Here is a 57,671-nt window from a genome sequence, read left to right on the forward strand (position 1 = left end):
GTGCTCTTCCCGGCACCATTTACACCGAGAAGGGCATGAACTTCGCCAGGCTCAACGGAGAAGTCCACCTGTTTTAACACCTTTACGGGACCAAATGATTTCGTCAGCTGTTGAACCTGTAGATAACTCATTGTGCGTTTTTCGCCTCCAGTGCGTCCATCCATGGGGAACGCGCTACATTCGGTGAGCCCCATCCCTCAATAAATTCTCCAACGTTCGCCATCGTCACCGGCTCATCCGGCAGATCACTTACATTGACGACAGAAGGATCAAGCGAATAGATGGATGGTGTTTCTTCTCCGGCGATTTTCTGATAAAGGAATCGCACCTGAACGGCCGCTACCTCAGCAGGATCCGTTGCTGCCGTCGTCACCCACGGACTGTTTTCAGCCTGCATGATCTGAAGGTCCTCATCACTTAAATCAATGCCATAAACCTTGATCTCATCGCGTCCCGCCTGCTGAATCGCACGTGTAACACCTTTAGCGAATTCATCATATGGTGCAAAAACAGCATCGATTGAGCCTTCCTCAGGATACTTCTTCAAAACAGCTTCCATCTGGCTTTGTGAGTCAAGTGCTGTATTGTTGCTTACACTTCCAAAACGCGCGATTTCCTTCACATTCGGATAATGCTCTAAAAACGCTTCATAAATCACGTTACGTCTTTCCATCGGCGTGAACCCGCCTGCCCATACATAAACGATATTTCCTTCTCCATCAATATCCTGTGCCATTTTCTTCAGCGTACCCCAGGCAAGACTGTAGTCATCCTGACTAATCGAGGTCACACCCTCAAGTGAAATGTCATTGTCAAACGTGACAACGGGAATTCCCTTATCCAGTGCTTCCTGAACACCAGGATTCAGTGCTTCTGCACGACCATGGTCAATCAGAATGCCATCAACTCCCTGATTAATCGCTGTCTGAAGGTGGTTGGCCATTTTTGACAGATCATTACTCGCGTTGTAAACCTGAACCTCTCCACCAAACTTGGCGATTTGAGATTCAAGTCCGCTTACATACTGAGATGCGAACGTTCCTGTAGAGAATTCCATGATCGCCGCAATTTTAAGTGGTTGATCTACTGCTTCCGGAATGTCAGCCGTTGCACCCTGTGAGGACTGCTCCTCTGTATTATCTGTTTCTGCTTCCGCCACTTCTGTATCTGCCGGCGGTTCTTCCTCTGTTTGTGAAGAAGGCTGTTGGTTGGTGCAGGCTGCCAGCGCCAGCGTGAAAATAAGTAAGAGTAAAAGTGCTGTTTTTTTCATGTTCTTTTCTCCTTTAAAAGGTTAATTGATTAAAGTATCAGGCGGCACAGGCCCTGAAAAAGAATCCCATCCCGTGCTATTGTTAAAATAATTTTTGTAATTCCTGCTGATAATCTCCTCTGATCACGCCTTTTTCGGTAATGATGGCAGTAATCAGTTCGTTTGGCGTGACGTCAAACGAGGGGTTAAATACCTGAACGCCTTCCGGGGCAATGCGCTGACCTCCAAGATGCGTAACCTCTTCCGCTTTGCGCTCTTCAATCACGATGTCCTCTCCGGTTGCTGTATCCAGATCAATCGTAGATAAAGGTGCTGCGATGTAGAACGGAATGTCGTGGGCTTTTGCCAAAAGCGCAAGGCCGTATGTGCCGATTTTATTCGCCGTATCTCCATTTGCCGTAATCCGGTCAGCGCCTACAATAATCGCATCGATATTTTTCGTTTTCAGCACGTGGGCAGCCATATTATCCGTAATCAGCGTGACGTCAATATCAGCCTGCTGAAGCTCCCATGCCGTCAGTCTCGCTCCCTGTAAAACGGGTCTCGTTTCTGTCGCATAGACGTGGATTTCATTACCACGTTCCTTTGCAATGTAAAATGCGCCGAGTGCTGTACCATATTTAGAGGTTGCGATTGCACCCGTATTACAGTGGGTTAACACATTGGCTCCCTCGGGTAAAAGAGAATAGCCGTTTTCCCCGATCAGGCGGCACGTTTCCTCGTCCTCGCGCTGGATGGCAATTGCCTCAAGCTCGAGTTTACCTTTGATCGAAGGAATCGTTGACTGCTGCTCAGCCACCCGCACAAGCCGGTGAAGCGCCCATGCAAGATTGACCGCTGTAGGGCGTGCAGAGTTGAGATAGTCTGCCGTCTTCTTTAAGCTTTGTAACAGTTCTTCCGTTGTTTCTGCTTCACTATTTTTCGCCCATAGCGCAAGACCATAAGCAGCTGTAATGCCAATCGCCGGAGCTCCGCGTACCTTCAGCTCAACGATGGCATCCCATACATCTTCTGCTGTCGTTAAAAAAATATATTCCACACTTCCAGGAAGCTTTTGCTGATTCAACAGCTTGATTGATTCACCTTCCCAGATGACCGGTTTAATAAAATCCTGCTTGACTGTCATGGCTGCACCAGCTCCTTTAAGTAAGCAGTCCAGTCTGATGGAGATTGCCACTGCTGACGGTTAAAAATCAAGTGACGGCCGGTCTCGATCGCGCGTTTTTGAGCACGAAGTCTCGACTCATCATCCTCAATCCCGTCAATGTCCTCTACATGAGCAAGACCTATAATGCGGCGAATCGTTTTACAGCCTGCGAAGCCAAGCGTATCCTGCCAGATTTTCTTCACAATGTAATCAGCATATTCATCTGACTTGTAGCGTTCTTCCACTGCATGCTCTTTCAGCAGCTCACGGTAGCGCTGCTCAAACACTGCCCACGTTTGTTCGATTGCCTCAAGCAGATAAGCACTGATTTCCTGACGATCTCCCTCTGAAGAACGCTCCTGCTGGGCAATAAAGTTCAGCGTAAGATTGGCCAAAAATGCGCCGGCATCAAACCCGGCAGGTCCAAAAAAAGCGAATTCCGGATCAATGACTTTCGTTTCGCCACTTGTGACAAATACACTGCCCGTATGGAGATCACCATGCAGCAGTGCCTCACCCTCCGTCAGGAATTGTTTTTTCAATTTTGCGACTTCAAAAAGCAGAGCATCGTCCTGCCAAAGCTCATTTACCGTCTCCTCAAGAGTTTCAGCGTATGAATTGGATTCAGCGTTGAAGTAAGGATCCGTGAATACGAGCTTTTCTGTAATATCACACAGATCAGGATTCACAAATTGACGCGCCAGCTTCTTCTTCTCAACCGGCCCAAGTGCCTCGTCCGAAGAATGGAAAAGCGTCTCTGCAAGATACCGTCCAATGTGCTCCGCAAGATTCACATAACGGTTCCCTTCAATCAGGCCTTTCCGCAAAATCACATAATCAGACAGATCCTCCATGACCGTAATCGCAAACGTGTCATCATAGTCGTACACTTCAGGCACAAGATGAGGGACATGCTTTGCCGCCTCCTGCAGTGCCTGCCGCTCAATCCGCGCACGGTCCAGTGACAGCGGCCAGCTTTCCCCTACCACTTTTGCATATGGCAATGCCTGCTTCACCACAATGGATCGATCTGTCGTGTTGTCACGAACGATAAACACATAATTTAAATTTCCATCACCGACCTCTTTGCAGTCAGCTTCCTTGCGATCTTTAATGAATCCTTTTTGCTCTAAGTAAACGAGGACTGATTCCTCTGTAAATGGCTGATACGTTTTTTCCTGCAGTACTGTCATGATGCGATTCTCTCCTTTAATCAAATTCTTTTTTATGCCATTCATCCTCCGGAATATCTAAATCCTCTCCGGAAAAACGCTCTTCTTCAAATACATCTCCATAATTATGAAAACCATTACGCTCCCAAAAGCCGGGGCGATCCTCTGTCAGAAACTCAATGCCTCTGATCCACTTCACACTCTTCCAGAAATACAAATGTGGAACGATCAGACGGAAAGGATAACCGTGCTTTGGCGTTAAAGGCTTACCGTCATAAGAGTGTGCAAGGAGAATGTCCTCCTTCAGTAAATCCTCAATCGGCAAATTCGTCTCATAATCATAGTCGCCGTAAATCATCACGTGGCGTACGTTTTCTGGAATCTCAACGTCTTTCAACAGCTCGCGAATCGTCACACCCGTAAACGCATTATCAAACTTCGACCACCTCGTTACACAGTGAATATCTTTGACAATCGTCGTCTGAGGAAGGTTTAATAATTCGTCATATGTAAAGCGTTTCTCTTTTATACCATTTCCAAAAAGGCGGAAATCCCAAAGCTTGAGATCGTATTCCGGCACCTCACCCTCATGAAGAATCGGAAACTTTTCCGTCAGGGTCTGCCCCGGTGGCAGGCGGCCTCCATATGTGTCTTTTTGTACGGGCGGCTTTGCTTTTTTTAAACGCTCTGCTTTTCCCATCCGGCTGCTCCTTTCCTGGTGGATTAACAATAAAAAAGCCTCTTTCCATGATAGAAAGAGGCAGAATAAATCGGATTCGACCTCTTATCTCTCAGACAAAAAATGTCTGTTGGATGTAGCACCGTGTCCCTGTTACCAAAATGGTAAACAGGGCCGGTTGCCGGGCTTCACAGGGCCAATTCCCTCAGCCAACTCTCGATAAGAGAAGGTATTCAGTTGGTGTTTTCTGGTTCATTTGAAATTCATAATTGCAAGTTTACGGAATAGGATTCCATTTTGTCAACGCATTTTTTAAATAAAAAATTTTTTCTGAAAAGTTATTGACCTGCACAATTTTTTTTGCGATAATTCGAAACATGAATTTAATTCCAACTGAATACGTATGAACTCTTATAAAGAGCAGGTGGAGGGACGAGCCCGATGAAACCCGGCAACCTGTTTCAGCTTAACCGCTGATTCAAGGTGCTAATTCTCACAGCAATGGCTGAAGGATAAGAGGAAGAACGTTTACTGTAAATGTCCGCTTCCTCTTTTGGAGCGGACTTTTTGTTTATTCATATTGTGATGGGTGAATGAACGCGTATATGGATTTGTCTTAAACAGGTGGGTGAACGAAGTCAGCTGGATCTTGCTTAGTCAGGTGGGTGAACAGTGCCGAAGGGATTTGTACTGTTTGAGTGAGTTATTGTATCGAATCAGCTTTTTATTGTACTGTTTCACTGCTTAATTCAATCGAATGAAGATTTTTTTGTACTGATACGACTTCACACCTTCATTTTTGTACTGTTCCTCACCCTTTTTGTACTGATCCGAATCATATTTGTATCGTTCCAACTTATCATTGTATTGTTCAGTCCCCACCGCTCTCAAAATACTGATTTTATCACTGAAAGGATGCTTATCATGTCTCAGATTACGGCTACATACCTTGTACACGATGCGAAAGGCAACTTAGAGAAAAAGGCAGAGTCGATTGCCCTCGGCTTGACGGTTGGATCATGGACCGACCTTCCGGCTGTGGATCAGGAGCAGTTAAAGAAACATAAGGGTGAGGTGCTTTCTGTTCAGGAGGTTCCCGCACTGGAATCAGCTTCTCATTTAGGACAACGAAAAGCAGGCCTGATCAAAATTGCGTATCCGGCTGCAAATTTCAGCTCTGATATTCCGGCGATTTTAACAACGATTTTCGGAAAGCTGTCCCTGGACGGGGAAGTGAAGCTGATTGATATTGAGCTGGACACAGAGCTTGAAAAACAGTTCCCTGGACCACAGTTTGGCATTGAGACCATCAGACAAACATTAAATGTTCACGACCGTCCGCTCCTGATGAGCATTTTCAAAGGTATGATCGGACGCGGCACTGATCTTTTTACTGAACAGCTTCGCGCGCAGGCTGCCGGTGGTGTGGATCTTGTGAAGGATGATGAAATTCTGTTTGACAATCCACTTACACCATTTGAAAAACGGGTGGAACTTGGCGTGCAGGTACTAAACCAAGAATATGAGCGTTCCGGACACCGTACACTGTATGCAGTCAATCTTTCCGGAAGAACGTTTGATTTAAAAGACAAAGCGAAGCGTGCGGTTGAACTGGGAGCGAATGCGTTACTATTTAACGTTTTTGCTTACGGTCTTGATACCCTGCAAAGTCTCGCTGAAGACCCGGACATTCATGTGCCGATCATGGCGCACCCTGCTGTGTCCGGTGCATTGACGGCTTCACCCCTTTACGGTATTTCAAACCAGGTACTGTTAGGTAAGCTGTTGAGACTTGCCGGAGCTGATTTTGTCCTGTTCCCTTCTCCATACGGCAGTGTGGCTATGGAAAAAAGTGAAACACTGGCGATCAGAGATGCACTTCGCTCTGACAGCAGACTGAAACGGGCATTCCCTGTTCCATCTGCCGGCATTCACCCCGGACTTGTTCCTCAGCTGATCGAGGACTTTGGCACAGATTCGATTATCAATGCAGGCGGCGGTATTCACGGTCATCCGGACGGAGCAGCTGCCGGAGCGAAAGCCTTCCGTGATGCGATTGATGAAGTCGTTGCAGGTGGCAGCCTTCAAACAGCTGCCTCTAAATCTCCGGAGCTTGAAAAAGCACTGGCACTTTGGGGGTAAAGGCATGTCCAAAATGATTTTTTGCGACTTTGATGGGACGATTACAAAATCAGACAACATTATTTCCATCATGCGTCACTTTAATCCTCCTGGCTGGGAGCCGATTAAAGACCAGATTCTTTCCCGGGAAATAACGATCCGGGAAGGAGTGGGAAATATGTTTGCCATGCTTCCCTCATCACTGAAAGAAGACATTATCCAATACGTTGTCGAAACAGCTGAAATTCGCGATGGCTTCGGGGAATTTGTCGCCTATACAAGAAAGGAAAATGTCCCTTTAAACATTGTCAGCGGCGGCATTGATTTCTTTGTGAAACCGATGCTTGCACCGTTTCAGCTTGATGACCAGCTGTATTGTAACGACAGTGACTTTTCAGACGACACGATCCGGATTACCTGGCCTCACACATGTGACAGCCAGTGCTCTAACGATTGTGGCTGCTGTAAACCGAGTATCATTCGAAGGCTCGCCGGGGATGATGTACAGAAAATCGTGATTGGCGATTCTGTCACGGACCTTGAAGCCGCTAAATTGGCGGATCTCGTTTTTGTCTGCGGTGAATATCTGGAAGAAAAATGCCGGGAATTAAACCTTCCTTATCAAAGATTTGAAGATTTTAATGAGATCATTCAGTATCTCGAACAGCAACAGGAGGTGGTGCAGCGATGAGTGATGTGACGACACGCTGGAATGAACTGGCGGATGTAAAGGACACGCTTGGCGCGCGCGGCTGGTTCCCCGGAACGAGCGGTAATCTGTCTATTAAAGTCTCAGATTCCCCTCTTCAGTTTCTTGTGACAGCAAGCGGAAAAGATAAATACAAAAGGACTGACGAAGATTTTCTGTTAGTAGATGCAAATAGCCGTCCGGTTCATGATACTCATTTAAAGCCTTCCGCTGAAACACTGCTGCACCAGAAAGTATATGAGCTGACAGATGCCGGATGCTCGCTTCACGTTCATACCGTCAGTAACAATGTAATCTCAGAACTTTATGCCAAACAGGGAGAGATCACCTTTCAGGGGCAGGAGCTGATCAAAGCATTTAACCTTTGGGATGAAGACGCAATACTTCGCATTCCGATCATTGAAAATCCGGCCCACATCCCTGATCTGGCTGAGCAGCTTGCCGGCAGGATCGAGGAAGGCATCTATGGCATTCTGATCCGAAACCATGGCATCACAGCCTGGGGGCGTAATGCCTTTGAAGCCAAAAAACATCTTGAAGCGTTCGAATTTCTATTTGAGACACATTTAGCCTTACGACTACACACTCAAGGAGGAATATCACATGGCAACAATCACAATCAGAGATACTCAGGAAGTTATTAAAGGTGAAGAGCAGGTACAAGCATTTTTAGCAGAGCAAGGTGTGCTTTACGAGAAATGGGATCCATCAAAGCTCCCTTCTGCACTGCAAAACGAAACAGGATTAAATGACGAAGATAAAGAAACCGTTCTATCAGTATTTGATGAAGAAATCCGATCTCTTGCTGAGCGTCGCGGCTATCATAACTGGGATGTCATTGCACTAAATGAACAGACACCGGGCCTTGATGATCTGCTTAAGAAGTTTGAACAGGTTCATACACATACAGAAGATGAAGTGCGTGCCATCACTGCCGGATCCGGAATCTTCATTATTAAGAGCGAGGAAAAAGGTTACTTTGATGTGAACCTGACGCCGGGAGATGTGATTTCAGTTCCGGTTAACACGCCACACTTCTTTACTTTGACAGATGAGCGCGAGGTTGTGGCTGTTCGTCTCTTTATTGAAAAAGAAGGCTGGGTAGCCCACCCGTTTCACGATCCTGAGTTTGAAGAAGCGAAATAAGAACAGATCACCGCATCCTTCCCGGGTGCGGTTTTTTGATGGGCAATATGGTGTCGCGGGTTTGTGCGGAGATGGTTTATGGGTATTATAAGTCATATCGCTTAAATGAACGGACACCTTTTGATCACCGTTTTCCTTTCTCGATCCCCTTGTCATACGTTAAAATAATGAGAGTTAGGGGGAAGTGCCTTGAGAAAATTACTGCTGTTGATTGTCATCGTCCTTGGCCTATTTCTCACAAAGCCGTTCTGGGAAGAAGCTGTACCTGAGTCGGTGAATCTGTCGTTTATGGACCGGATTTCAGGCAGTGTTGTGTCTGCTGTGAACGGCAGCGCTATAGAGGATTCATGGAATTCAATGCTTGAATCTGTTACTTCTTTTATTATCGATATCAATGAGGTCGTACAAAATGCACCTGAAATATCGACTGAAAATGAAACGGCTGCGATTGCAAAACCGGATTTAGAGGTGCCGACGAACGAAATTTTTTCCGTGCATAATGTTCAGCTTGGTGATTCCGAGAGTTCAGTAGTGGAGAAAGCAGGACAGGCTGACCGGATGTCAATGAATGAATTTGGTGTGGAGTGGCACACGTATCACGAAAATTATCAAAACTTCTTTATGGCTTCCTATAATGAAAATGGAGAAGTGAATGGCTTGTTCACGAATCAGGACCTGATTTCCTCTTCCCTCCCTTTACAAATGGGAAGCACCCGTGAAGAGGTTCGTGCCGAGCTTGGCGAACCACTGACTTATTTACAAAAAGGAATGGTCCGCTATCAGCTTCAAACGGACGGAGAATATGATATGTTCGCTTTCAATGGGGCGTATATCACCGTATTTTATGATTTACACGAAGAACAGACTGTAACAGCTATCCAAATCATTAACGACCGTCTCGAGGATCAGCGAGAAACGCTATATGCTGAACCTTCAGCTGAGCTTGAAGAGGGCTTTAAATATCAGCTGTTTGATCTGACCAATGCGGCACGCGTCGTACATGGCCAGTCTGTGCTGGAGTGGGACGAAGCCATCAGCGGTACCGCTAAAAAGCACAGTACAGACATGGCGGAAAATAATTTCTTTTCCCATGATAACCTGGAAGGCCAGTCACCATTTGACCGGATGGATGAGGATGGAATCGACTATGCCATAGCTGGTGAAAACCTTGCTTACGGGCAGTACAGCAGCGTTTTTGCCCACGAAGGTCTGATGAATTCCCTTGGACACCGTGAGAATATCCTGAAATCCGATTACGCCTACCTTGGCATCGGAGTTGACTTCAACGAAGACAGCCAGCCATTTTTCACAGAGCTGTTTTTCGATACATTCTAAATGAAACAATCTAATCACAAGAAGACCCCGGGCTCATTCTTCGGTCGTGAGAGGAGCATAGCCTGGCACGGTTTTTCTTATAATCCCCATATAAAAACCATGCAAAAAGCGGAGCAAATTGCTCCGCTTTTTATCGTCTGAACACAAACCACTTCATAAAGAAAAAGCTCGACAAAGAAGACAACAGCATCGAAAGCCCTTTTGCTGTGTTCGTTTCCGCCCAGTCCGGCAAAATCGCGAGTGCATCCATGATCCATATGCCTCCGATAAAAACGCCATTTGCTATAAAAAGACTGGCTGTTGCCTGCAGAATAAACCCCACGAACTGCTTCTTATTTTTTTGCACATTAAACGTATAGCGCGAATTCCATACATAACTGTTCAAAATCGCCGCTGTATAAGCCACTGTATTAAACGTGGTCAGCCACCCCGCATCCTGCGTCGGGAAGGCAAACAGCAAAGCGTTTAATACGCCAATATCAATTAATGCACAGCTGAGTCCAATCAGAGCGTATTTATAAAATTGGGTCAATCCCTGGTTGTTCTTCATTAATCACACCATCTATTTAAGTCATTTTGCTGCCTTATTATGATGCAGTTCCAGTGTTTGCATGTAATAGTCGTACAGTTGACTGGACTGATCATCCCATCCGACAGACTGGATGCCTTCATGGGCACGCACGCCCATTTTAACACGGTCTTCCTTATTTTTCAGTTTTTCAACCGTGTTAAACAAGCCGTCCGGATGTGTTGCATGATACAGGAGCCCATTCACGCCGTCCTCAATCTGTTCCCCTGTAGGTCCGCTATCTGCAGAAATTACCGGGAGACCGGCAGCCATGGCTTCCATTAACACAAGCCCCAGCGTTTCAGTTGTAGAAGGGAATACGAATAAATCAGAAGATGCATAAGCACTTGCCAAATCATCTCCATGCAGAAAGCCGGTAAAAATCGTATTGGTCCCTTTAAAATGCTTTTCAAGAAAGCTGCGATGTGGACCGTCTCCTACAATTGCAAGGCAATAATCGTTGGATTTCTCCAAAACAGATTTAATTTTCTCCACTTCTTTTTCCGGCGCCAGTCTGCCTACGAATAATAGCAGCGTTTTTTCAGGTTGTCCGTTACTTAGACGATTCCGCATATCCTGTGAGAAATAGGAAGGATGGAACTGCTTCGTATCCACTCCGCGTTTCCAGTGATGCAGGTTATGAAAGTTCTTCTCCTCCAGCTCTTTCAGCACCGCTTTCGATGTACATAAGTTGAGGCTCGCCTGATCATGGAGTTTTTTAAAGTACTTCCACATCGCGGGTTTCAAAAAGGAAAAGTGGTAGTAATCCGCATATTTTGGAACGTGGGTATGGTAAGAGGCCATCAGCGGCAGTTTCAGTTTTTTCGTATAATAAATGCCTGTGGCACCCAAAAAAGCAGGATTTACAGCATGCACAAGATCAGGCTGAAAATCTTTTAAATAAGCCTTTACCTTTTTTGAGAAAAAGGACAGCTTTTTATCCTTATACAGAAAAAAAGTATAAGCGGGTACCCCCGCTACTTTGACTCCCTCAAAATCAGACACACCAAGATCCGGTGCGATCACAAGGATTTCATGCCCCTGCTTTTTCAGCCACCGGATGGATGCGCATAGTCTTGTGACAACGCCGTCTGTTGATGGAAGGAAGGTTTCTGTTATGATAGCTATTTTCATAAAATGATTCCTCCCTCCTTGACTTCAGCTCTGTACTGCCTGTTCAGTAAGTGGTTGTTTGTTTTCAGGAACACCTGGCTGCTGCTGTTTCGTCCATGTGCTTCTTGCCGGAATTTTCGAGTGATCAGCCCGGTGAGCATATTTTCTGGCGACCTCCGTTACTTCCTCAAGCAGCCCTTTATTTAATGTGATTGGATTTAATCCTTTTGATAAAAACAGTTCGTTTTTTACGTGCAGCTCATTCTCGGCTGCTTCTTTGCGCGGATTAGGGACATATGCAATTTCCCCGCCTGTCATCTCTGCCACCATTTCAGCCAGATCACGGACGCGGTGAGTTTCTGTCATCTGATTAAAAATCATCACAAGATCACCTGCTGCAGGCGGGTTTTCAATCGCCAGCTGCACACATCTCACGGTATCCTGAATATGAATAAAGGCTCGAGTCTGACCGCCCGTTCCGTGAACCGTAATCGGATGTCCAAGGGCCGCCTGCATTAAAAAGCGGTTTAAAACGGTACCGTAATCACCGTCATAATCAAAACGATTGATCAGCCGCTCGTCCAGATTCGTCTCATGTGTGTTCGTACCCCAGACAATCCCCTGGTGAAGATCCGTAATCCGAAGCTGATCGTTTTTATTATAGTATTGAAAGAGCAGCTGATCCTGTGACTTTGTCATGTGATACACAGAACCCGGGTTCGTTGGATAAAGAATTTGCTGCTCCACCCGTTCACCTGACTCCGTTTTAACTTCCACATCGAGATACCCTTCCGGAATTTTGACGCCTGCTGTTCCATAACCGTATACACCCATTGTTCCCAAATGCACAAGATGGATATCCATCCCGCTTTCCACAATGGCACAAAGGACATTGTGTGTTGCATTCATATTGTTATTCACTGTATAACGTTTATGGCGCGGAGATTTCATTGAATAAGGAGCGGATCGCTGCTCGGCAAAATGAACGATGGCATCCGGTTTCTCTTCAAGGAGCATCTGAAGGAAACGGTCATAGTCTTCTGCAAGATTGATATTAATATGCTTCATTTTTTGCCCCGAAACTTCTTCCCAGGCCTGAATTCTTACACCTAATGGCTGAATCGGCGTCAGGGATTCCACTTCAAGTTCATTGTCAATATTACGTCGTGACAGGTTATCAATGATGATCACTTCATATCCCTGTTTGGATAAATGAAGGCTCGTCGGCCAGCCGCAAAAGCCGTCTCCCCCGAGAACGATTACCTTTTTATGCTGATTAATAGAACGAATTTCTGCAGTCAATGTCTTCACCCTTTACTATGTCGTTTTCACTATTAATAAATGTGCTGGAGCATTGCTAACTTGATGATCTTTCTTCATCTTTACCCTGATTTTATTATGATTATATCTGTTTTGAGGAAACTTTTAAAATGGTCAGACCACGGTGTTTTATTATGATAACAGATAGACGGAGTTTTTTTGTTGAGGAGATGTAAAGATTGGATTGAGTCAGAGAAATTCGGATGATTATATGGAGCTGTCCGTGGTTTACTTGTCATTCCTTCACAACACGAATTGATTCAGTCTTTTCAGCATTTTATTAAGTTCTTCCAGATTACATTTCCTTCTTTCCGGAATTTAATTCCTTCAATACAGCTTTTGAAGCTCATTTTCACTTCACTACAATTGCGGATTCCTTCTTTTCAACATTGGGATTCCTTCATTTCCGCCATTATTCCCTTCAAGTAAAAAACAGACGCGGAGCCATGTCAGCAGGTCCAACAGGACTGCCGGCATACGTTCCGCATCTGATCAATTTTCGTATTTATCCGGATTCTTTTCCATTTCAATCTTCTTCTGTTTACGGATCCAGAACATGCCCGATACAGTCACAATGAAAAACAGCACATAAATGCCGAGTTCAACGTTGCTGACGGTTTGCATCGTAATGTCATCCTTCATCAGCACGTTGATAAGCCTGAAATTCAGACCGAGTGCGCCGCCGATCAATAGGCCAAGAAAGATTTTTTCACGTGATTTTAACGTATCCATTCTTGTAGGTTGAGGTGAGTTGTTCATGTTGATTGTTCCTTTCGTGATAATGCTGAGATGGAGTCACTGATGATGTATGCAAGCTTCAGTCTGACGGTCCATGCATCGATGTCAGACTGGGGATTCCCTTTATTTTGTTCAAGGTACTGCAGGCCGGCCGTTTCATACGTACCAATGGAGGACAGACCCCATTGATTTAAAATGAGCATCGGCCATTCCCCGTCCGTCATCATAGCATCAGATTGACTGGTAATCAGTTCCGCTGCCCTTTTACTAAACCCGCAGGAACCGGCTGTTATATCTGCGGCTTTACCTAACACAATAGAAAATACACGGTTGGCTATCTTTTCTGTCTCCTGCCATTCTACCGGATGCGAAGCAAAGGCTTCTGCCTTCCGTCCGATAATCGTGTAATCCCTCTTTACTATGTTTCGCTTTATGTCCGGAATTTCCTGCTTATTGGTCTGAAACCACGTGACGAGACGATCGAGGTCGCAATAATGATAGTAGTCATGCGGAAGAACAGATGCCCACTTAGCAGCGCGTCTTCTTGCATCAGCGACCCCTCTTTTCGGAATACGCCGAATGTGAAAACCCGCTTCTGTTAACAGGTGCTCAACAGAGGGATGAGTTTCCTCGCTCAGTAAAACATATTTATGCGTATAAGCGTTTGCCAAGTCTGTTGTGACCTGTGCAAGAGATCCGGTAATTTCTCCTGATGGATCGTGAAAAATAGTCAGTAAAGCTGGTTCATGTTTCAAATCGGATCCTCCTAAAACCAAGTGTCCATACAATCATCATAGCGAGCAACAGGATAACCGCATAGATCTCAAGCCCAAATGCCCAGTTCTTAAACAGAACGTGCATTAAACAGAAGCCACCGATCACAAGCATCATGATCACTGCCTTGATGCCCTCCTGATGCTGTGCGACCGAAAAAGGCTGGCTGAACGGCAAGCTTTTCCCATTTAGTGCAAGTGTACAGATTGCAGCATACAAAATCGCCGTCGCAATGATCACAACAAGATCAAGCCAGATTCTTCCTGAGAAAATCCAGATGAAAACAGGCGCAAGAACCAGCATGATCGGCAGATAGAACATCACCAGCACACTTTTCGTCAGACCTCTGTCAATTAACACGCGATCTTTTAAAGGCATCGCGGCATAAATCCAGGACCCTTTATAGGTACCCGAGTATTTCACCATCGAAATCACGGTTGGAATCACAAGCAGCGTAAAATAAAACAAATAATAGGAATTGCCTTCTCTAAGCGCTTCAAAAGACCCGTCTCCAGTCGTTGTAAACATAAACAAAAACGGAATCACGAATGTAAATCCAACCTGAGGATAAACCTTCAGCTTGAATTCACGTTCATTTTTCATCATTGCAAAAGAGAAGTTCATAAAATTCCTCTCCTCCTGATCAGGTGCGATGAAGCGAAGAAAGGCTTGCTTCAAACGATTGGTTCGCTTCTCTTTCCCCTGCTCAACCGTAGAGAGTTTATGAAGAGAGGATTCAAAGGCAGGAATCAATTTGATATAAAGAATCATGGACATCACAGGGGTAATCACGGCTAAAGCCGCCAGTACAATGACAAATAAGCTCCGCTCTCCACTCAACAGCGCTTCATGCAGTGCGCCAAACCATACGGGCGGGATGAAAAGCTGCCACCAGGCTGGATTGAAGGTCCAATCCAGTTCTGTAAATTGAAAAGAACGCGCCACAAGCTGGTAACCAATAATGATTCCGAGTGTTAAAGCAATCTGCATAAAGTTAATGACATTTTTCAATTTTTCCCCATCGAAAAATTGAAGGATCGAAAAATAAACGAGAGCGGTCATCATCAGGATGAGAAAATTCAGCAGGATTAGCTCTGCCAGAAATAGCAGGAAAAAGCCGAAACCATTTACATAAAGTGAGACAAACAACGGAATGCCAGCCGTAGCAATGGTTAATAAGGACATATACAAAGTAATATGAAGCATTTTCGCCGTGCTGATCGTGCGTTGGTCCACCGGTTTTGGCAACATCATATTACGGTCTCTGACATCAAGCAGAACAGATGAAAAGTCAGAGACCATTGAGGTCATCAGAATAAACATCAAAATGCCAAAAATAATACTCATCTGAAAGAAATAATCATCGAAAAATAAAAATGGAATAATCGTTAGTCCATATAACGCATAAATCCAGAGTGATCTGATAAAGTAGTTTTTCCCATCCTTAACCTTTGACTGGGCGAAAACGGTCGGCACCCTTCTCGTATCCATCGTCAGCTTGATGCCAAGAATCAGCCGCAGCATCGGATAATCGATCCCAGCACGCCTGAAAAGCGGGGCGAAACGGTCGAGCAGTCTGAGCGTGGCAAAATTGTTCATGCCGATTCCTCCTGGACGATCGCCACAAACTCTTCTGCAATTTCCTTATGCTGATTAAAACCGGTAAGACTATTGAAAATATCCTGAAGAGATCCCTTCTGATTCTGTTCCTTCAGCTCATCAAAGGTACCGTCAGCAGCAATACGCCCACCTGAAATCAACACAATCCGGTTGCTGATCTTTTCGACAATATCCATGATGTGCGACGAGTAAAAAATCGTTTTTCCCTGTGCCGACAACTGGGCAAGAATCTCTCTTACAATCAGCATACTGTTTGCATCCAGTCCGCTCAGCGGTTCATCGAGAAATAAGACATCCGGATTGTGCAGCAGGCTCGAGATAATCAGCACCTTTTGCCGCATTCCTTTAGAAAAAGAGGACAGTCTGGCATTCATAACGTGATCAATCTCAAACTTCATCATCAAACGATACGCTTTTTCACGCGCCAGTCCCTCATCAAGACCATAAAGCCCTGCAATAAAGGCGAGGTATTCCTGTGCCGTCAGTGAATCATAGAGCTCCGCATTTTCCGGCACATAGCCAATCCTTCTCTTATATGTATGATCCTGATATTTCAGATTTTCTCCGAAGATAAAGATTTTGCCCTCGTACCCATCCACAAGTCCAAGCATCATTTTCACTGTGGTACTTTTCCCTGCTCCGTTCGGTCCGATGTATCCAATAATATCCCCTTCATAAACGGAGAGATCAATATTCTCCAACACAAGCTTATCCCCAAATCGTTTCGTTACGTTTTCGAGCCGGATGACTTCCTGACGCTCCATCAAAAAACTCCCTTCTAGTCTTTAATCCAGTACCTTCTAATGACCGTACCGTCTTCTTCTATTTCGTCCTGATCCCTTACACCGCCGTTTGCTTCAATGGCTTTGGCAGAACCGATATTGTCATCGTTACACGTGACAAGAACTTCCTTTATTCCTAGTTTACGGACTTCTACGAGTGATTGTTTCAAAATTTCTGTTGCGTATCCTTTTTGCCGTTCGCTTGGACGGACGCCGTATCCAACGTGACCGCCGACCTTCAACAGATCCTCTGTCAGATCATGGCGGATATGGGATGCGCCTAAAATGCGACCTTTCTCATCAACGAGAAAAAATACCGAAGCCTTTACCCAGCCAGGTGGAATATTGGTGCCTGTTTCATCGTTATCCCAGCCAATTAATCTTTCTGCGAATGGTACAGGCGCAGGCTGAGTCGCCGTTGGAATCATTTTCTCCCCTGCCTGCGTCCATTCCTCCTGGTATTGCTGATACGCATCTGCCAGTGCTGCAGATGGCTTTACTAATGTCACTTTACTCATATGTATAACCTCACTTTTTATGAAACTCTGAACTTTCAGTAACTTCATGGTATCCTAGAATAAGGCAGAAAGGAAGATGTCTTATGGTAAATGAACAGGAGTTTTTCCGGGTTCTTCTCCCCTTTGCTCAAAAAGAACCGGCTATTGAAGGTGTCCTGCTCACGAGCTCACGGGCAAATCCCCATGCGTTTCGTGATGAATGGACTGATTTTGATATAGAGCTTTTTGTAAACGATTTCACATTATTTCAGACAGATGACTGGCTGAATACATTCGGTGAGCTTGCGGCAGCTGTTCCTAAAATGCCTGAAAAAAGTGAGGAGCACATGACCCGGCTGACTTTATTTCAAGATGGAACAAAAGTGGATTTTCAAATCCTCCACGTTTCAACCAGTAAAAAGCTAAACCCTCTTCCCCTCGAGTATGATGTCGGCTATCGCATTCTACTCGATAAGACAGGTGTGTTCAAAAATATGCCGCATCCAACTCATCAGGCCTACCGGATCCAGCCGCCAACAGAGGTTGAGTTTGCAGAAACCGTGAACAGCTTCTGGTGGGATACATCCTATATTTCTAAAAGTCTGCGCAGAGACGAACTGTTTTTCGCGAAATTCATTTCAGAAAGTGCGCTGAGACTGAATTTTTTCCAGCCGCTTATTGAATGGAGAATCGGCTCCAAACACGATTGGAATGTGAATCCGAATAAAATGGGGCGTTGGTTCAAGCGGTATTTATCGAAAGAGGATTGGGAGTGGATTGAGCGGACATATGCAGGTCCGGATCTCGAGGATAACTGGCGCGCGTTGTTTCACATGATGGATGTGTATCATGATTGGGCCACGGAACTCGCGACAGAGCTCGGGTACCCTTACGACCTGCAAACGGAACAAAATATGCGGGCATACAGCTTAAAACTTTATCACGAAAGGTAGATCATCATGAACAAAAGATTAGCACTTATCACAGGTGTCGGCCGTAAAGAAGGCATTGGCGCTGCCATTTGCAAGCAGCTTGCGGCAGATGGCATGGACATACTGTTTACCTACTGGCATGCTTATGACCGGGAAGTCATGCAGCACGAGCGCAGTGAGGATCCGGAGAAAATCAGAGAGGCCTGCCGCGCTTTTGGTGTCCGTGCAGAAATCATTGAACTGAACCTGGCAGATCCACGCTCAATCGAAGAATTATACGCCTACAGCATGACCGTTTTTGGACGTTATCCGGATACTCTTGTTCATAATGCGGCTGTATCGATTAATGATTCTATCGAGACCATAACAGCGGATGGGCTTGATCGTCATTACGAGATTAACACAAGAGCCGTCACGCTTTTGACGCAGACCTTTTTAAAGCATTTCGATTACGAATATGGCCGCATTATTTGTATCACAACAGGTTGGGAAGTCGGGCCAATGCCGGACGAGCTCTCTTACGTGTTAACAAAGTCCACAATGGACACACTGGCCTTTACACTCGCACCAAGGCTGGCAGCTAAAAAGATTACGATTAACTGCATTAACCCGGGGCCAACTGACACAGGATGGATGAATGAAGAGCTGAAGAAAGTGCTGCTCGAGCGTTCACCTCAGGGTAGACTCGGCCGCCCCGAAGATGCCGCAAAGCTTGCAGGTATTCTGGCAAGTGAGCAATCACAGTGGATCACCGGGCAGACGATTCACTCAGAAGGCGGCTTTATCAACCATTTTTAATTTTGGGGTTGTGCTGACGGGCGACAGAGCGTATACTGTTAAAAATTATAAATGATTCAAGGATCAGGAGAGTACAAAATCAGATGGTGGCAAGCGAGTCAGGGCTGGTGGGAGCTGACACACACATCGTTTTTGGAAGCGCACCTGTGAGAAGGAAAACTGAATTCAGTAGGTTTTCCCGCAGACGGCAGCGATAACGTCGGTAGCAGGAAGAGCATTAGTCTCTTCAATAAGAGTGGTACCGCGGATGTAAGCATTCGTCTCTTGCCTTTATGGCAGAGACGGGTGCTTTTTTTATTGAATCAATCTTCAGGAGGAATGTTAATGAAACAGCATATTGCACAAGCATTGAAAGAACAATTACCCCCGCATTTAGCGGAGCATGACATTGAACAGCTGCTCGAAGCACCACGTTTTCAGGAGCAGGGCGACCTTGCCTTCCCCTGCTTCCGTCTGGCAAAAGCACTCAGAAAAAATCCTGCACAGATTGCTGCAGAGCTGGCTGAGTCATTCACGTGCAGCGGTGTACAGGAAGTAAAGGCGATCGGCGGCTATGTGAACTTTTATTTTCATATTCCAACACAGGCTGAGTCTGTACTTTCAGAGATTTTAGCGAAGGGAGCTGATTATGGAACAGCTGCTTCAAAGGGAGAAATCATTGCGATTGATTTTTCTTCACCAAATATCGCGAAACCCTTTTCCATGGGCCACCTGCGTTCAACCGTCATCGGTCAGTCCATGTCCCTGATCTCTGCCAAATCAGGCTATCAGGTCGAAAAGATCAATCACCTTGGAGACTGGGGTACCCAGTTCGGAAAGCTGATGGCTGCCTACACCCATTGGGGAAATGAAGAACTGGTCAAAGCCGATCCGATTACCGAACTCCATAAGCTGTATGTTCGTTTCCATGACGAGGCCACTAACAATGAAAATCTGAACGAGCAGGGCCGCAGCTGGTTTAAAATGCTCGAAGACGGCGATGAACAGGCTGTTCGTCTATGGACGTGGTTCCGTGATGTTTCACTCGATGCCTTTGAACAGATTTATGAGCTGATGGGTGTATCCTTTGACTCCTATCAGGGAGAAGCTTTTTACAATGATAAGATGCATGAGGTTGTGGAAAAGCTTGACGAGTCGGGATTACTGGAGGAATCAGACGGTGCAAGAGTGGTCAGACTGGATGAATTGAACCTTCCACCATGCCTCATCCAAAAATCCGACGGAGCCACTCTTTATGCGACTCGTGATTTAGCCGCAGCCTATTATCGTGTAAACACATTAAAGGCTGACAAATTATTTTATGTTGTTGGAAATGAACAGTCCCTGCATTTCAAACAGCTGAAGGAAGTACTGAAAAGACTTGGGGAGAACTGGGCTGATGAACTGACACATATCCCGTTTGGCATGATGCTCAAGGACGGCAAAAAAATGTCAACACGAAAAGGCAAAGTCGTTTTACTGGAAAATGTATTGAAGGAATCGATTGAGCTTGCAGCGAAAACGATTGAAGAGAAAAACCCTTCCCTGCCAGATAAAGAAAAGGTGGCAAAACAGGTCGGAATCGGCGCCGTCTTTTTCCACGATCTGAAGGTGTTCCGTCAGAATGATGTTGAATTTTCACTGGAGAACATGCTGCGGTTTGAAGGAGAAACCGGGCCATATGTGCAGTACACACATGCACGCGCCAGCGCGATTTTGCGTAAAGCAGAAGGACAGTCAACTGTTGAATCATTCTCTTCCTTTGGCGAGGCAGAACGTCCACTCGTACAGCTGCTGGCCGCATTTCCAGACAAAATCGCGCAAGCCTTTCACCAGCTTGATCCTTCTATTATTGCGAAATATGTCGTGCAAACTGCACAGGCATTCAACCAGTATTACGCACATGAAGCGATCCTGAACCATGAACATTCCGCTGAACGACTGGCTTTGGTGAAGGCTGTCGTGACAGTGCTTGATGAAGGATTAAGGTTGCTTGGATTGGAAGCGCCTGAGGAGATGTAATGCTGAAGCAAGTGTGCGGTTGGTCCGCTGCGGAGGTTCGTGGGATTTTGGGGGAGGTTCACAGAATTTTGGCCGGGGTTCATAAGATTTTCAGGATGGTTCGCGAGATTCTGCTGATGGTTCGCAAGATTTCCGCACACGTTCGCGAAATTGTACCAAAAGACCTATACACTCATCACCTTAAATAGAGGTCAAAAACGCAGTAATGTCGATAGCGCAGTCACGCCTGTTGATAGAAACATGATTTACGTCGATAGCTTTTTAAAGAAAGCATGAATTGTCAATATTAGACCGCGTCTTGTTGATCGACACTTGAATTCTATCGATAGCGAACCTCAAAATGTGGATAGCAGCAAAGTTATTGTTAATAGAAAAACACCTGCTTAAGCATGCACACGAGCTGTTAAAAGTACATTCCTTCAACATAGTATAAGCCGGAAAACAATCGTTTTCCGGCTCCCAACATTCTTCAGCTAGTATAATACCTGTAATCCTCAATCAGCCTTTTTTCAACATCCTGCTGATAAGGCGCAAGCTCACGCTGAATCTGCTCCTCTGTCCGAACGTCAGGCTCTCTTCCAGAAGTGGATCCTCTCCTGGAATCCACATACTTCATTCTGAAATAAGTAGGGGGATGCGTGTCGTCCACCTTTGATTTTTCAAGCTCTGCAATTTTCAACATACGACGCTTTTCCTTATCGGGCATGTTTACCATTTGCTCGATTAGAAGATCAAAGAACGAATTTTTTCCTGGTGACAAAGCCGCTTTCCTGACTGCATACATATATGTCTGGTCATACTGGACCTTTGTCAAAAGACCGTTCACCCCATCTGCGCCTGCATGCTTCACTGCCACATCATCAGCGTAATACTCTGCACGCTGGGAATTGAAAAACAGCAGGTACAGCAATGTGAAGAATAACGTTTTCGGGAAAAATGCCAGTCCTTTTTGAAAGACGATACTCACCCAGACCAGAAACGGATCTTCAAACTCACCATCAGCATCATCAGGCTCCGTTAAATCCCACCATGTATAAGCCGTAAAAAGTGCCGTTCCAATATAAGTCCCTCTCGCCAGATCACCGTTTACTAAATGACCTAACTCATGAGAAAGCAGTGCGGTCAATTCATTTTTATCAAGCGACGCAATAAGCGGAAGACCAATCCACATAATCACTTGACGTTTCAAGCCGACGGTTCCGATTGAGGCATTGTATTCACCATTTAGTACAATCCCGTCCACTTTCTTTGTTCCGATCTCACCGCTCAGCTGATCAAGATATGAAAAAAGCGCGGGTAAGTCCTCCCTTGTTAATACACGCTCGTCTTTACTAATTTTGGGAATGCGTGGTCGCGTCAGCCATGAAATCCCCATAAGCAAAACGCCACCAATTAGTCCTGCAATATGATCCCACTGAAACAGGAGCAAATACAAAGAAGTAAGTAAAAACAGAGCACTCACAAGATGGATCCCTGTTGATAAAACATATGCTGCGGCTGTGCTTATCGTCAGTGAAGGCTTTTCAGCATTCTGATGAATCACCTGCTCTAACAGTTTTTCTCCATTGCGCCTGCCAAGCTCTTCATATTTTCTCTGCATCCAGGTCTGCTTCTCTTTTTGATCTACAGGATTCAAGTTGTCTAAACAGTGTTCACACCACTTTACATAACCCGGAATGTAGTCTATTGATTTTCCGCAGGAGTGACAAGTTTCAAATTGTTGAACTGCTTCCATACGCATACCTCCCGTAACACTTTTTTCCATTATAAATTAATTCTTATATTAATTGAAGATAGAAAACTGATTTTTGATAACTTTCAGTTAGCTTAATTTAGCTAAAAACCGCGACATTTTTCCCTATTATTCGTTTTACTAAAAAATATTAGTTAAAATATTTACACAATTCTCACAATACACTATGATGAGTAATGACATTGGAAGCCTTTTCATCCATTTCATATCTCTAATGTCAGCTACTATACATATTTAGAGGGGGTTGTCAGATGAATGCAATAGCATTAGCCGCGATTGGACTTTTCATTTTTGTTATTGGTTACCGCTTTTATTCGAAATTCGTGGCTGAAAAGATCTACCGGCTGGATCCGAATTATGTAACGCCGGCGCACCGTTTTAAAGACGGCGTGGATTTTGTACCGACGAACAAGTTTGTATTGTGGGGTCACCATTTTACTTCTGTAGCAGGTGCCGCACCGATTCTTGGACCTGCAATTGCCGTGTACTGGGGATGGCTGCCGGCTGTTCTGTGGGTTGTACTCGGAACAGTTTTTGCAGCGGGGGTGCATGACTTCGGAACACTCGTTGTTTCAGTAAGAAACAAAGGGCAATCAATGGGGACACTGGCCAATAAGCTCGTTGGTCAGCGTGCGAAAATTCTGTTCCTGTTTATTATTCTGATTCTTGTATTGATGGTTAACGCTGTGTTTGCCTGGGTAATTGCCAACCTGTTTGTCACTTTCCCATCAAGCGTTCTTCCTGTATTCATTCAGATTCCTTTAGCAATCTGGATTGGTCATGCCGTTTATAAAAAGAATGCTAAAATGCTTGTCCCATCTTTAATTGCACTTGCCGTTATGTATCTTGTTGCGGTTCTGGCTGCTGAATATCAGGTACTGCAAATTGACCTTGTACGCTACTTCGGCGGGGAGGATGGAGCAGGGCTGTTTGGTTTAGGTGCGATTTCAAGTGCGTTCTTTATCTGGATTATTGTTTTAATGATTTATGTGTATATCGCGTCTACGCTTCCGGTTTGGAAGCTGCTTCAGCCGCGTGATTTTATTAATTCACATCAGCTGGTAGTGGGCTTAGGTATCCTGTACCTTGGACTTTTATTTACAAATCCAGAGGTAACAGCACCGATTACAAACCCTGATACGAATGATGTTTCATGGTTCCCGTTACTGTTCATTACCATTGCCTGTGGTGCCATTTCAGGTTTCCACGGGCTCGTTTCTTCCGGTACATCTTCAAAACAGCTGAATAAAGAAACGGATGCGCGTTTTGTCGGTTACTTTGGGGCTGTTGGTGAAGGGGTTCTGGCGTTAATCTCAATTATTGCCGTTATTACGTTTTTCCCGACAGCTGATGCGTTTAAAGAAGCATATAACAGCTTCGGTGCTGCAAGTGGCGGAGGACTCGGAAACTTCGTTCAGGGCGCGAGCCAGCTTGCAACCGGACTTGGGATCCCGGCTGATATTGCGGCTACCATTGTATCTATTATTGTGGTCAGCTTTGCGGCGACAACGCTTGATACATCCGTTCGTCTGATGAGATACATCATTTCAGAGCTGGGTACGGAATATAAGGTACCGGCACTTGAAAAGACACACGTCGCGACAACGATTGCGGTTGTTTCAAGTGCGGCACTTGTATTAATTCCTGAAGGCCCTAACGGTTTCGGCTCAGGCGGATACCTGCTCTGGCCGTTATTTGGAACGTCCAACCAGCTTCTTGCAGGGATCAACCTGCTGCTCATTTCAGTCTGGCTGAAACGTCTTGGACGAAACTATCTGATCACATTGATCCCGATGATCTTCCTGATGTTCATGACGCTGTATGCGATGATTATTCAGGTCTTTACGCAATGGGCCTTCTGGAATGAATCATCAAGCACACTGCTGTTTGTTTTCGGCGCGATCATTCTTGGGTTTGCGCTATGGATCAGTATTACAGCTTTATCAGCTCTTTTAAATAAAAACCTGCCAAAGCTTGATCCAAACGAATAACTGACTGATCAGGCTGGAACATCACACTTTTAAAGGTGAATGTTCCAGCCTTTTCTAAATGTTGTATCCGTTTCTCAAACTTGAGACAATAAACATAAATAAGGGAGTGATGTCTGATGATCGACAAGATGAAACAGCTGATCGCATATTACGAAGAAGTGCTCAGCATGCCGCACAGACAGGAAATTGCCCGTGAACTGAGAAATGAAGATGACCTGTTTCTGCTGCTGCTTTATTCTGAAATGATCGGCATTCCAAATCCGGTTTATTATTATACGCTGGAGCTTTATCCGCATATGATCGAGAAATTTCACGACTGGCATTTACGGATGGGAATGGACAAGTCCCCTCTCTCCGGCATCCGCTGCTGTTAAAAGGAGTTTTTAAAATGGATTTATTAAAGCACAATATTTTATTCGTGGGTGGAAAAGGCGGCGTCGGCAAATCGACATCAGCCGCTGCGATCGCATGGAAATCTGCCCAAAAAGGCTACCGTACCCTGCTTGTGTCAACCGATCCTGCTCACAATACAGGCGATATATTCGACCGGAAAATCGGCGGCAAAAACACTGAAATTGCCCCTAATCTCTATGGACTTGAAATTGATCCGGAAATAGAAACAGCCAATTATATTAAAGGTGTAAAAGCGAATATAAAGGGTGTCGTTCATGCAGGCATGATGGAGGAAGTTCACCGTCAGCTGGATACCGCAAAAGCTTCTCCCGGTGCGGATGAAGCCGCCCTTTTTGATAAATTGATATCCATTGTGCTTGAGGAGCGTGAGCACTTCGATAAAATTGTCTTTGATACCGCGCCAACCGGCCATACGATCCGTCTACTCACTCTTCCGGAGCTTATGGGGATCTGGATAGAGGGGCTGCTCGAAAAACGCCGTAAAACGAATGAGAACTACTCTGCCCTTTTGAACGATGGTGAGCCGGTAGAGGATCCGATTTATGATGTATTAAGAACACGCCAGGATCGATTTTCACGCGCCAGAGAGCTGCTTTTGAACCCTAAGGAAACTGGATTTGTATTCGTTTTGAACCCCGAGAGGCTGCCGATTCTCGAAACAGAAAAAGCTTTGAAGCTGCTTAGTCAGTATGACCTTCATGTGAAAACACTTATTGTGAATAAGGTGCTGCCTGATGAGGTAGAGGGATCGTTTATGGCTGAACGGAAGAAGCATGAAAAGCCTAATCTTGAAAGAATTCGGGAAACATTTCGTAAACAGGATTTGATTTACGTTCCTTTTTCTTCTCAGGATATTATGAATAAAGAGCTTTTAGAGTGGTTTAGTAATCGATTAGATCAATAAAAAATCCGGAACGGCTGGCGGCCGTTCCGGATTTTTTTGAACGAATTACTTTTTTATACGGATCTCCCGTCAATTCCCAGCACATTACGAGAATAGCGTAGGCAGTTGGTTAATCATCGTGTAACCGCCCATATAAGCCATCACAATCACAATTAACACCCCAAATACCGTTAACCAGATCGGGTGCTTGTAATCACCGATGATTTTTTTATTGTGTGCAGCTAAGAGCATCACACCAAGCGAGATCGGCAGGATGAGTCCATTTAGTGCACCAACAAGAATCAATATGGTCACTGGCTGACCGATCAAAGCAAAGATGAGTGTTGAAATCGTAATAAAGCCGATGATGACCCATTTTTCAACGCGTGCAATGGCAGGGCTGAAGGTTTTAATAAAGGATACAGATGTGTAAGCTGCTCCGACAACAGAGCTGACAGCTGCTGACCACATGACGACACCAAAGATTTTATATCCGACGTTCCCTGCCGCCAGTTGAAATACTGATGCAGGCGGGTTGTCAGGGTTAATTTGCAGCCCCTGTGCAACGATCCCAAAGGTTGCAAGGAACAGGAAAATTCTCATGATTGAAGCGATCCCGATGGCTGACACAGAGCTTGTCGTCACCTGTCGCAGGTTTTCCTGTCCTTTAATTCCTGCATCAAGAAGACGGTGTCCACCGGCAAAGGTGATATAACCGCCGACCGTTCCTCCTACAAGTGTCACGATCGCCAGAAAATCAACCGTTTCCGGGATAAATGTCCGCGTCACGGCTTCACCGATTGGTGGCTGTGATTGGAACATAACGAAAATCGTTAAACCGATCATAAGGAATCCGAGCACCTGTGTGAAGCGGTCCATCAGTCTGCCCGCTTCTTTTACAAGGAAGATACCGATGGCTACGATACCTGAGAATACTGCTCCAGCTTGAGGAGAGACACCGAACAATACGTTTGTTCCTAATCCGGCACCACCGATGTTTCCAATATTAAAGGCGAGTCCCCCTAATACAACAAGTGCGGCAAGGAATACACCAAGGCCCGGCAGCACATCATTTGCAATCTCCTGAGCCCGTTTGCCGGAAACCGTGATGATTCTCCAAATATTCATCTGCGCGCCAATATCAATGATAATGGAAACTAAAATAACAAAACCAAAACTTGCAGCGAGCGTCTGGGTAAACGTTGTCGTCTGGGTAAGGAACCCAGGCCCGATCGCGGATGTTGCCATTAAAAATGCTGCCCCGAGCAAAATACTACGGGTTGATTCCTGCTTCTTCATCGTGTCTGTCTTCCCTTCATGATGGATTCCAGCTCTTGATGCCTTCAGGTAACAATGCTGTTGCCCAAAGGCATGAAGGGCTGGTATAAGGTCAGCCTGGTTCGCCTGACTGACCCGGATAAGTTTACTTGAATGACTTGATGTCAATTCCTTCATCAGCGAGCGTCCGGTTAATTTTCCGGGCAAAAGTCAGTGCGTGTGCACCGTCTCCGTGAATGCAGACCGTATGTGCTTCAATCGGGACATCATTTCCGGATGTATCCATAACAATGCCCTCCTTCACCATACGAATGACCTGCGCCACGGCTTTTTCATCTTCTGTAATGAGTGCATTTGGCTGTGTGCGCGGTGTAAGACTGCCATCCGGCTGATAAGTCCGGTCCGCAAACACCTCAGAAGCAGTTTGTAATCCCACTTCCTTTCCGGCACGGATCAGTTCTCCACCGGATAATCCGAATAAGATCAGTTCTTCGTCCAGATCCCGGACCGCCCTTGCAATGGCACCTGCTAATACCGGATCCTTCGCTGCCATATTGTAAAGGGCACCATGGGGCTTCACGTGCTGCATCTTGCTGCCCTGTGCCTTTACAAAGCCATACAGTGCTCCTACCTGGTATAACGTGAAGTCATAGGCTTCCTGTTCGCTGACGGATAGATTTCTCCGTCCAAACCCGCTTAGATCCGGAAAACCTGGATGCGCACCTATGGCAACTCCTTTTTCAAGCGCACGCTCAACAGTTGTTCTCATGACCGACGGATCCCCTGCATGGAATCCGCACGCAATATTGGCAGAGGAAACAGAGGCCAGAATTTCATCATCATTCCCCATCTGCCAGGCGCCAAAGCTTTCACCCATGTCACAATTTAAATCGATTTTTAGCATGCTGTTATGCCTCCTTCAATTTTTTGTTGATGATCCACTTTAATTCCTGCCACTCCTGCTCGCGTTTTTTGAAGAGCAGCTGCGCTTCTTTCACCGTGATCCATTTAAAACGGACGCTTTCACCCGGCTTTTTCTGAATCAGGGCAGGCAGATCCACTGAGGCCACCTGTCCGATCTTCGGATATCCGCCAAGTGTCTGACGGTCTGCGAGTAAAATGATCGGCTGTCCATCTGACGGCACCTGAATCGTGCCAAAGGCAACTCCTTCTGAGAGGATGTCCTCATCAGTCGTCCGTTCCAGAGGCTCTCCTTCCATCCGGAATCCCATCCGGTCAGACTGTTTGGATAGTTTGTAAGTGGAATTTGTAAAGGTCCGTTTACTTTCCTCAGTAAATTCGTCAAATTGCAGACCCGGCATTACCCGGATAAATTCTGGTGAATACACGCTCTCAGTGTAAGCACCCGATACAGACCAGGTAAACGGTGACTCTTCAGCGCGCTTAAAGGTTGCTTCTGATTCCTTACCCGGATCTCCAATTGGAAGGACATCCTCTTTATCAAGTGCCCTTCCTTTAAAGCCGCCGATTCCTGCCCGCAGATAAGTGGACTTACTGCCAAATACGTCAGGAACATCAAATCCGCCGGCAACAGCTATGACCCCTCTGCAGCCGGTTTTAGAAAACCGCATATGAAGGGTACTGCCTTTTTTTACGACGACAGGTCTCCACAGCGGAGCAGGCGCACCATCAATTTCAGCAGAGAAATCCGCCCCACACAACGCAATCAGGTGATCCTCTGTAAATTCCAGTGTAGGACCCGTTAACGTCAGCTCCAGCACACCCTCACTTTCGTTATTTCCAACCAGTGTATTGGCAATCCGCAATGTAAATGTATCCATGACACCGGACTGAATCACACCGGATTCCTGATAGCCTGTCCGGCCGTTATCCTGAATGGAGGACAGCAGGCCGGCTTCAATTACTTTTATCATTCCTGCCACTCCTCATATTCTTTTTCTGTAATCGGATAAAATTCGATCTTATCCCCTGCTCTCAAAAGGAAAGAAGGGTTTTTGGTCATATCAAACAGTTTCTCAGGCGTGCGGCCAATAATTTGCCAGCCACCAGGTGTTTCAATGGAATAAACGCCTGTCTGTTGTCCCGCAATGCCGACTGATCCTGCCGGAATGGCACTTCGCGGATTCTTTTTTCTCGGTGTGGCGATGGACGCATCCAAACCGCCTATGTATGGAAATCCGGGCGCAAATCCGAGCATGTAAACCGTATAATCTCCGTCCGTATGACGTTTTACAACCTCATCCGGTGTGAGCTGATGACAATCTGCCACCTCTTTAAGATCAGGTCCATACTCTCCACCATAACAAACAGGGATCCGTACGACACGCTGTTCGGGCGGATCACTATTCTTTGAAGCAGCTACTTTTTCTTTTAGAAAGCCGATCACGACTGCTTCTGCACTCTCAGCATCAAGCAGCTGTTTCAAATCATAATGAACCGTAATGGAAGCATAGGCCGGAACCGCTTCAATTAACCACTCAGGAGCGTCTGATTTAATCTCCTGATACACACACTGAACATCCGATAGAATCTCTGGGCTCACTTCCTGCTCAAACTCAAGCAGAACCGCCTGATCTCCCAGTGGATAGTACGATACCTTCATCCAAACGCCTCCTATTTAAATAGATTCGTTGTTTTGCATTTTATCGCAAAACGAAAAGTGCCGCAAATACGCCCGTGAATAGGGCCTCTCTTGAAAAGCATTAAAATAAACAAAAAGTGCCTGATTTTTTTGCAGACTCATGTCGCAAAAAAGACCAGACACAGTTTTTTGATTGAATGATTAGGACATAAAGGTCATGCATTGAGAGCAGCCGAGTGGCATCGTCTATTCACAGCTTTACCGGCTCTATGAACAGAAATGAAGTTGCTATCAACAGAAAAGAAGTGCCTATTGACGTAACTTACCCCTCTACCGACAACTTCTAACTGCTTAATCACACTATCGACAATAACCAGCCCTGTATCGACAGAACGGCGTGATCTTACGACGATTTGATTCATTCTTTCAACACTTATCCGCTTATCTTAATTTACTCAAATTACAAATGCCCGACTTCTCTTAGGATTTTTATTAAGAGGAGAGATACCGAGCAAGCGAAGCACCTAATTTAACGCGCTTCGCACCAGCCACCGAAAGAGCCTTGCAATCAAATAAGCTAAAAACCCTCCTGCTGTATTCACAATCAGGTCATCCGTGTTAAAGCCTCTCATCCACGCAATCCCTACATAAGACAGAACAAGCTGAGAAAGCTCAATCGTCAGACTCACCGCAAAAATCGTAAAAAAGGCTTTCCAGAACGGCTTCAATTTAAATAAAACAGCCATATAAATCCCAAGCGGCATCAGCATAATAAAGTTGAAGAATGTCAGCCTCGCATTGTTAAAGAATGACCAGCTGTAAAAATCCTCATAAGTCTGCCACTCGTCAATAAAATAAAGCGGTTCAAGCTGAATGCGCATCGGTGCATTTTCCTCCGGCGGAAGATGAAAATAGCCAAGTGTTAAATGAGCAACCGCCACAAGATAAATCAGAAAACTGATATAAAAAAACCGCTCCCAGGCTGATCTTTTTACCTTTCTATAATCCCGTATAAGAAATATAAATCCGATGATCGCAGCCACTGCGGCTGCCGGAATGAATAAACGTTCCATTGTCTTTCCTCGCTGTCAGTTTTCTTCTATCCTATTCGATTTCACATGAAAAATAAACAGTTACCTTTTTTCTGACAATACTGAAACTTTTTCCTTTTTTATCCGTCTAATAGGTATGACAAGAAAAAAGGAGTGAGTGTGATGATGGAACAAACCAACAGATGGCTGGTCACTTCATTTTATGCAGCTATTATTGCTATTTTGCTTATTTTAATCGCTGCATTTGCCTTTAGAGGGGATTTGATGGAGTTTGTGATTGGTTTTTTTCAGGAACAGCCTATTGTAGAAGATGACAGCGCTGCTTTTCACGTACATATGAATGACGATCATTTTTTTAATACATAAAAGCGCTTTTGAGGATGGTTCCCCAAAAGCGCATAAAAATTATTGAGCCGTATACCCTCCGTCGAGTGCGACCGCCTGACCTGTGATCCCTTTGGCTTTATCGCTGGCAAGAAACATCGTATAGTCTGCAATTTCCTGAACGTCAAGCAGACGTTTTTGAGGGACAAGTGGATAGATGACCTCCTCGAGTACTTTTTCAAGTGAAACCCCTCTATTGGCCGCCAGATCCTCCAGTTGATTGCGTACAAGTGGCGTATCCACATATCCAGGACACATCGCATTTACTGTAATGCCATGTGCAGCTCCTTCCAAAGCCGCTACCTTCGTTAAGCCGATCACGCCATGCTTGGCACTGTTGTAGGCAGCCTTACCTGCAAAACCAACAAGGCCATTGATAGAGGACATATTAATAATACGGCCCCAACCCTGCTTTTTCATAATCGGAAATACGTGCTTTGTAGCAACAAATGGAGCTGTCAGCATGATATTCGTCAACAGCTGAAATTTCTCTGTCGGGAAATCCTCTAAAGAAGAGACATACTGCATGCCGGCATTGTTAATAAGGACATCCAGACGGCCAAAATGAGAGACCGTTTGATCGATCGTCGTTTTTAACTGCTCCTCTTTCGTTACGTCACACGTTAAACCGATACATTCATACCCTTGCTGATTTAATTGTTCTGCAGCATCAACCACTGCTTCTTCGTTAATATCCGTTAAAGCGATCTTAGCACCTGCTTTTGCAAATTCAACGGCAATCTCATAGCCGATTCCACTTGCAGCACCTGTAATATAAACGACTTTATCCTTCACCATGACGATCCCTCCAAACTGTTAAATCCCAAATCCAAGTGAAAATAATGCAATGGCAACAGCAAGACCGATTAACGGTACAATTACGGTTACGGCAGCCACTGGTCCGTAAGCATCCTTATGGGTCTCTCCACAGATTCCGCGGATCGTTGTGACCACATATCCATTGTGCGGAAGCGAATCAAGCGCACCTGATGAAATCGCCACCGTTCTGTGAAGCGCTTCCTGATTCACACCTGCATCAATATAGCCTGGCGCAAGCAGTGGCAGGGCAATCGTCTGTCCGCCTGAGGCTGAACCGGTCATCCCCGCAATCACACTGACCGCAATCGCCCCACCAATCAGCGGACTCCCAGGAATACTCGCCATCGCATCAACAGCTACATTAAAGGCTGGAACGGCTTTCGCCACGCCGCCAAAACCAACAACTGCTGCCGTGTTACCAATGGCAATTAATGCACCAATCGTTCCATCTGATAAAGCCTTACTGAAGTCGTTAAAATAACGGCGATTTAATACGTAAGTTGTAATAACACCGCCTAATAAAGCGATAATCAGCGCAGATGTACCAAGGTCGTGGTGGAAAATAAAGCTGATCGCAAGTACAACAATCAATGGGATCAGACCCATCCACGGGTTCGGCAAATCGCGCTCAAGTGAGGTTGGATCATTTTCACGCGCTTCAAACCGCTCTCCTTTGCCAACCGCTTTATTGATCATACGTTTCAACCACCAATAACCTAAAATCATCATTAAAATAGCCACTAGAAGACTGACTTCCCAGCCTGCATAAGGCGTTGTATCAAGATAATCCATCGGAATCCAGTTTTGAATCTCAGGTGATCCTGCTGAGGTCATCGTGAATGTTACTGATCCGAATGCCAGTGCCGCCGGAATAAATCGTCGTGGCAGATCAGCCTGTTTAAATAAACTTAGAGCCATCGGATAAACGGAGAATGCTACAACAAACAAACTGACTCCGCCGTACGTTAACACGGCACAGGCGATGACAATCGCAAGGACCGCATACTTTAATCCAAATGCATTCACAAGCGCTTTCGATACACTGTCTGCAGCGCCGCTGTCCTCCATTACCTTTCCGAAAATAGCCCCTAAAAGAAACATCGGAAACCACGACATAATAAAGCTCGTAAAGCCACCCATATAGCTCGTTAAAAAGTTGACGCCGCCTTCTTCCACCAGCTGCGGAAATAACGGCAACCCGCTCATCAGCGCGACAAACAGCGCACATAACGGCGCAGCGACTAATAAGTTCATCCCCTTCATGGTGAAATAAATCAGCAGTCCCAATCCCGCAATTAACCCAATCATACTAAGCATGTTCGTTCCCCCTTGTCCGTTTCAATCAATAAGCGTTCTCTTTAAAATCAGCATGCAGCTGTAAAGGAGCTTCAGTTGAGGACTTTACCTCCTCAGCTGACCATCCCTCAGCTGTTTCGATTAACACCAGTCCACCTTCTGTTACGTCCATCACCGCACGCTCTGTAATAATCCTGTTCACGACGCCTTTACCTGTGAGAGGCAGCGTGCACTCTTTTAAAATTTTGGATTCTCCCGCTTTGTTTACGTGCTCCATAATAACAACCGTCTTTCTTGCACCGTGAACGAGGTCCATGGCGCCTCCCATTCCCTTAATCATCTTACCCGGGATCATCCAGTTTGCGAGATCTCCGTTTTCAGCAACTTCCATTCCGCCTAAAATGGCAATATCAATATGACCCCCGCGGATCATGGCAAAGGATTCGGCACTGTCAAAATAAGAGGCTCCTTTAATCGCTGTTACCGTTTCTTTTCCCGCATTAATCAGATCCGGATCAAGTTCAGTTTCAGTCGGATACGCGCCGATTCCCAGCAGTCCGTTTTCAGATTGCAGCACAACCTGTTTATGGTCTGAAATATAATTCGCAATCAATGTTGGCATGCCAATGCCGAGATTGACGTAAAATCCGTCCTGTATTTCCTGTTCCGCTCTGCGGGCAATTTTCTCACGCACCGCTTTTTTATCTAATTCTACAGCCATGTATGGATCCTCCTATCCCTGACGTGTGGTTATACGTTCAATTCGTTTTTCCTGATCTCCCTGAATCAGCCCCTGCACATAAATACCGGGCGAATGAATGCGATCCGGATCGATCTGTCCTGTCTCTACAAGCTCTTCCACTTCAGCAATCGTGACCTTCCCGGCCGCTGCAATCATCGGATTAAAGTTACGTGCAGTCTTGTTATAGACCAGGTTCCCCGCATGATCCGCTTTTGCTGCTCTGACAAAGCTGAAGTCAGCTGTCAACGCTTCTTCGAGTACATATTCCTTACCGTTGAAGCTCCTGATCTCTTTACCTTCTGCTACAGGCGTTCCTACACCAGCAGGAGTGAAAAAGGCTGGAATGCCCGCTCCGCCTGCACGGATTTTTTCAGCGAGAGTACCCTGAGGTGTCAGCTCAACCTCCAATTCTCCTGAAAGCACCTGACGCTCAAACTCTTTGTTTTCACCAACATAGGATCCAATCATTTTTTTAATCTGCTTGTTTTTCAACAAAAGACCGAGACCCCAGTCATCCACACCACAGTTGTTAGAGATCACTGTTAAGTTCTTCACGCCCGATCGCTGCAGTGCCAGAATCAGATTTTCCGGAATACCCACGAGTCCGAACCCTCCCACCATAATGGTTGCACCGTCTTTCACTTCTTTTACAGCTTCATCAAAATCATGATAAATCGGTTTCATATGATCCGCCCCTTTTGCAAACGCTTTCTTTTTGATGTAAACAAAAAGCCACATGAATTGTGGCAAAATTATGACGTTTTTACGTTTTTCAGTGTACCTTGTCTTTTTCAATAGGTAAAATGAATAATAATTATAATACTCATAGATAAAAGTTATAGGAGGTTCGTATGGATATCCGTCAGCTACAATATTTCAGTGAAGTTGCAAAGCAGCGAAGCTTTACTAAAGCAGCCAGACAGCTTCACGTCACACAGCCTACACTGAGTAAAATGGTCAAAAATTTAGAGGATGAACTTGAAGTAACATTGATAGACCGTACAGCTAGAAACATTTCACTGACAGATGCCGGTGAGATTGTTTTTGAACAGGCACAAAAAGTGATCAACAGCATTGAGGACCTTTCTGTTTCTTTGTATGACACGATGAATGTAAAAAAAGGAAAAATCACCATCGGCCTTCCTCCTGTGATCAGCACTCTGTTCTTTCCAAGGATCATTGCTGAATGCCAAAAACGATTCCCGGAGGTGACGATTTCACTGATAGAAGTAGGTGCTCAAAAGGTGGAACAGAAAGTACTAGAAGGTGAAGTGGATTTCGGCTTTGTACTGCTGCCTGTTGATGAGGAAAGATTTGATGTCATTGAATTTGTTCACCAGGAAATTAAACTGCTTGTTCACAAGTCCCATCCCCTTGCAGACCGCGAGCAGATTGACCTGATTGAATTGAAAGAGGATGCTTTTCTGTTGTTAAGCAAGGAATTTACTTTGAACAGCCGGACGATTGAGGTTTGTATTAACGCAGGTTTCACACCAAAGATTGCTTACGAAAGCTCACAGTGGGATTTTATCGTCGGGATGGTTTCAAAGAATCTCGGAGTCACCCTGATGCCGGAGCAAATCGGCCGACGCGTCACAGACCCCGACGTCAGAATGATTCATCTTTCAAAACCATTCCCCTGGGTGCTCGGCATGATCCTCGCAAAAAACCGTTATGTCACTTATGCAGGAAAGGAATTTATTAAGACAGTGAAGGAATTGCATGAGGGCTGGTGATGAATTCCAATTTAATAACATTTAACCCACTAAATAAAATTATAGTTCATTAGACTTATATTTCACCGCAAAAAGAGGGACCTGATTAAAGAACCAGATCCCTCTTTTTATTCTGGATTTCTTTCCTTTAAATATCGATCATATGAATCCTTCACTTTATCTTTCGGCTCTTTTTGTTTTATTAATATAATAATCTGCAAGGTTAAGATTATAGAACATGCAATCATTGTGCCAAAAAACATACCTCCAAATGTAAATATTACAAAAGAAATCAGCATTAACATCATGCTCCCACCTCCTTCCAATTACACTAACATAAATTCTTAATCAACCGAAGCAATGCCTGATGTAAATATTCACAAAATTAAAACTAGTCCATTCGGTGTGTTTTGTGCAACTTTTGTGCAAACGCTTTCACTAATGTTGATTAAACCTTATAATGCTTGTGATACCAATTTTAAGGAGGTCAAAATCGTTGAAAAGTAAAAAGTTTTTAGCAGGCTGGTTAGCGATCATGATGGTGCTTTCTTTATTGCCGATCGTGCAACCGTTTGCTCCAACAGCTAAAGCAGAGGGCACTACATATTCTACGCTTATTGTGCATTATCAGCAGGACCCTGCCTCAACACTCGACTGGAATATTTGGGCATGGCCGGAGGGCGGTGACGGAGCTGCCTATGACTTTACCGGTGAGGATGAATTCGGCAAAATCGCCACGATTGATTTTGAAGGCTCACATGAACGCATCGGATTTATCGTACGGACAGATGCCTGGGAAAAAGACGGTGGTGACCGCTGGGCTGAAGTAGATGCCGGCGTTGCTGAAGTCTGGATTAAGGCTGGGGACGATACGGTTTATACAGAGCCACCCGATGGTGAATACCGTGAATTTCCTGAATTTAATGAAGTAGATGTTACCCTGCACTATTACCGTTTTGATGGAAACTATGAAGGCTGGAACCTGTGGGCTTGGCCAAATGGTGCTGACGGTCAGGAAATCGAATTTACAGAGGAAGATGATTTCGGTAAAATAGCGAATTTCACCGTATCAAGCGATGAGCTGTTTGACCGTGTCGGCTTTATTGTGAAAAAGCGTGAAGGTGATAATGCCTGGGCTGACCAGGAATTTGGCGACCGCTTCATCAGACAGATCAATGAAGATGGTACGGCTGAAATCTGGATTGTGCAAAGCGATCAGGGCATTTATTATGACACGAAATATATTGATTCAACGCCACGTATTATCAGCGCAGCGATTGACGGTGTGAACGAAATTACGTTAACGACAAACCTGCCAATCGATACGGCTTCTGAAGATCCTGGCATCCGTTTAACAGGCGGACTGGAAATCGCAGAGATCCGTCCTTTTGAGGGCGAGGAGCCTGTTACAAATAAAGTAACGATCGAAACGACTGAAGAAATTGACTTAACTAAAACTTATACAATCGAAACGGATTTCTTTGGAGAAGCAACGATTCAGGTCGGAAAAGTGATTCGAACAGAAGCCTTTGATGAGATGTACTTTTATGAAGGTGACGATTTAGGAAATACGTATTCTACGGAAAAAACAGATTTCCGTCTATGGGCACCAACTGCCGGTGAAGCAAAGCTTGTGCTCTATGATGCATGGGATGCAACGTCAGGTGAAGAAATAACAATGGAAGCATCTGAAAAAGGTACGTGGACAGCAAGTGTTGAAGGCGACCTTCACAATCAGTTATACACATACAAAGTAAAAATCGGAGACGAATGGCGCGAAGCCGTTGACCCTTACGTACGCTCCACTTCTGTTAATGGAGACAAAGGAGCTGTCATTGATTTAGACCGCACAAATCCTGAAGGCTGGTCAGAAGAGCGATTTGCAGCTTCTGAAAATCCTGAGGATGCGATTATTTATGAGCTGCACGTCCGCGACCTTTCCATTCAACCGGAAAGCGGCATTGAAAACAAAGGTAAGTATCTTGGCGTAGCAGAAAAAGGTACAACCGGCCCTGAAGGTGAATCAACAGGCCTTGACCACATTCTTGACCTTGGCGTTTCACACGTTCAGTTCCTGCCGATTTATGATTATCGTACAGTAGATGAATCAAAGCTTGATACACCACAGTTTAACTGGGGCTATGATCCAAAGAACTACAACACGCCTGAAGGATCTTACTCAACGGATCCTTATAACCCGGAAGTTCGCGTGAAGGAACTGAAAGAAATGATTCAGACGCTTCATGAAGAAGATCTTGGCGTGATCATGGACGTTGTCTACAACCATATGTACGCTGTAAACGAATCAAACTTTAATCAGCTTGTACCGGGCTATTATTTCCGTTACAACGAGGATGGCTCGCTTGCAAATGGTACAGGTGTTGGAAACGATACGGCTTCTGAGCGTAAAATGATGCAGAAGTTTATCGTGGACTCTGTTTCTTACTGGGCTGATGAATATCAGATGGATGGATTCCGTTTTGACCTGATGGGCATTCACGATACTGAAACAATGAATCAGGTGCGCGCTGCCCTTGATGAGATTGATCCATCTATCATTGTCCTTGGAGAAGGCTGGGATTTGAATACGCCACTTGATCCTGACCTGAAAGCAAACCAGAAAAATGCAGAAGATATGGAGCGCGTTGCCCACTTTAACGACACTCTTCGCGATGGTGCAAAAGGAAGCGTCTGGGAAGATGCCGATCCAGGATTTATTAATGGTAAACAGGACATGGAAGACATTATGCGCCAGAGTGTAGCAGGCGGTCTTGCATATGATGACAGCTTTGCGACCTACCGTGATCCGGATCAGGTTGTTCAGTATGTTGAAGCACACGATAACCTGACACTCTGGGATAAACTCGAAAAAACAAATCCTGATGCAACTGAAGAAGAAATGAAATCAATGCACAAGCTTGGTTCATCAATCGTCCTGACTTCTCAGGGAATCTCCTTTATCCATGCCGGACAGGAGTTCATGAGAACAAAAGGCGGCGATCATAACAGCTATCAGTCCCCTGATTCTGTGAACCAGCTTGACTGGGCGCGCCGCGCAACATTTGATGACGAAGTCGATTACATGACGGGTCTGATTAAGCTTCGCAACCAGTATGATGCATTCCGCCTGACAGACGCAGAAGCGATTGAAGAGCGTCTGACATTTGCTGAATCGCCAGAAAACACAGTTGCCTATACACTCCAGGAAAAGAAAAACCGTCACCTGTTTGTTGTGCATAATGCAAACAAAGAGGCAGTAACGGTTGATCTTCCTGGTAAAGGGATCTGGAAAGTGCTTGTCAACAGTGAAAAAGCCGGTACAAAGGTTCTTTCAGTGAAGCACGGTGATAAAATTCAGGTAGAAGGCTTGAGCAGCATGGTGTTATTGAAGGATGGAAAACTGAAGTAATGTTTTGATGCCGGAATGACTTGTTCATTCCGGTATTTTTGTGGAGAATAGCGGGCGATGGCGTAGGACTTAATGCCTTATTTTGCGAACCAGCCTCGACATTTTGCGAACAAAGGTGAAAATCTTTTGAACGTCCGTCAATATTCTACGAACCTTCTATAAAATATTGCGAACCTCCGGACAAATCTTATGAACCTCACCCGCCCCGTAACCTTACATTCTTTGACTTCCTCCTCACTCCATTTATAATAATGGCAAGGGATGGAATTTGATCATGAGAGGACGTGTAAGAATGGAAATGGTAAAAGGAAATCGTGTTGCACTGATTGGAACAGGCTTTGTTGGATCGAGCTATGCATTTGGATTGCTGAATCAGGGCGTGGCCGATGAGCTTGTCATGATTGACCTGAATGAGGAAAAGGCAAAAGGCGATGTACTTGACCTGAATCACGGAAAAGTGTTTGCAGCTAATCCGCTCAATATCAAATTTGGTACATATGAGGATTGCAAAAACGTTGATATCGTCGTCATTTGTGCCGGTGCTAATCAAAAGCCCGGTGAAACGCGACTGCAACTGGTGGAGAAAAACCTGAAGATTTTCCATTCGATCGTCACTCAGGTTGTTGCAAGCGGATTTAATGGAATCTTCCTTGTCGCAACAAATCCTGTCGATGTGCTCACATACGCTGTGTGGAAATACAGCGGGTTTCCAAAAGAGCGCGTCATCGGCTCCGGGACGATTTTAGATACGGCCCGTTTCCGCTACCTGCTTGGTGAATATTTTGAAGTCGCGCCGCAAAACGTCCACGGCTATATTATCGGGGAACACGGCGACAGCGAGCTGCCGGTATACAGCTCTGTTGATATCGGTGGTGTGTCCGTGATGGACATGATTAAAAAGAACCCGAAATATAAACAGGAGGATCTTGATGAGTTATTCGTTAACGTCCGTGATGCCGCTTATCAGATCATCAATAGTAAGGGTGCCACCTATTATGGCATTGCCATGGGGCTTGTCCGCATTACAAAGGCCATCCTCCATAATGAAAACAGCATCCTGACCGTGTCCACACTGCTTGAAGGTGAGTACGGTGAAAAGGATGTCTATATCGGAGTACCAGCTGTTATTAACCGTAGAGGCGTGCGTGAAGTCACAGAGCTGAATCTGAATGATACGGAAAAAGAGCAGTTTCATAAAAGCGCGGATGTGCTCAGGGATATTTTGAAGCCTCATTTTTAGATAATTTGGACAGGTGAAAGAGTCAATGTTGGCTTTATCACCTGTTTTTGTTTTGGTAGTTTGCCGCAGCATCCTGAGGATCTTTTTTTCGGTGCAAATAGTAGGTATATTCTCACTATCCGGCGAAACTGAGCTTAAATCTTGCGAAAGACTCACAACATTCTGCGAAACAGTCCGCATATTTTACGAACCTTACCCCAAATCTTATGAACCACCCGCAATATTCTGCGAACCCTCTTCCCCCTGTTTGCCGCGGAACCGGAATCGTTACAACCTCACTCTGCTCCGCGTCATCCTTATTGAACTTCCATCCGGATCACGTGGTGAGTATATCGTCACAACCCTGCGAAATATAGCTGACATTTTACGAACGAGGACGAATATCCTTTGAAACAGCCTGCATATGTTGCGAACCTCCAGCCAAATCTTACGAACCACGGGCATCATTCTGCGAACCTCCACACAAAAAACGACCGAAGCCCAGCTCCGGTCGTTTTCTCATCTTTTTTACACCTGTTCGTACTGCACGCGATGCAGATTCGCAAAAATGCCATCCTTCTCAAGCAGTTCGGCATGCGTGCCATCCTCTGCAATACCGTCCTCTGTCACCACGACGACCCTGTCTGCTTTACGAATCGTAGCAAGACGGTGGGCAATGACAAGGGTTGTCCGGCCTTTTGCCAGCTCTTCAATGGCTTCCTGGATAATCGATTCTGTTTCCGTATCGAGTGCGGAGGTCGCTTCATCGAGAATCAGAATAGGCGGATTTTTAAGGAACATCCGCGCGAGGGCAATACGCTGCTTCTGCCCGCCCGAGAGCTTCAGGCCTCTCTCCCCGATCTGTGTATGGTAGCCGAGCGGAAGTGAATCGATGACTGATTCAAGGTTTGCTCGTCTTGCGGCTTCTACGATTTCTTCATCTGTCGCATCGAGCTTTCCGTACGCAATATTTTCACGGAGCGTCCCGGTGAACAGGAAGACATCCTGCTGTACGATTCCGATCTGTTTGCGCAGAGATTCAGTTGTCATGTCACGGATGTCGGTTCCGTCAATCCGGATCGCCCCCTTCTCCACATCATAAAAACGCGGAATGAGTGAACAGATCGTTGTTTTTCCTGCTCCGGATGGTCCGACAAAAGCGACCGTTTCTCCACTGCGCAGGGAAAGTGAGATGTCATTTAATACAGGCTTTTTCTCATCATAACTGAATGAAACATGGTCAAACTCGATGTCTCCATCTAAATGGCTGACCATTTTCGCATCAGGACGGTCCGTGATCACCGGCGCCTGATCCAGTAAACTCGTAAAACGTTTAAAACCGGCCATGCCTTTTGGATACATTTCAAGCAGTGCGCTGATTTTATCAATCGGTTTAAATAACACATTTACATAAAGAACAAATCCGACAAGTTCACCGTAAGACAGCTCTCCTGTAAAGCTGAGCCACGCACCATACACAAGAACAACAAGGACAATCAGACGTGTCATGATATAAATCCCCGACAGACTGAACGACATCACCTTGTATGCGCCAATTTTAGACTGGCGGTACGTTTTGTTATCAATTGTGAAACGCTTGATTTCATGCTTTTCGTTTGTAAATGACTGAACAACACGCGCGCCGGATACGCTGTCCTCCACGCGTGCATTGACCTCTGCAATGTTACTGTACATGGATTTCCACGCCTTATTCATCCGTACATTACAATAGGTAATCAGCCAGATGAGAAACGGCACAACAATGATGGCAACGAGTGCCAGCTTAACGTTGATCGTCAGCATAATCCAGAACGCGCCGATAAAGGTCATAATCGCAATAAATAAATCCTCAGGCCCGTGGTGAGCCATCTCCCCGATATCAAAAAGATCGTTTGTGATACGGCTCATGATATGTCCCGTTTTGGTATTATCAAAAAACGAGAATGACTGTCGCTGAACGTGTTCGAACAGCTCCTGGCGCATATCTGTTTCAATATTAATGCCAAGTTTATGTCCCCAGTAGTTTACAACGTACTGAAGAGAGGTACTTGTGAGATAGAGAAACAATAGCAAAAAACTCACCCATGTGATGGCCTGCCAGTTTCCTTCAGGCAGCAGGTCATCAATAAACCAGGCTACTGCAAGTGGAAAACCCAGCTCTAAAATACCGACTAACACCGCACAGCTGAAATCCACAGCGAACAGCTTACGATGGGGTTTGTAATAAGAGAAAAATCGCTGAAGCATAAAGGGATGCCTCCTTTTTCAAAGAATCATGTTGCACTACTCATCTATTTTACAGCAAGTTTTGTGAACAACCACTACTTTTTTCGCGTGACGAAACATCAACAAATAATTGTCAGAATGTTCAATACCTTTTATAATCAATCTATTCAAGATGCAGAACACTCAGGAGGAATGCCGGATGGAACGTAACCACACCATGCTTCAATTTTTCGAATGGCACATTGCAGCGGACGGAGATCACTGGAAGCGGCTGCGTGATGCTGCAAAGGAATTAAAAGATAAAGGCATTGATGGCGTGTGGATTCCCCCTGTCACAAAAGGCGAATCAGATGCAGATGTAGGGTACGGGGTTTACGATCTTTATGATTTAGGTGAATTCGACCAGAAAGGAACCGTACGGACAAAATACGGTACGAAAGAAGAACTGCACGAAGCGATTAAAGCCTGTCAGGAGCAGGGGATTCAGGTTTACGTTGACATTGTGATGAATCATAAAGCAGGTGCAGATGAGAAAGAAACGTTTGAAGTCATTGAAGTCGATGCTGAAAACAGACTGGACGAAATTTCAGATCCGTTCGAAATAGAAGGATGGACGAAATTCACGTTTCCGGGCCGGGAAGGCAAGTACTCCGACTTCGAGTGGAATTTCCATCATTTTAACGGCACCGACTATGATGCACGTGAAGAACGAACCGGATTCTTTAAGATCGTTGGTGAAAACAAAGACTGGAACGATGAGGTAGATGAGGAATTTGGAAACTATGACTATCTCATGTTTGCCAATATTGATTACAACCATCCGGAGGTCCGTGATGAAATGATCAGCTGGGGTAAATGGATGATTGATACGCTACAGCATGATGGATACCGTCTGGACGCGATTAAGCATATCAGTTCAAGCTTTATCAACGACTTTATTAAATCTATGATGGCTCATCGTGATGGAAACTTTTATATCGTTGGTGAGTACTGGAATACAGACCTTGAAGCATGTGGGAATTTCCTTGAAGAAACAGAGTATCAGCTTGATCTGTTTGATGTACAGCTTCACTATAAGCTTCACGAAGTCTCGGAAAAAGGCCGGGATGCTGATTTATCAGCTTTATTTAACGGTACTTTAGTGAAAGAATATCCAATGAATGCTGTAACGTTTGTGGACAATCACGATTCACAACCCGGTGAATCGCTGGAATCCTGGATTCAGGACTGGTTTAAACAAAGTGCTTACGCCCTGATTCTGCTGAGAAAAGACGGCTATCCATGTGTCTTTTACGGTGATTATTTCGGTATTGACGGTGAAGAACCGATTGAAGATAAACGGGAAGCCATCGATCCTCTTATATACGCCCGCTATCACAAGGCATACGGCGAGCAGAATGACTACTTTGATCATCCGGCAACGATCGGCTGGGTTCGTCGTGGCGTTGAAGAGATCCAGGGCTCCGGCTGTGCTGTAGTGGTAACCGTTGGAGACGAAGGAGAAAAACGCATGTTCGTGGGGCAACATCGTTCAGGCGAGCAGTGGAGAGATTATACCAACTCACGAGAAGAGCATGTGACCATTGATGAAGAAGGCTACGGAATATTCCCAGTCAATGCCGGCAGTGTCTCTGTATGGGCATTACCTGAAGAATAAAAAAAGGCAGACCGCGGTCTGCCTTTTTTGTGTGAGTTGATATTATATCGTTGATAGCACGCGAATTTCTGTCGATAGATGGAATATTTCTGTTGATAATATAGACATTAGTGTTGATGGAGTGTCCGGAAAAGCAAAAGTTGTTGATAGCACACAGCTTTCTGTCGATAGACGCTAGGATGCTGTCGATAACTCCTCTGTTTTTGTCGATAGCTTCCAAAAATCTGTTGATAGCTAAAAATTCGTCATGACCGCTCCCCTTCACTCTCTAATGCGGACCATACATATCCAGCCTACTCTATACTGTCTCTTTCACTGGAAAGTAAATCCGGTACAGGCTTTGAACAGCCCGTTTCACATCCTTTACGTTTACACCAAACATCATGCTGACCTCACTTGATCCCTGGTTAATCATTTTAATATTCGCCCCAGCTTCAGCAAGTGCTGTGGTTGCTTTTGAAGCAATCCCTACCGTCTGATTCATGCCTTCTCCAACAACCATAATCATGGCAAGATCCCGCTCCACGTAAAGGTCGTCCACCTTCAATTCCTTTCGAATACGGTCGAGCACACGCTTCTCCTGTCCGTTATAAAGCTGATGATCACGCAGAATTACGGACATATTATCAATTCCTGACGGTGTATGTTCATATGAAATACCTTCATCTTCAAGAATGGCAAGCAGCTTTCGTCCAAAGCCGAGCTCCCGGTTCATCAGGTATTTTGTGATGTTGATACTGCAGAAGCCTTCATCACTGGCAATACCGATCACCGGTCTGCCATCCAGCTTTCTCTCATGCACAATTCTCGTACCTGGTGCCTCAGGACGATTCGTATTTTTTACGCACACCGGGATTCTTTTTTGAACGACCGGCTGCAGCGCTTCATCATGAAAAACAGAAAATCCCGAATACGCAAGCTCCCGCATTTCACGATATGTCAGCTCCTTCAGCTCGCGTGGCTGCTGGACCATTTTGGGACTCACACAGTAAATCGAATCCACATCCGTAAAGTTTTCATATTCCGTCGCATCGAGTCCCGCGGCAATAATAGAGCCTGTAATATCCGACCCCCCGCGCGGAAAAGTAACAATATTCCCTTCGTAGGAATATCCGAAAAAGCCAGGGATGACAAGCAGACCCGGATGATCTCTTAACTTCGCAATCTCGGGGTACGCTTCCGGAAGAATTTGCGCATTCCCTGGTTCATCCGTTACAATCATGCCCGCTTTTCTCGGGGAAACATAAGTCACTTCCCGTCCGAGCGATTTCAGATAAGCCGTCATCACCTTGGCATTTAAGTCCTCCCCACTCGCTTTCAGACCATCGAGCAGACGGTCCTTTGAATGGCGGTAAAAAGAAATGACTTCGTGCAGATGTGCCTCCACTTCTGTCATGAGGCTAACATCGAGTTCAAGGTCCTCGACGATATCACGGTAACGGGCTGTAACAGCCTGAAACGCCTCTTCATTAAAGCTTTTATCATCAACGCTTTCAGCGAGACGAATGAGTAAATCCGTCGTTTTCGTATCACCTTCATGACGTTTTCCCGGAGCAGAAACGACGACCGCTTTCCGTTCAGGATCCGCGGCAAGAATCGCTGCTACTTTTTTATACTGGCTGGCACTGGCAACTGAACTTCCACCAAATTTTACGACTTTCATGAAGGCAAAACTCCTTTTTGTTTTTATCAGAAAAACATTTGTCTTTTTTAGATAGAATTTTATTGACAAGTATACAAGACTATACAAGCCCTGTCACCCTCAAGTTTCAGAAAATTTGGCAGGAATGGGTTGTAAACAGAAAAAAGAGGGAAAGGCAGTAAAAGAATGACAGGAAAGGCTGTGATCGAAGTGGGAAAAGTATTACTGACTGGCGCATCAGGCGGGCTCGGCACCGTTCTTGCCCATGCGCTAAAGGATCAATTTGAACTCGTGCTGACAAATCGCTCTGAATCAGACGAGCTACCAAAGGATATTCCATTTATTAAAGCGGATCTGAACGATTACGAAGCAATACTTTCTATTTTTAAGGAGCATGATATCGAAACCGTTCTTCATTTCGGCGGACTGCCCGTTGAAAATGAGTTTGAGGATATATTGGATGCCAACATCAGAGGAACTTATCACATCTATGAGGCAGCCAGACAAACCGGAACGAAACGGATTGTTTTTGCCAGCAGTATACATGCGGTCGGGTTTCTTCCTGCTGAAGGCGCTCCATACGATATTCATACCGAAACTAGACCCGATACATTTTACGGGCTGTCTAAAGTTTATAACGAGAATCTCGGCAAGCTTTATCACGACAAGTTCGGCATGGAAGTCGTCAACCTCAGAATCTGTGGCTGCGTGGAGAAACCCGATTCAAGGGAACACCTGATGATCTGGCTCAGTTACGCTGATTTAACACAGCTTGTCGAAAAATCAATCACGGCAGACATTCAAGAGGTCGTCACAATTTACGGGATCTCCAACAACAAACATAGCTTCTTCAAAATTGATCCTGATAATCAACTTGGGTATGCACCTGTCGATGATGCTAACGAATACCTCGATGACGTCCCGGACGAATTTGGTCACCCTGACGATTACAAGTTTGTCGGTGGACATGAGTTTGTGAAAAAGGATGCTGTGGAGGATTGAGTTTTGCTTCTCGGCCCGGTGACAAAACGATAAAGATTTATAAATTTCAAAACCGTGCCTGGCCATTCCTACGCTCCCTTGTCCAGCTGCGGCGACTAGCCCCTCGAGGTCATAAGTCAAAGATGAACGAGGGCAAAGGTCAGCCCTCTTTTCATCTTCGCCTTATGCTTGTCGGGGCTGGACGAGTCGCCTCCGCTTTTCCAAGGCCGGGCGGTGAACCCGCCTGTGCTTCGCCCAGTCGGTTTCACCTGTCCCTTTCCGCCACAGGAGTCTTCGGAATGACCAGGCACTCTTTGATGCAAATCTTCCTAATTGTGTTTTTTAAAGCAGTTGTGACAAGAATTAAATACATTCTCTCGTAAGAAAATAGAAGAATACCAATAAAGCTTCCCTGCAAATGAGGGAAGCTTTATTGGTTGGAAACAACAAGATGAAGGAGGCGTCCGTTTTCGCTGTATGCGCCCTGGATTTCACCGATTCCGGGAATATTGACTGATCCGCCATTCACAACAGGCTTTTCTGTGAGATTCAGTTGAAGACGCTTTGCCTGCAGCACAGAGTCCTCGTAATAAGTCAGCGCAGGCTGATTGATTAAATACTCCTGCTCTTTGATTTGCATTTTGACGAAATACTGATGCAGCAACTGATGGTCTACGTTCACCATGTTCATTGGATCAAAAAATACTGCACGCATTGGTCCATCAATTGTCAGCTGGTAGCCTTCAAATTTTGAGAATGCTTTAATTTTCTGTCTGCGGTTTTGTTTTACAAGGTTAAAAATTCTTGCCGCTTCTTTTTCATATTCAGCCGATTCAATTTTGTCGTCCAATAACTGAACAGGCACCTGTTCTTTTACAAGATCATAAAGCGTCTTATCCTGTTTGAAATACTGCTCTTTCCAAGATGGCTTAATTTTGTTTAGCAATAGGCATAACGCAAGACCTGAGCTATAGCAGCTGCCTCTCAAGTTGAGGCTCGTAAATTCGTGCTCGAGAAGCTTTTCTCTGTAGCGACTTTCAGCTTCGACTTCAGTCCCATTATCAATTGAAGCAAAGGCTTTCATTTCAACGTACCACGAAGGACCCTCAACCGTTTCAATTAATACCTCGTAATCAAATGCTTCCCCGAGCAATTCCCGACGCTTTTCGCGGATCGCAACGTAGCGCGCAATCAGGGTCTGACGTTCTGCTGAAGAATCTGTGTCTAGTGCTTCACGTAATAGGATTCTTTCACGGATACACATATAGATATTTTCTTTTAACACAGGGTATTGAACACCGATCAGCTCATCTGGAAAACGTTTCTCATCCATTAATGTCTGATAACCATGAAATAGTTCATGCATTAACAAAGGATATACTTCTTCTACTCTGGTTACATGCTCAATATTAACGATAGCCGTAGGATAATCCTCGAATAACAGCAGCGTATTACCCACAAATCGCTTGTCCCACTCAAATACAACAGGCTCGTCTTTCCCTTCACAAACCGGATGTTTAAACAGAAAAACATATTCGCGGTTATAAAGCGCATAGGCAGTCAATGTGAATCCTGGCCAAAGCGCTTCTAAATCCGCTTTCTCTACCATTTCTTTTAGCCGTTTCCCATCTCCACATGGAATCATCGTTCCACCTCCGCTCATCAGTCCTCATCCTTCACATCCACACTCTCAGGAATCGGTTCATTTTTCCACTCTTCCAGCAGCTGCTTCATTTTTTCAACCTGCTTTAAATGCTGATTGAATTGTTCTTTATTAATTAAATACTGAGAGCCATCATGAACAGCTCTAATTTTATTCTGATAAATTAAGTTCAAAATCGATTGTTCAGACATATCTAAATAGTCAGCTAATTCTTTCGTTGTGAGATACATCCATAACACCCTTCTTATGTCACGATTAATAAGGATCTTTATATAGGTAATTATACACTTTAACCTTATAAATATCACGTTTTAATTGTGCGGAATATGTTTTATTTTTTGTGACTATATCACTATTTTCCCAACCTTAAAAAGAGAAGCGGAAGCCGGGTGAATGGCGGCTTCCGTTCTGTATAAATATTAACCTTTATGTCAGGATAAAGATTGCTGATGAATCTTTTCCCAGGTGTCATAAATAAAATCATGATATGGCGTATGTGGAAAATCTTTGACTGCTGATTTTGCAAGCTCTGCATCTTTCATTGCTTCTTCCCATTGTCCTTTGTGTGCGAGGCAAAGGGCCCGGTACGAATAAGTAGTATACAGCATTGTGATATCAAACGGATGATAAACGGATGAAGGAATGGTAAAATCACTTAATTCTTCAAGGGCACGTTCGATATCTCCCAGACCATAGTAAGCTCGGGCTTTTTCGAGACCGTTCCAAGAATCATCCTCATCAATCCCATCTTCCATTTCCTCCAGCATCTGTAGCGCTTTTTTGTGATCTTTCTTGAATTCATTGATCCAATGGATCTCCATAAAATAAGTACTTTCAATTTCCATTTTACTTTCCTTAAACTCAGCAAACTGACGGGATTTCTTTAAATAGTAAAGGAACTTCTCTTCATCACCTGTCAATAGTGAGTTAAATGAAGCGATCCGGTATATATCATCCATCTGATGAAAAATACTGCGTCGCTTCGTAAAAGCAAGTAACTCGTCTATAATTGCCGTCCCCTCTTCATTTTTCCCAACTGCATATAAATAAACTGCTTCATTATAATCTGACTCAATTTGAACGAGCGGATCAGCAACCACTGTTCTCGATAAATAATGCCTTTTTTTATCCCTTAAATAATTCAGTGCCTCTTCATATTTTTTCTCGAGGAACAGATCCAGCGCATGATCCAGCTGAACTTTATACGCCCTGTTGAACAATGACAGCTGGTCATATACTGCTGCCGCCTGTTGGGAGAGTGCTTTACTTTCATCTGTCGGCTTCTGCAAAATGCCTCTTTTCACCCTTGAACCAATTTCAAGCAGCCTTCCTTTTTCGTAGGTGGCGGGAAGGTTCATTTTTAGATATTCAGCTATTTCCTGATCGAGTTGTTTTAATAGTGTTTTATATTTGTCTAATTGCAGGTCACGCTCTGAATCCTGAATCCGCTCTTCAAGGCTGCGAATGAATTGCTGCAACTCTTCTGAAGCCTGTTCTTCCAATAGAAAATGCACATCCACATCAAGCTGACGCGCAATATGCTGCAAGCTCTCCATAGAAGGATTCGAGCGCCCGTTTTCAATTAAACTGAGCATACCCTTTGTCATAAAATCGCCAGCGACATCCACAAGCGTCATTTTCCGTTCCTTTCTCAGTTTTCGTATACGTTCTCCAAGATTATTCATGCTGTTCATCCTAACTGTCGATTGGTTAGTTTAATTATATTAAACTTTTGCTTGCAAGGGAAGCAAGAAGATGTTATGATTTGTTTAATTAAATTAAACTTTTGCTTGCAAGGGAAGCAAGAAGATGTTATGATTTGTTTAATTAAATTAAACTTACTTTCAGGGAGCGATAAAAATGACAGATCAACAGCGCATTAATAAGGCCACCCGAAACTTATTTTTCTTTACTGGTGGTGAATTCATCGGTACGATTGGTGCCCACGTCTATATGTTTGGAATCAGTTTTTTCGTATTAACATTGACCGGCTCTGCTACAAGCTTTGCGATGACACTCCTGTTTTCCATGGTGCCTAGAATTATCCTTTCACCGATAGCCGGACACATTGCTGACCGCTTTCCAAGAAAGAAAATTCTGCTGTTTTGTCACGGGATAATGACGCTCATCATGCTCTCTGTTTTCTTCTATACCTTATCGTTCGGTTTAAATCTGCCAGTCATTTATCTTACCTCAGCATTGATTGCAACCTTCTCAACATTTGCCGGAATTAGCCTGACATCCGGAATTGGGAACTTTATTGACGGTGACCGCATTCAAAGAGCACTTTCTCTTACGCAATCTTCTACTTCACTTGCCAGTATTTTAGGGCCTGTTCTTGGAGGAGTGATGTATGGATTTTTCACAATTGAAGTATTTTTATTAACTCAGGTTATTGCTTATTCAGTTACCCTGTTTTGTGAAGCCAATATTGACTTTTCTTTATTCAAAGGAAAAGAGCTTGAATCTGATTCCGGTAAAAAAGAAACGATGTGGGAAAGCTTGAAAGCCGGCGTTGCTTATGTAAAACAGGATAAAATTCTATTCCCCATCATGATGGTCGCACTGTGGATTAACTTTTTCTTTATGGCTGCGATTGTCGGCCTTCCGTTTATCATTATCGAGGTGTTAGGGGCAAGCTCAAGACAGCTCGGGCTGATTGAGGGGATGATTGGTGTTGGAACACTTGTTTTTTCGTTATATATCGCAACCCGAAAGCAATCAGCCAGGCCAGTTCGTCAAGTTCGTATAGGCATGATTTTGTTTGGCTTGGCCTTTGCCTTAATGTCATTACCGCTTCTCGTTTCATTAGGTTCCACAGGTTTCGTTGTCTTCTATATGGGACTCAACTTTTTAGTCGGAGGACTTATGATTGTGATTAATATTCCTCTCATGGTTCTGCTGCAAAAAACAACTCCTGAAAGCTACAAAGGACGTGTCTTCGGACTTCTGGAAACAGTAGCGAGTGGTATTTCCCCACTCGGACTCGTATTGTTCGGATTTTTATACGATGTCATTTCACCGCAATGGATCATCCTGACGTGTGCTGCGTTACTGATCAGCGTTACATTGATTGGCATGCATCCGTCACGTGTAAGTGATGGAGATGTTCCTGCTGATGAAAAGAGTGAAGTGAAGCAGCCGACATTCGCACAGGCATAAACAACTGCAGCATACCGGGATGATTCGTCCGGTATGCTTTTTTATTTGAAAGGGATCGGTATGTGCATGTCACTTGGTCACTTGGTCACTTCCCACTCGTACTTGACCACATTCCCTCTTTGTTTGGACACTTTTCCCCTTTATTTGGTCACTTTTAGTTCCAGCCTGGTCACTCAGGGTTCAAAACGGACTCTCCACGCTTTTCTTTGACACGGGACCCACAACAACTGAGCATTTTTGTAAAGTTTTTATTAATCCTTGTGATATGATGTGTCTCTCTGTTTAACCCTGGTACTTGAACGGGTAAACGAAAGGATACATTTAAACATTAAGGAGGACACATTAATGATGAAAGCTTTACTGCTACATGATAAAGGTCAATGGCGCGATATGAAAGTAGAGGAAATTGAAACGCCTAAGCCGGGTGCAGATGAAATTCTTGTACGGGTGAAGGCTGCAGGATTAAATCCCGTTGACTATAAAACCGGACAAAATGGCTCCCCTGCATGGACTTATCCGCATATTCTCGGCCTTGACGCAGCAGGCGTCGTGGAAGAGGCAGGGGCTGACGTTACAGACTTACAAAAAGGCGACCGCGTTGTTTTCCTGGCTGATATGGCACGAAAAGGCGCTTATGCAGAATACATTGTGACAAAGGCTCATACAGTATCCAAGCTGCCGGATGCCGTCACATTCGAAGAAGCGGCTGCGCTCCCTGTCGCTGCCTATACAGCGTATCAGGCACTATTCTTTAAACTCCATATCCAGAAAGATAAATCAATCCTGATTCACGCAGGTGCCGGCGGCGTTGGCGGTTTTGCGATTCAGCTCGCTAAATATGCAGGCTTAAAGGTAATTACAACCGCTTCCTCTGCAAATCATGAGTACGTGAAAAGTCTTGGTGCTGACCTGGCCATTGACTACAACGAAGACGACTTTGTTGAGAAAACGAAGCAATTCACAGATGGGCTAGGTGTGGATTATATCCTTGATACAGTCGGACGCGATAATGCCACTAAATCGTTGAAAGCATTGGCCTTTAACGGACAAATTGCTTTTATTGCAGGCCAGCCGGAAATGAATGAGTCGATCAATTTTGCTCATCCGATTTCATTTCACCACGTGGCGCTCGGCAGTGTTTATCAGTCCGGAAACCGCGCTGAAGAATTGACGCTGAAAGTAATGGGTGACCATCTGGTTGAATTGCTTGCAGAAGGAAAAATCTCAGCACTCGTGGAACAGACGATTCCGCTGCAGGACGTTCCGAAAGGGCTTGAAGAACTTGAAACACGTAAGGTAAAAGGTAAAATTGTAGCGGTTATTGATTAAATAGTAAAAGGCTGAAACAACGTTTGAATGTTGTTTCAGCCTTTTTATTTGCGCAACCTGCCTCTTTCACGAATACTCTTCAAGGTAGCGATGCATGATACATGATATGATCAAAAAGAGGTGACTAAAATGGCCAATAAAAAACCTTATATGATCATGCTTACGATGGTTTTTCTCGGATTTCTGGCGGGTCTGTTTTATGACTATTTCATTTCCCTGATCGGAGCCGGTGGCAATCTCCTGCTCCAAATACTATTTCTGATCGCAGGCATGATGTTTCTGAATGTTTTCATCCTCAGACTAATACCACTGTCATCCTATCGTTTGACGCACCCTGTCCGTTTGCTGGCTTATACACTTTTTATCGTAGCCGCTGTAATTGCCATGACGATCATTCAATTTTAACGGCCGGGATCAAGCAGCTCGGCAAGCTCACGATCATGCTCTTCATGAAACATTTCACACAGCAATCTCGCCCCTAATTTACTGTATACGGTCCCGTTACCACCAAAACCAAGACAGTAAAAGATGCCTTCTTTTTCAGGATGAGGGCCGATAAACGGCAAGCCGTCTTCAGATTCTCCAAAGGTTGCGCACCATTTATACTCAGCCTGGATCTCATAATCTGGAAAATGCTCCTTAATCCGATTAATCAGCCTGCTCCCATTTCGCTCAAGCTTTTCATCGGTTACATCAGCATCCATCTTTTCTTCATCCAGTCCACCTGCAATAATCCGGCCGTCCTCCGTTGTTCTCATATAAAAGTAAGGGCGCTTCGTCTCCCAAATCAGGGCACGGTAAGTCCACTCCGGGAAATCGGCAATCGGGTTGGTTGCAATGGCATACGTCCTGTTCAAATCCGCGAGATCTTTAACCCGGTAAGGAACGGTTTCATAGCCCGTACAATAAATGACTTTTTCAGCACGGATGGTATAGTCTCCGGATGTAAACTTATACGCTTTACCATCACGCCCCGCCTCCGTTACTTCCGTATTCTCATACACTTTAACACCGCGGGTTTCAGCACTCTCCAAAAGGTGGTGAATCAGCTTGTTCGGATTAACCTCTGCATCTCCGTGCGTCATCAACGCAGCAGGCTTTTCAAATCCGAATCGCTCTTTAATTTTTTCAGAATCAAGGTATTCGACCTCAAAACCATGCTCATGCAGCGCTTCATATTCCTTTTTCAGCTTGCTGACATCATTCTCGGTGGACGCATAATACAGACTCGGCCGTCTGATAAATCCGGTCTCCCCCGGCAGTGTGCCTGCCACCTGCTGAAGTTCTTCTACTGCTTTAAGACAGCTTTTATAAAAACGCACTGCCTTTTCTTCTCCGATCTCTTCTATAAATTCGTGCAGCATTTTATCGTTGGAAAATTGCAGAAGTCCAGTATTCGCTGACGAACTCCCTTTTGCAACTTCTCCCTTTTCAACAACCAATGTTTTAAAACGAGTGTGGGAAAGCTCTTCTGCACATAGTGCTGCCGCCATCCCGCCACCGATGATTAAAACATCACAGGACACATCTTCATCCAATATCTGATATTTCTTCGGTTCATCTATTGTCTCAGGCCAGTACAGTTTTCCTTTATGTAAACTCATGCATATCTCTCCTTTCAACTGTCTTTTTATATACCCTTTGATGATTCCGGATCAAACAGCAAGAGGGCCGAACAACGTTAAGTTGTCCCACCCTCTTGTGATTTATTTTTATATGCGTTATTTCCGATAAATTCTGTACGAATTTTTACCGTTATTTTTCGCCTCATACAGCGCTTCATCAGCCTGTTTGATCAGTTCCCGTTTATTGCGTCCATGGATCGGATAAATAGAGATCCCCATGCTGGACGTCGTACAAAAATGATATTGATCCACCTTCCAGTCATGCTTGATAGAACCGAATATTTTTTCAGCCAGCGCTTCGACCTCTTTTTCATCCTCTATATCAGGAATCAGGATCAGAAATTCATCCCCACCAAGACGAGCCACGACCTGATTGTCATCGAGTGCCTTTTGGAGCCGGACTGAAAACTGTTTTAACAACTCATCGCCTGCATCGTGACCCATCGTATCGTTTATTTCCTTGAAATGATCCATATCGATATACATCAGCGCAAACATTTTCCCATGCAGATAGGCATCCTGAATCGTTTCGTCAATCTTTTCGATAATATAACGGCGGTTTGGCAGGGCCGTCAAACTATCGCTGAACGCCATTTTTTTAAGGGCATTCTCCGCTCGTTTCTGCTTTGTAATATCTTGTCCCACTTCATACATTCCGATGATCTCATTGTTTACTTTAATCGGGATCGTTTTGATTTTCAGATCCACCAGACGACCACATTTATGGGGAACGGTTGTATTATATTCAATCGACTCCCCCTGCAGCGTTCTTTCCATATAAGATTGATACAGTGATCGCTGTGATTCCTCTGTTCCCATTAAAAGGTGGTCCTTCTGATTCAGGACTTCTTCTTTGGCATACCCGAGAATATGACTGACAGAAGCATTAACATCAATAATCCTGCCGGATGGGTCGGTTGCCCAGATCACATCGGGATTCAAATCAAACAGAGAACGAAAACGCTCCTCACGTTCCTTCAACTGCCTTTCGATCTCCTTCATCTCACTAATATCCTTATACATGACAATAGCAAAAGAACGGCCGCTCATCTTAATGGGTCTGTAGGAAGCGAGGACTTCAATGATACGTCCGTCCTTGCAAACACGCTGCCTCTCCATGTTTTCAAAAGATTCGCCGCTGTGTAGTTTCGCCAGAAAAGCCTCATGTTTTGCCTGATTATGTCCATTAAAGAAAGGAGCAATTAACACATTCTTTACTTCATCCTCTTTATAGCCGAGCATCTTCTCAAAAGCTTTATTTACTTTATAAATAGAGCCGTCCTCATTCATTAAAAAAATCGCATCAGATGCATGATCCCACACCATTCCGAGCTCAATAGATTTTCTGAGAAGGGACGCTTCCAGTTGTTTTCGCTCTGTGACATCTCTTGTGATAGACAGGACATGCGTGATATGACCATATTCATCTGTAATGGGATTTAATGTTGTCTCACCTGTCCAGCCATCTTCTGCTCCTATTTCGAAGACAACAGGCTCGTTTGTGCGAAGAAGTTCCAAATAATGATGCCTCAAATAAGCTGCACGCTCATCCGGATAAATATCTTCAAATCGCCGACCAAGAATCGTTTCATCCATACCTAGCCGTTCCTTTGCCTTTTCATTAGAAAATTCATAGAGAAAATCAGGACCATCCATTACTTCCAATATAAATACAATGTCAGATATTCGGTTCATCATTGTTATAAAAGGGTATAAATTGCTCTCGTAGTGCTGTTTCATGTGAATTCCTCCGATTCCTCTGACATAGTACTTTTATCATACCACCGTTTTCAGGAAAGTACTCATGACAATCGGCTTAAATGTGCTCATCTATCTTATAGAACTTTTTACTTATTTTACATAATTATCAATTCTTATGGACTCGAAACCTTTCTTCATTACGGTTATTCACACTAAAAAAGCTGAGACCACTCATGATGAGTGAAGTCTCAGCCTTATAAACTATATTTATGCTTTTTGGAATTGCTCTGTTTCAGTCGATCCTGACAGCGCTGTAGTTGAAGAGGTCCCTCCTGAGATGACCATTGATACCTCATCGAAATACCCTGTTCCAACCTCACGCTGGTGGCGGGTTGCGGTATAACCATCTGCCTCAGCATCAAACTCTGCCTGCTGCAGTTCAGAGTAAGCACCCATTCCGCGGGCTTTGTAGCCTTTCGCCAGTTCAAACATGCCAAAGTTAAGAGAATGGAAGCCTGCAAGTGTAACAAACTGGAACTTGTAGCCCATTTTACCCAGCTCCTGCTGGAATGTTTCAATCGTTTCATCATCCAGCTTTTTCTTCCAGTTAAATGATGGAGAACAGTTGTAAGCAAGCAGCTTCCCTGGATATTTCTCATGAATCGCTTCAGCAAAACGTCTTGCCTCATCAAGGTTCGGTTCAGATGTCTCACACCAGATCAAATCCGCATAAGGAGCATAAGCCAAGCCTCTAGCAATGGCCTGATCCAGCCCATCATTCGTTCTGAAGAAACCTTCAGGCGTCCGCTCTCCTGTTATGAACGGGTGATCGTAAGGGTCTACATCACTAGTAATCAGGTTCGCCGCATTGGCATCCGTTCTGGCAATAATCACGGTTGGAACACCCATTACATCAGCCGCAAGCCGGGCTGAAATCAGGTTTTTAACAGCAGTCTGTGTCGGCAGCAATACTTTCCCGCCAAGGTGTCCGCACTTCTTCTCAGAGGATAGCTGATCCTCCAGGTGTACGCCCCCTGCACCTGCTTCAATCATCGCTTTCGTCAGTTCAAATACGTTTAACGTTCCCCCAAATCCTGCTTCCATATCTGCTACAATTGGGGCGAACCAATATGTATCGCCCTTTCCTTCTGCCTGCTGAATCTGATCGGCTCTCTGAAGTGTCTGATTAATTCTCTTTACAACCTGAGGAACACTGTTAGCCGGATATAAGCTCTGATCCGGATACATGTGACCTGACAGATTCGCATCTGCTGCAACCTGCCAGCCACTCAGGTAAATCGCCTTTAATCCCGCTTTGACCTGCTGCATGGCCTGGTTCCCTGTCAGTGCACCCAATGCATTCACGTAATCTTCCTCATGCATCAGCTTCCACAGCCGTTCAGCACCCATCGTAGCAAGTGTCTGTTCAATCACGACTGATCCTC

General features: G+C 44.8%; 52 protein-coding genes, 2 riboswitches and 1 other annotated feature (2 of these 55 only partly in view). Of the genes, 20 read left to right on the forward strand and 32 right to left on the reverse strand.

The window, feature by feature from the left end:
* The 5 genes from H7968_RS02710 to H7968_RS02730 all read right to left on the reverse strand — a co-directional run.
* Window positions 1-131 carry the 5' portion of a sugar ABC transporter ATP-binding protein gene (locus H7968_RS02710; RefSeq protein ID WP_227394698.1) on the reverse strand. The gene continues 1,411 nt to the left of window position 1, outside the view, so the window shows 131 of its 1,542 coding nt (coding positions 1-131); the start codon lies at window positions 129-131; its stop codon lies off the left edge, out of view.
* Window positions 128-1,270 carry a sugar ABC transporter substrate-binding protein gene (locus tag H7968_RS02715; RefSeq protein ID WP_227394699.1) on the reverse strand — a complete coding sequence of 381 codons (1,143 nt, stop codon included), beginning with the start codon at window positions 1,268-1,270 and terminating at the stop codon, window positions 128-130. Before H7968_RS02715 ends, H7968_RS02710 begins: the two co-directional genes overlap by 4 nt.
* Window positions 1,271-1,352: 82 nt before the next feature.
* Window positions 1,353-2,396: an S-methyl-5-thioribose-1-phosphate isomerase gene (gene mtnA / locus H7968_RS02720; RefSeq protein ID WP_227394700.1), complete on the reverse strand. Its 1,044-nt coding sequence runs from the start codon at window positions 2,394-2,396 to the stop codon at window positions 1,353-1,355.
* Window positions 2,393-3,610, reverse strand: a complete 1,218-nt coding sequence (gene mtnK, locus H7968_RS02725; protein ID WP_227394701.1) for an S-methyl-5-thioribose kinase — start codon at window positions 3,608-3,610, stop codon at window positions 2,393-2,395. The genes mtnA and mtnK overlap by 4 nt, the downstream gene beginning before the upstream one ends.
* 16 nt (window positions 3,611-3,626) lie before the next feature.
* Window positions 3,627-4,289, reverse strand: coding sequence for a sulfite oxidase-like oxidoreductase (locus tag H7968_RS02730; protein WP_227394702.1), 663 nt, complete (start codon window positions 4,287-4,289; stop codon window positions 3,627-3,629).
* 81 nt (window positions 4,290-4,370) lie between these two features.
* A riboswitch (SAM riboswitch) is annotated at window positions 4,371-4,494 on the reverse strand.
* A 182-nt stretch (window positions 4,495-4,676) separates the two neighbouring features.
* Window positions 4,677-4,787, forward strand: a riboswitch (SAM riboswitch).
* A gap of 405 nt (window positions 4,788-5,192) precedes the next feature.
* On the opposite strand from H7968_RS02730, the gene H7968_RS02735 reads away from it, so the two are divergent.
* The 5 genes from H7968_RS02735 to H7968_RS02755 all read left to right on the forward strand — a co-directional run bounded on the left by H7968_RS02735 (window position 5,193) and on the right by H7968_RS02755 (window position 9,579).
* Window positions 5,193-6,410 carry a 2,3-diketo-5-methylthiopentyl-1-phosphate enolase gene (locus tag H7968_RS02735; protein ID WP_227394703.1) on the forward strand — a complete coding sequence of 406 codons (1,218 nt, stop codon included), beginning with the start codon at window positions 5,193-5,195 and terminating at the stop codon, window positions 6,408-6,410.
* 4 nt (window positions 6,411-6,414) lie between these two features.
* Complete coding sequence (locus H7968_RS02740) at window positions 6,415-7,080, forward strand: 2-hydroxy-3-keto-5-methylthiopentenyl-1-phosphate phosphatase (protein WP_227394704.1); 666 nt, start codon at window positions 6,415-6,417, stop codon at window positions 7,078-7,080.
* On the forward strand, window positions 7,077-7,742 hold the full coding sequence (locus tag H7968_RS02745; protein WP_227394705.1) for a methylthioribulose 1-phosphate dehydratase: 666 nt from the start codon (window positions 7,077-7,079) through the stop codon (window positions 7,740-7,742). Before H7968_RS02740 ends, H7968_RS02745 begins: the two co-directional genes overlap by 4 nt.
* Window positions 7,702-8,244, forward strand: coding sequence for a 1,2-dihydroxy-3-keto-5-methylthiopentene dioxygenase (locus H7968_RS02750; RefSeq protein ID WP_227394706.1), 543 nt, complete (start codon window positions 7,702-7,704; stop codon window positions 8,242-8,244). Before H7968_RS02745 ends, H7968_RS02750 begins: the two co-directional genes overlap by 41 nt.
* Window positions 8,245-8,433: 189 nt before the next feature.
* Window positions 8,434-9,579, forward strand: coding sequence for a CAP domain-containing protein (locus tag H7968_RS02755; RefSeq protein WP_227394707.1), 1,146 nt, complete (start codon window positions 8,434-8,436; stop codon window positions 9,577-9,579).
* Window positions 9,580-9,709: 130 nt separating this feature from the next.
* On the opposite strand, the gene H7968_RS02760 is transcribed toward H7968_RS02755, so the two are convergent.
* The 8 genes from H7968_RS02760 to H7968_RS02795 form a co-directional block, all read right to left on the reverse strand.
* Window positions 9,710-10,129, reverse strand: coding sequence for a GtrA family protein (locus tag H7968_RS02760; protein WP_227394708.1), 420 nt, complete (start codon window positions 10,127-10,129; stop codon window positions 9,710-9,712).
* 21 nt (window positions 10,130-10,150) lie between these two features.
* On the reverse strand, window positions 10,151-11,281 hold the full coding sequence (locus tag H7968_RS02765; protein WP_227394709.1) for a glycosyltransferase family 4 protein: 1,131 nt from the start codon (window positions 11,279-11,281) through the stop codon (window positions 10,151-10,153).
* A gap of 24 nt (window positions 11,282-11,305) precedes the next feature.
* The gene (locus H7968_RS02770) at window positions 11,306-12,562 is read right to left on the reverse strand and encodes an NAD-dependent epimerase/dehydratase family protein (RefSeq protein ID WP_227394710.1); all 1,257 of its coding nucleotides are present in this window, start codon (window positions 12,560-12,562) and stop codon (window positions 11,306-11,308) included.
* A 510-nt stretch (window positions 12,563-13,072) separates the two neighbouring features.
* Window positions 13,073-13,339, reverse strand: coding sequence for a hypothetical protein (locus H7968_RS02775; protein WP_227394711.1), 267 nt, complete (start codon window positions 13,337-13,339; stop codon window positions 13,073-13,075).
* Window positions 13,336-14,073, reverse strand: coding sequence for a hypothetical protein (locus H7968_RS02780; RefSeq protein ID WP_227394712.1), 738 nt, complete (start codon window positions 14,071-14,073; stop codon window positions 13,336-13,338). The genes H7968_RS02775 and H7968_RS02780 overlap by 4 nt, the downstream gene beginning before the upstream one ends.
* Window positions 14,063-15,691 (reverse strand): hypothetical protein, encoded by a 1,629-nt coding sequence (locus H7968_RS02785; protein WP_227394713.1) that lies wholly within the window; start codon window positions 15,689-15,691, stop codon window positions 14,063-14,065. Before H7968_RS02785 ends, H7968_RS02780 begins: the two co-directional genes overlap by 11 nt.
* Complete coding sequence (locus H7968_RS02790) at window positions 15,688-16,476, reverse strand: ABC transporter ATP-binding protein (protein ID WP_227394714.1); 789 nt, start codon at window positions 16,474-16,476, stop codon at window positions 15,688-15,690. The genes H7968_RS02785 and H7968_RS02790 overlap by 4 nt, the downstream gene beginning before the upstream one ends.
* Before the next feature lie 14 nt (window positions 16,477-16,490).
* Window positions 16,491-17,012 (reverse strand): GNAT family N-acetyltransferase, encoded by a 522-nt coding sequence (locus tag H7968_RS02795; RefSeq protein WP_227394715.1) that lies wholly within the window; start codon window positions 17,010-17,012, stop codon window positions 16,491-16,493.
* Window positions 17,013-17,095: 83 nt separating this feature from the next.
* Between H7968_RS02795 and H7968_RS02800 the strand changes: the two genes are divergently transcribed.
* The 3 genes from H7968_RS02800 (at window position 17,096) to argS (ending at window position 20,722) form a co-directional block, all read left to right on the forward strand.
* Window positions 17,096-17,944 carry an aminoglycoside 6-adenylyltransferase gene (locus H7968_RS02800; protein ID WP_227394716.1) on the forward strand — a complete coding sequence of 283 codons (849 nt, stop codon included), beginning with the start codon at window positions 17,096-17,098 and terminating at the stop codon, window positions 17,942-17,944.
* 6 nt (window positions 17,945-17,950) lie between these two features.
* Entirely contained in the window at window positions 17,951-18,721 is a 771-nt protein-coding gene (locus H7968_RS02805) for an SDR family oxidoreductase (protein WP_134373930.1), read from the forward strand.
* A 50-nt stretch (window positions 18,722-18,771) separates the two neighbouring features.
* Window positions 18,772-18,989: a binding site (T-box leader), on the forward strand.
* A gap of 50 nt (window positions 18,990-19,039) precedes the next feature.
* Window positions 19,040-20,722, forward strand: coding sequence for an arginine--tRNA ligase (gene argS / locus H7968_RS02810; RefSeq protein ID WP_227394717.1), 1,683 nt, complete (start codon window positions 19,040-19,042; stop codon window positions 20,720-20,722).
* A 469-nt stretch (window positions 20,723-21,191) separates the two neighbouring features.
* On the opposite strand, the gene H7968_RS02815 is transcribed toward argS, so the two are convergent.
* A complete protein-coding gene (locus H7968_RS02815) occupies window positions 21,192-22,457 on the reverse strand; it encodes a M48 family metallopeptidase (protein ID WP_227394718.1) in 1,266 nt (421 codons plus the stop codon).
* 269 nt (window positions 22,458-22,726) lie between these two features.
* Here H7968_RS02815 and H7968_RS02820 point away from each other — a divergent pair, with 269 nt between their 5' ends.
* From H7968_RS02820 to H7968_RS02830, 3 genes are all read left to right on the forward strand, one after another.
* Window positions 22,727-24,466, forward strand: a complete 1,740-nt coding sequence (locus H7968_RS02820; RefSeq protein ID WP_227394719.1) for a carbon starvation CstA family protein — start codon at window positions 22,727-22,729, stop codon at window positions 24,464-24,466.
* 116 nt (window positions 24,467-24,582) lie between these two features.
* Window positions 24,583-24,840 (forward strand): cory-CC-star protein, encoded by a 258-nt coding sequence (locus H7968_RS02825; RefSeq protein ID WP_134373940.1) that lies wholly within the window; start codon window positions 24,583-24,585, stop codon window positions 24,838-24,840.
* A 14-nt stretch (window positions 24,841-24,854) separates the two neighbouring features.
* Window positions 24,855-25,784: an ArsA family ATPase gene (locus H7968_RS02830; protein WP_227394720.1), complete on the forward strand. Its 930-nt coding sequence runs from the start codon at window positions 24,855-24,857 to the stop codon at window positions 25,782-25,784.
* Window positions 25,785-25,868: 84 nt separating this feature from the next.
* Here H7968_RS02830 and H7968_RS02835 read toward each other — a convergent pair whose 3' ends face one another.
* From H7968_RS02835 to H7968_RS02855, 5 genes are all read right to left on the reverse strand, one after another.
* Entirely contained in the window at window positions 25,869-27,062 is a 1,194-nt protein-coding gene (locus tag H7968_RS02835) for an NRAMP family divalent metal transporter (RefSeq protein WP_227395076.1), read from the reverse strand.
* A gap of 124 nt (window positions 27,063-27,186) precedes the next feature.
* Complete coding sequence (locus H7968_RS02840) at window positions 27,187-27,945, reverse strand: LamB/YcsF family protein (RefSeq protein ID WP_227394721.1); 759 nt, start codon at window positions 27,943-27,945, stop codon at window positions 27,187-27,189.
* A gap of 4 nt (window positions 27,946-27,949) precedes the next feature.
* Window positions 27,950-28,936: a 5-oxoprolinase subunit C family protein gene (locus H7968_RS02845; protein ID WP_264476600.1), complete on the reverse strand. Its 987-nt coding sequence runs from the start codon at window positions 28,934-28,936 to the stop codon at window positions 27,950-27,952.
* Entirely contained in the window at window positions 28,933-29,625 is a 693-nt protein-coding gene (pxpB, locus tag H7968_RS02850; protein WP_227394722.1) for a 5-oxoprolinase subunit PxpB, read from the reverse strand. The genes H7968_RS02845 and pxpB overlap by 4 nt, the downstream gene beginning before the upstream one ends.
* A 503-nt stretch (window positions 29,626-30,128) precedes the next feature.
* Entirely contained in the window at window positions 30,129-30,677 is a 549-nt protein-coding gene (locus tag H7968_RS02855; RefSeq protein ID WP_227394723.1) for a VanZ family protein, read from the reverse strand.
* A 141-nt stretch (window positions 30,678-30,818) separates the two neighbouring features.
* On the opposite strand from H7968_RS02855, the gene H7968_RS02860 reads away from it, so the two are divergent.
* A complete protein-coding gene (locus tag H7968_RS02860) occupies window positions 30,819-31,022 on the forward strand; it encodes a hypothetical protein (RefSeq protein WP_227394724.1) in 204 nt (67 codons plus the stop codon).
* A gap of 39 nt (window positions 31,023-31,061) precedes the next feature.
* Here H7968_RS02860 and H7968_RS02865 read toward each other — a convergent pair whose 3' ends face one another.
* The 4 genes from H7968_RS02865 to H7968_RS02880 are packed head-to-tail and all read right to left on the reverse strand — an operon-like array spanning window position 31,062 to window position 34,581.
* The gene (locus tag H7968_RS02865; protein WP_227394725.1) at window positions 31,062-31,838 is read right to left on the reverse strand and encodes a 3-hydroxybutyrate dehydrogenase; all 777 of its coding nucleotides are present in this window, start codon (window positions 31,836-31,838) and stop codon (window positions 31,062-31,064) included.
* Between the two features lie 18 nt (window positions 31,839-31,856).
* Window positions 31,857-33,176: a GntP family permease gene (locus H7968_RS02870; RefSeq protein WP_227394726.1), complete on the reverse strand. Its 1,320-nt coding sequence runs from the start codon at window positions 33,174-33,176 to the stop codon at window positions 31,857-31,859.
* A gap of 25 nt (window positions 33,177-33,201) precedes the next feature.
* Window positions 33,202-33,876 (reverse strand): CoA transferase subunit B, encoded by a 675-nt coding sequence (locus tag H7968_RS02875; RefSeq protein WP_227394727.1) that lies wholly within the window; start codon window positions 33,874-33,876, stop codon window positions 33,202-33,204.
* A gap of 12 nt (window positions 33,877-33,888) precedes the next feature.
* Window positions 33,889-34,581, reverse strand: a complete 693-nt coding sequence (locus H7968_RS02880) for a CoA transferase subunit A (RefSeq protein ID WP_227394728.1) — start codon at window positions 34,579-34,581, stop codon at window positions 33,889-33,891.
* A 167-nt stretch (window positions 34,582-34,748) separates the two neighbouring features.
* On the opposite strand from H7968_RS02880, the gene H7968_RS02885 reads away from it, so the two are divergent.
* Window positions 34,749-35,633 carry a LysR family transcriptional regulator gene (locus H7968_RS02885; protein ID WP_227394729.1) on the forward strand — a complete coding sequence of 295 codons (885 nt, stop codon included), beginning with the start codon at window positions 34,749-34,751 and terminating at the stop codon, window positions 35,631-35,633.
* 107 nt (window positions 35,634-35,740) lie between these two features.
* On the opposite strand, the gene H7968_RS02890 is transcribed toward H7968_RS02885, so the two are convergent.
* A complete protein-coding gene (locus H7968_RS02890; protein WP_227394730.1) occupies window positions 35,741-35,920 on the reverse strand; it encodes a hypothetical protein in 180 nt (59 codons plus the stop codon).
* A 227-nt stretch (window positions 35,921-36,147) separates the two neighbouring features.
* Here H7968_RS02890 and pulA point away from each other — a divergent pair, with 227 nt between their 5' ends.
* Both pulA and H7968_RS02900 read left to right on the forward strand, forming a co-directional pair.
* Complete coding sequence (pulA, locus tag H7968_RS02895) at window positions 36,148-39,021, forward strand: type I pullulanase (RefSeq protein WP_406566357.1); 2,874 nt, start codon at window positions 36,148-36,150, stop codon at window positions 39,019-39,021.
* A 292-nt stretch (window positions 39,022-39,313) separates the two neighbouring features.
* The gene (locus H7968_RS02900; RefSeq protein ID WP_227394732.1) at window positions 39,314-40,261 is read left to right on the forward strand and encodes an L-lactate dehydrogenase; all 948 of its coding nucleotides are present in this window, start codon (window positions 39,314-39,316) and stop codon (window positions 40,259-40,261) included.
* Window positions 40,262-40,768: 507 nt separating this feature from the next.
* Here the strand turns inward: H7968_RS02900 and H7968_RS02905 are convergent.
* Complete coding sequence (locus tag H7968_RS02905) at window positions 40,769-42,487, reverse strand: ABC transporter ATP-binding protein (protein ID WP_227394733.1); 1,719 nt, start codon at window positions 42,485-42,487, stop codon at window positions 40,769-40,771.
* 178 nt (window positions 42,488-42,665) lie between these two features.
* Between H7968_RS02905 and H7968_RS02910 the strand changes: the two genes are divergently transcribed.
* On the forward strand, window positions 42,666-44,123 hold the full coding sequence (locus H7968_RS02910) for an alpha-amylase (RefSeq protein WP_227394734.1): 1,458 nt from the start codon (window positions 42,666-42,668) through the stop codon (window positions 44,121-44,123).
* A gap of 298 nt (window positions 44,124-44,421) precedes the next feature.
* Here H7968_RS02910 and H7968_RS02915 read toward each other — a convergent pair whose 3' ends face one another.
* The gene (locus H7968_RS02915; protein WP_227394735.1) at window positions 44,422-45,786 is read right to left on the reverse strand and encodes an aspartate kinase; all 1,365 of its coding nucleotides are present in this window, start codon (window positions 45,784-45,786) and stop codon (window positions 44,422-44,424) included.
* Between the two features lie 165 nt (window positions 45,787-45,951).
* On the opposite strand from H7968_RS02915, the gene H7968_RS02920 reads away from it, so the two are divergent.
* Entirely contained in the window at window positions 45,952-46,767 is an 816-nt protein-coding gene (locus tag H7968_RS02920; RefSeq protein WP_227394736.1) for an NAD-dependent epimerase/dehydratase family protein, read from the forward strand.
* A gap of 409 nt (window positions 46,768-47,176) precedes the next feature.
* On the opposite strand, the gene H7968_RS02925 is transcribed toward H7968_RS02920, so the two are convergent.
* The 3 genes from H7968_RS02925 to H7968_RS02935 all read right to left on the reverse strand — a co-directional run bounded on the left by H7968_RS02925 (window position 47,177) and on the right by H7968_RS02935 (window position 50,094).
* Entirely contained in the window at window positions 47,177-48,409 is a 1,233-nt protein-coding gene (locus tag H7968_RS02925; protein WP_227394737.1) for a peptide ABC transporter permease, read from the reverse strand.
* On the reverse strand, window positions 48,409-48,639 hold the full coding sequence (locus H7968_RS02930) for an excisionase family DNA-binding protein (RefSeq protein WP_227394738.1): 231 nt from the start codon (window positions 48,637-48,639) through the stop codon (window positions 48,409-48,411). The genes H7968_RS02925 and H7968_RS02930 overlap by 1 nt, the downstream gene beginning before the upstream one ends.
* Before the next feature lie 201 nt (window positions 48,640-48,840).
* Window positions 48,841-50,094, reverse strand: a complete 1,254-nt coding sequence (locus tag H7968_RS02935; protein WP_227394739.1) for a helix-turn-helix domain-containing protein — start codon at window positions 50,092-50,094, stop codon at window positions 48,841-48,843.
* Window positions 50,095-50,269: 175 nt separating this feature from the next.
* Between H7968_RS02935 and H7968_RS02940 the strand changes: the two genes are divergently transcribed.
* The 3 genes from H7968_RS02940 to H7968_RS02950 all read left to right on the forward strand — a co-directional run bounded on the left by H7968_RS02940 (window position 50,270) and on the right by H7968_RS02950 (window position 53,305).
* Window positions 50,270-51,571 carry an MFS transporter gene (locus H7968_RS02940; protein WP_227394740.1) on the forward strand — a complete coding sequence of 434 codons (1,302 nt, stop codon included), beginning with the start codon at window positions 50,270-50,272 and terminating at the stop codon, window positions 51,569-51,571.
* A 348-nt stretch (window positions 51,572-51,919) separates the two neighbouring features.
* Entirely contained in the window at window positions 51,920-52,900 is a 981-nt protein-coding gene (locus H7968_RS02945) for a zinc-binding dehydrogenase (RefSeq protein WP_227395078.1), read from the forward strand.
* Between the two features lie 129 nt (window positions 52,901-53,029).
* Entirely contained in the window at window positions 53,030-53,305 is a 276-nt protein-coding gene (locus H7968_RS02950; protein ID WP_227394741.1) for a hypothetical protein, read from the forward strand.
* On the opposite strand, the gene H7968_RS02955 is transcribed toward H7968_RS02950, so the two are convergent.
* From H7968_RS02955 to aceA, 3 genes are all read right to left on the reverse strand, one after another.
* Window positions 53,302-54,504, reverse strand: coding sequence for an NAD(P)/FAD-dependent oxidoreductase (locus H7968_RS02955; protein ID WP_227394742.1), 1,203 nt, complete (start codon window positions 54,502-54,504; stop codon window positions 53,302-53,304). The two genes, H7968_RS02950 and H7968_RS02955, sit on opposite strands and share 4 nt — an antisense overlap.
* Window positions 54,505-54,621: 117 nt before the next feature.
* The gene (locus H7968_RS02960) at window positions 54,622-56,265 is read right to left on the reverse strand and encodes a sensor domain-containing protein (protein ID WP_227394743.1); all 1,644 of its coding nucleotides are present in this window, start codon (window positions 56,263-56,265) and stop codon (window positions 54,622-54,624) included.
* Window positions 56,266-56,493: 228 nt separating this feature from the next.
* A protein-coding gene (aceA, locus tag H7968_RS02965; protein WP_227394744.1) for an isocitrate lyase crosses the window boundary here: on the reverse strand, window positions 56,494-57,671 show its 3' portion. It continues 106 nt past the right edge of the window; only the last 1,178 of its 1,284 coding nucleotides appear in the window; its start codon lies beyond the right edge, outside the window — the gene reads right to left on this strand; the stop codon is at window positions 56,494-56,496.

The sequence above is a fragment of the Jeotgalibacillus aurantiacus genome, from assembly GCF_020595125.1.
Lineage (GTDB): Bacteria > Bacillota > Bacilli > Bacillales > Jeotgalibacillaceae > Jeotgalibacillus > Jeotgalibacillus aurantiacus.

What these genes read in the sequence shown, in the direction of transcription:
- H7968_RS02735 (WP_227394703.1), top strand. Translation starts at nt 5,193, where the DNA reads ATGTCTCAGATTACGGCTACATACCTTGTACACGATGCGAAAGGCAAC.
- pxpB (WP_227394722.1), bottom strand. Translation starts at nt 29,625, where the DNA reads ATGAAGGTATCGTACTATCCACTGGGAGATCAGGCGGTTCTGCTTGAG.
- H7968_RS02940 (WP_227394740.1), top strand. Translation starts at nt 50,270, where the DNA reads ATGACAGATCAACAGCGCATTAATAAGGCCACCCGAAACTTATTTTTC.
- H7968_RS02930 (WP_227394738.1), bottom strand. Translation starts at nt 48,639, where the DNA reads ATGTATCTCACAACGAAAGAATTAGCTGACTATTTAGATATGTCTGAA.
- H7968_RS02805 (WP_134373930.1), top strand. Translation starts at nt 17,951, where the DNA reads ATGAACAAAAGATTAGCACTTATCACAGGTGTCGGCCGTAAAGAAGGC.
- H7968_RS02745 (WP_227394705.1), top strand. Translation starts at nt 7,077, where the DNA reads ATGAGTGATGTGACGACACGCTGGAATGAACTGGCGGATGTAAAGGAC.
- H7968_RS02845 (WP_264476600.1), bottom strand. Translation starts at nt 28,936, where the DNA reads ATGATAAAAGTAATTGAAGCCGGCCTGCTGTCCTCCATTCAGGATAAC.
- H7968_RS02775 (WP_227394711.1), bottom strand. Translation starts at nt 13,339, where the DNA reads ATGAACAACTCACCTCAACCTACAAGAATGGATACGTTAAAATCACGT.
- H7968_RS02870 (WP_227394726.1), bottom strand. Translation starts at nt 33,176, where the DNA reads ATGCTTAGTATGATTGGGTTAATTGCGGGATTGGGACTGCTGATTTAT.
- H7968_RS02865 (WP_227394725.1), bottom strand. Translation starts at nt 31,838, where the DNA reads ATGGTGAAGGATAAAGTCGTTTATATTACAGGTGCTGCAAGTGGAATC.
- H7968_RS02875 (WP_227394727.1), bottom strand. Translation starts at nt 33,876, where the DNA reads ATGGCTGTAGAATTAGATAAAAAAGCGGTGCGTGAGAAAATTGCCCGC.
- H7968_RS02945 (WP_227395078.1), top strand. Translation starts at nt 51,920, where the DNA reads ATGAAAGCTTTACTGCTACATGATAAAGGTCAATGGCGCGATATGAAA.
- mtnA (WP_227394700.1), bottom strand. Translation starts at nt 2,396, where the DNA reads ATGACAGTCAAGCAGGATTTTATTAAACCGGTCATCTGGGAAGGTGAA.
- H7968_RS02880 (WP_227394728.1), bottom strand. Translation starts at nt 34,581, where the DNA reads ATGAAACCGATTTATCATGATTTTGATGAAGCTGTAAAAGAAGTGAAA.
- H7968_RS02860 (WP_227394724.1), top strand. Translation starts at nt 30,819, where the DNA reads ATGATGGAACAAACCAACAGATGGCTGGTCACTTCATTTTATGCAGCT.
- H7968_RS02790 (WP_227394714.1), bottom strand. Translation starts at nt 16,476, where the DNA reads ATGGAGCGTCAGGAAGTCATCCGGCTCGAAAACGTAACGAAACGATTT.
- H7968_RS02925 (WP_227394737.1), bottom strand. Translation starts at nt 48,409, where the DNA reads ATGAGCGGAGGTGGAACGATGATTCCATGTGGAGATGGGAAACGGCTA.
- H7968_RS02795 (WP_227394715.1), bottom strand. Translation starts at nt 17,012, where the DNA reads ATGAGTAAAGTGACATTAGTAAAGCCATCTGCAGCACTGGCAGATGCG.
- H7968_RS02900 (WP_227394732.1), top strand. Translation starts at nt 39,314, where the DNA reads ATGGAAATGGTAAAAGGAAATCGTGTTGCACTGATTGGAACAGGCTTT.
- H7968_RS02820 (WP_227394719.1), top strand. Translation starts at nt 22,727, where the DNA reads ATGAATGCAATAGCATTAGCCGCGATTGGACTTTTCATTTTTGTTATT.
- H7968_RS02835 (WP_227395076.1), bottom strand. Translation starts at nt 27,062, where the DNA reads ATGAAGAAGCAGGAATCAACCCGTAGTATTTTGCTCGGGGCAGCATTT.
- H7968_RS02950 (WP_227394741.1), top strand. Translation starts at nt 53,030, where the DNA reads ATGGCCAATAAAAAACCTTATATGATCATGCTTACGATGGTTTTTCTC.
- H7968_RS02910 (WP_227394734.1), top strand. Translation starts at nt 42,666, where the DNA reads ATGGAACGTAACCACACCATGCTTCAATTTTTCGAATGGCACATTGCA.
- argS (WP_227394717.1), top strand. Translation starts at nt 19,040, where the DNA reads ATGTTAATGAAACAGCATATTGCACAAGCATTGAAAGAACAATTACCC.
- H7968_RS02855 (WP_227394723.1), bottom strand. Translation starts at nt 30,677, where the DNA reads ATGGAACGTTTATTCATTCCGGCAGCCGCAGTGGCTGCGATCATCGGA.
- H7968_RS02750 (WP_227394706.1), top strand. Translation starts at nt 7,702, where the DNA reads ATGGCAACAATCACAATCAGAGATACTCAGGAAGTTATTAAAGGTGAA.
- H7968_RS02760 (WP_227394708.1), bottom strand. Translation starts at nt 10,129, where the DNA reads ATGAAGAACAACCAGGGATTGACCCAATTTTATAAATACGCTCTGATT.
- H7968_RS02815 (WP_227394718.1), bottom strand. Translation starts at nt 22,457, where the DNA reads ATGGAAGCAGTTCAACAATTTGAAACTTGTCACTCCTGCGGAAAATCA.
- H7968_RS02885 (WP_227394729.1), top strand. Translation starts at nt 34,749, where the DNA reads ATGGATATCCGTCAGCTACAATATTTCAGTGAAGTTGCAAAGCAGCGA.
- H7968_RS02730 (WP_227394702.1), bottom strand. Translation starts at nt 4,289, where the DNA reads ATGGGAAAAGCAGAGCGTTTAAAAAAAGCAAAGCCGCCCGTACAAAAA.
- H7968_RS02840 (WP_227394721.1), bottom strand. Translation starts at nt 27,945, where the DNA reads ATGCTAAAAATCGATTTAAATTGTGACATGGGTGAAAGCTTTGGCGCC.
- H7968_RS02830 (WP_227394720.1), top strand. Translation starts at nt 24,855, where the DNA reads ATGGATTTATTAAAGCACAATATTTTATTCGTGGGTGGAAAAGGCGGC.
- pulA (WP_406566357.1), top strand. Translation starts at nt 36,148, where the DNA reads ATGATGGTGCTTTCTTTATTGCCGATCGTGCAACCGTTTGCTCCAACA.
- H7968_RS02905 (WP_227394733.1), bottom strand. Translation starts at nt 42,487, where the DNA reads ATGCTTCAGCGATTTTTCTCTTATTACAAACCCCATCGTAAGCTGTTC.
- H7968_RS02715 (WP_227394699.1), bottom strand. Translation starts at nt 1,270, where the DNA reads ATGAAAAAAACAGCACTTTTACTCTTACTTATTTTCACGCTGGCGCTG.
- H7968_RS02740 (WP_227394704.1), top strand. Translation starts at nt 6,415, where the DNA reads ATGTCCAAAATGATTTTTTGCGACTTTGATGGGACGATTACAAAATCA.
- H7968_RS02955 (WP_227394742.1), bottom strand. Translation starts at nt 54,504, where the DNA reads ATGAGTTTACATAAAGGAAAACTGTACTGGCCTGAGACAATAGATGAA.
- H7968_RS02920 (WP_227394736.1), top strand. Translation starts at nt 45,952, where the DNA reads ATGACAGGAAAGGCTGTGATCGAAGTGGGAAAAGTATTACTGACTGGC.
- H7968_RS02825 (WP_134373940.1), top strand. Translation starts at nt 24,583, where the DNA reads ATGATCGACAAGATGAAACAGCTGATCGCATATTACGAAGAAGTGCTC.
- H7968_RS02800 (WP_227394716.1), top strand. Translation starts at nt 17,096, where the DNA reads ATGGTAAATGAACAGGAGTTTTTCCGGGTTCTTCTCCCCTTTGCTCAA.
- H7968_RS02960 (WP_227394743.1), bottom strand. Translation starts at nt 56,265, where the DNA reads ATGAAACAGCACTACGAGAGCAATTTATACCCTTTTATAACAATGATG.
- H7968_RS02765 (WP_227394709.1), bottom strand. Translation starts at nt 11,281, where the DNA reads ATGAAAATAGCTATCATAACAGAAACCTTCCTTCCATCAACAGACGGC.
- mtnK (WP_227394701.1), bottom strand. Translation starts at nt 3,610, where the DNA reads ATGACAGTACTGCAGGAAAAAACGTATCAGCCATTTACAGAGGAATCA.
- H7968_RS02915 (WP_227394735.1), bottom strand. Translation starts at nt 45,786, where the DNA reads ATGAAAGTCGTAAAATTTGGTGGAAGTTCAGTTGCCAGTGCCAGCCAG.
- H7968_RS02785 (WP_227394713.1), bottom strand. Translation starts at nt 15,691, where the DNA reads ATGAACAATTTTGCCACGCTCAGACTGCTCGACCGTTTCGCCCCGCTT.
- H7968_RS02935 (WP_227394739.1), bottom strand. Translation starts at nt 50,094, where the DNA reads ATGAATAATCTTGGAGAACGTATACGAAAACTGAGAAAGGAACGGAAA.
- H7968_RS02890 (WP_227394730.1), bottom strand. Translation starts at nt 35,920, where the DNA reads ATGATGTTAATGCTGATTTCTTTTGTAATATTTACATTTGGAGGTATG.